Origin of the sequence: Pseudomonas sp. FSL R10-1339 (assembly GCF_009600545.1) — a bacterium.
GTDB classification, from domain to species: Bacteria; Pseudomonadota; Gammaproteobacteria; order Pseudomonadales; family Pseudomonadaceae; genus Aquipseudomonas; species Aquipseudomonas bubulae.
This window is the reverse complement of sequence record NZ_WIVQ01000037.1, coordinates 1-40,659: the sequence shown is the minus strand read 5'-3', so window position 1 is coordinate 40,659 and position 40,659 is coordinate 1. Positions and strand designations below refer to the sequence as shown.

35 protein-coding genes are annotated in these 40,659 nt (G+C 60.1%); 29 read left to right on the top strand and 6 right to left on the bottom strand.

The window, feature by feature from the left end; genetic code table 11:
- From GHO03_RS13165 to msrA, 4 genes are all read left to right on the top strand, one after another.
- The coding region (locus GHO03_RS13165) for a 2-oxo acid dehydrogenase subunit E2 (protein WP_178110312.1) at positions 1 to 950 on the top strand (950 nt) is incomplete at its 5' end.
- 365 nt (positions 951 to 1,315) lie between these two features.
- Positions 1,316 to 2,701: an alkaline phosphatase D family protein gene (locus GHO03_RS13160; protein ID WP_133144753.1), complete on the top strand. Its 1,386-nt coding sequence runs from the start codon at positions 1,316 to 1,318 to the stop codon at positions 2,699 to 2,701.
- A 175-nt stretch (positions 2,702 to 2,876) separates the two neighbouring features.
- Positions 2,877 to 5,570 (top strand): EAL domain-containing protein, encoded by a 2,694-nt coding sequence (locus GHO03_RS13155; RefSeq protein ID WP_095000900.1) that lies wholly within the window; start codon positions 2,877 to 2,879, stop codon positions 5,568 to 5,570.
- Positions 5,571 to 5,637: 67 nt separating this feature from the next.
- The gene (gene msrA, locus GHO03_RS13150) at positions 5,638 to 6,285 is read left to right on the top strand and encodes a peptide-methionine (S)-S-oxide reductase MsrA (protein WP_095000899.1); all 648 of its coding nucleotides are present in this window, start codon (positions 5,638 to 5,640) and stop codon (positions 6,283 to 6,285) included.
- Positions 6,286 to 6,394: 109 nt separating this feature from the next.
- Here the strand turns inward: msrA and GHO03_RS13145 are convergent, their stop codons facing one another.
- Both GHO03_RS13145 and putP read right to left on the bottom strand, forming a co-directional pair.
- Positions 6,395 to 7,237: a 23S rRNA (adenine(2030)-N(6))-methyltransferase RlmJ gene (locus tag GHO03_RS13145; RefSeq protein ID WP_095017705.1), complete on the bottom strand. Its 843-nt coding sequence runs from the start codon at positions 7,235 to 7,237 to the stop codon at positions 6,395 to 6,397.
- A gap of 169 nt (positions 7,238 to 7,406) precedes the next feature.
- Positions 7,407 to 8,894: a sodium/proline symporter PutP gene (putP, locus tag GHO03_RS13140; protein WP_095000897.1), complete on the bottom strand. Its 1,488-nt coding sequence runs from the start codon at positions 8,892 to 8,894 to the stop codon at positions 7,407 to 7,409.
- Between the two features lie 460 nt (positions 8,895 to 9,354).
- On the opposite strand from putP, the gene putA reads away from it, so the two are divergent.
- Positions 9,355 to 13,308: a trifunctional transcriptional regulator/proline dehydrogenase/L-glutamate gamma-semialdehyde dehydrogenase gene (putA, locus tag GHO03_RS13135; protein WP_153399947.1), complete on the top strand. Its 3,954-nt coding sequence runs from the start codon at positions 9,355 to 9,357 to the stop codon at positions 13,306 to 13,308.
- 66 nt (positions 13,309 to 13,374) lie between these two features.
- On the opposite strand, the gene GHO03_RS13130 is transcribed toward putA, so the two are convergent.
- Complete coding sequence (locus GHO03_RS13130; RefSeq protein WP_133144754.1) at positions 13,375 to 13,956, bottom strand: hypothetical protein; 582 nt, start codon at positions 13,954 to 13,956, stop codon at positions 13,375 to 13,377.
- 246 nt (positions 13,957 to 14,202) lie between these two features.
- On the opposite strand from GHO03_RS13130, the gene GHO03_RS13125 reads away from it, so the two are divergent.
- The 3 genes from GHO03_RS13125 (at position 14,203) to selO (ending at position 20,926) form a co-directional block, all read left to right on the top strand.
- Positions 14,203 to 15,945, top strand: coding sequence for a potassium/proton antiporter (locus GHO03_RS13125; RefSeq protein ID WP_095000894.1), 1,743 nt, complete (start codon positions 14,203 to 14,205; stop codon positions 15,943 to 15,945).
- A 34-nt stretch (positions 15,946 to 15,979) separates the two neighbouring features.
- A complete protein-coding gene (mscK, locus tag GHO03_RS13120) occupies positions 15,980 to 19,327 on the top strand; it encodes a mechanosensitive channel MscK (protein ID WP_133144755.1) in 3,348 nt (1,115 codons plus the stop codon).
- Between the two features lie 135 nt (positions 19,328 to 19,462).
- Positions 19,463 to 20,926 carry a protein adenylyltransferase SelO gene (selO, locus tag GHO03_RS13115; RefSeq protein WP_095017709.1) on the top strand — a complete coding sequence of 488 codons (1,464 nt, stop codon included), beginning with the start codon at positions 19,463 to 19,465 and terminating at the stop codon, positions 20,924 to 20,926.
- A 111-nt stretch (positions 20,927 to 21,037) separates the two neighbouring features.
- Here selO and GHO03_RS13110 read toward each other — a convergent pair whose 3' ends face one another.
- The gene (locus GHO03_RS13110; protein ID WP_133144756.1) at positions 21,038 to 21,439 is read right to left on the bottom strand and encodes a type II toxin-antitoxin system HigA family antitoxin; all 402 of its coding nucleotides are present in this window, start codon (positions 21,437 to 21,439) and stop codon (positions 21,038 to 21,040) included.
- On the bottom strand, positions 21,436 to 21,732 hold the full coding sequence (locus GHO03_RS13105) for a type II toxin-antitoxin system HigB family toxin (protein WP_095000890.1): 297 nt from the start codon (positions 21,730 to 21,732) through the stop codon (positions 21,436 to 21,438). The genes GHO03_RS13110 and GHO03_RS13105 overlap by 4 nt, the downstream gene beginning before the upstream one ends.
- Positions 21,733 to 21,995: 263 nt before the next feature.
- Here GHO03_RS13105 and trxC point away from each other — a divergent pair, with 263 nt between their 5' ends.
- Positions 21,996 to 22,436, top strand: a complete 441-nt coding sequence (trxC, locus tag GHO03_RS13100; RefSeq protein ID WP_095000889.1) for a thioredoxin TrxC — start codon at positions 21,996 to 21,998, stop codon at positions 22,434 to 22,436.
- On the opposite strand, the gene GHO03_RS13095 is transcribed toward trxC, so the two are convergent.
- Positions 22,433 to 23,206 carry a ParA family protein gene (locus GHO03_RS13095; RefSeq protein WP_133144757.1) on the bottom strand — a complete coding sequence of 258 codons (774 nt, stop codon included), beginning with the start codon at positions 23,204 to 23,206 and terminating at the stop codon, positions 22,433 to 22,435. The genes trxC and GHO03_RS13095 overlap by 4 nt on opposite strands.
- Before the next feature lie 303 nt (positions 23,207 to 23,509).
- On the opposite strand from GHO03_RS13095, the gene GHO03_RS13090 reads away from it, so the two are divergent.
- The 20 genes from GHO03_RS13090 to GHO03_RS12995 all read left to right on the top strand — a co-directional run.
- Positions 23,510 to 24,232, top strand: coding sequence for a beta-ketoacyl synthase chain length factor (locus GHO03_RS13090; protein WP_133144758.1), 723 nt, complete (start codon positions 23,510 to 23,512; stop codon positions 24,230 to 24,232).
- The gene (locus GHO03_RS13085; protein ID WP_372241739.1) at positions 24,208 to 25,020 is read left to right on the top strand and encodes a lysophospholipid acyltransferase family protein; all 813 of its coding nucleotides are present in this window, start codon (positions 24,208 to 24,210) and stop codon (positions 25,018 to 25,020) included. Before GHO03_RS13090 ends, GHO03_RS13085 begins: the two co-directional genes overlap by 25 nt.
- The gene (locus GHO03_RS13080; RefSeq protein WP_095000885.1) at positions 24,995 to 25,255 is read left to right on the top strand and encodes a phosphopantetheine-binding protein; all 261 of its coding nucleotides are present in this window, start codon (positions 24,995 to 24,997) and stop codon (positions 25,253 to 25,255) included. Before GHO03_RS13085 ends, GHO03_RS13080 begins: the two co-directional genes overlap by 26 nt.
- A 9-nt stretch (positions 25,256 to 25,264) precedes the next feature.
- Positions 25,265 to 25,519 (top strand): acyl carrier protein, encoded by a 255-nt coding sequence (locus GHO03_RS13075; RefSeq protein ID WP_095000884.1) that lies wholly within the window; start codon positions 25,265 to 25,267, stop codon positions 25,517 to 25,519.
- Positions 25,516 to 26,061 carry a hypothetical protein gene (locus tag GHO03_RS13070; protein WP_095017712.1) on the top strand — a complete coding sequence of 182 codons (546 nt, stop codon included), beginning with the start codon at positions 25,516 to 25,518 and terminating at the stop codon, positions 26,059 to 26,061. The genes GHO03_RS13075 and GHO03_RS13070 overlap by 4 nt, the downstream gene beginning before the upstream one ends.
- Entirely contained in the window at positions 26,058 to 27,728 is a 1,671-nt protein-coding gene (locus GHO03_RS13065; RefSeq protein WP_133144760.1) for an acyl-CoA synthetase family protein, read from the top strand. The genes GHO03_RS13070 and GHO03_RS13065 overlap by 4 nt, the downstream gene beginning before the upstream one ends.
- Positions 27,729 to 27,741: 13 nt before the next feature.
- Positions 27,742 to 28,476 (top strand): glycosyltransferase family 2 protein, encoded by a 735-nt coding sequence (locus GHO03_RS13060; RefSeq protein ID WP_095000881.1) that lies wholly within the window; start codon positions 27,742 to 27,744, stop codon positions 28,474 to 28,476.
- Positions 28,473 to 29,411, top strand: a complete 939-nt coding sequence (locus GHO03_RS13055; protein WP_095000880.1) for a glycosyl transferase — start codon at positions 28,473 to 28,475, stop codon at positions 29,409 to 29,411. Before GHO03_RS13060 ends, GHO03_RS13055 begins: the two co-directional genes overlap by 4 nt.
- The gene (gene hutH / locus GHO03_RS13050; protein WP_153399943.1) at positions 29,392 to 30,936 is read left to right on the top strand and encodes a histidine ammonia-lyase; all 1,545 of its coding nucleotides are present in this window, start codon (positions 29,392 to 29,394) and stop codon (positions 30,934 to 30,936) included. The genes GHO03_RS13055 and hutH overlap by 20 nt, the downstream gene beginning before the upstream one ends.
- Positions 30,929 to 31,354, top strand: a complete 426-nt coding sequence (locus GHO03_RS13045) for a thioesterase family protein (protein ID WP_095000878.1) — start codon at positions 30,929 to 30,931, stop codon at positions 31,352 to 31,354. The genes hutH and GHO03_RS13045 overlap by 8 nt, the downstream gene beginning before the upstream one ends.
- A complete protein-coding gene (locus GHO03_RS13040) occupies positions 31,351 to 32,061 on the top strand; it encodes an outer membrane lipoprotein carrier protein LolA (RefSeq protein ID WP_256668538.1) in 711 nt (236 codons plus the stop codon). The genes GHO03_RS13045 and GHO03_RS13040 overlap by 4 nt, the downstream gene beginning before the upstream one ends.
- 43 nt (positions 32,062 to 32,104) lie before the next feature.
- Positions 32,105 to 34,366 carry an MMPL family transporter gene (locus GHO03_RS13035; protein ID WP_372241740.1) on the top strand — a complete coding sequence of 754 codons (2,262 nt, stop codon included), beginning with the start codon at positions 32,105 to 32,107 and terminating at the stop codon, positions 34,364 to 34,366.
- Positions 34,360 to 35,523: a sodium:proton antiporter gene (locus GHO03_RS13030; RefSeq protein ID WP_095020169.1), complete on the top strand. Its 1,164-nt coding sequence runs from the start codon at positions 34,360 to 34,362 to the stop codon at positions 35,521 to 35,523. Before GHO03_RS13035 ends, GHO03_RS13030 begins: the two co-directional genes overlap by 7 nt.
- Before the next feature lie 2 nt (positions 35,524 to 35,525).
- Positions 35,526 to 36,758 (top strand): NAD(P)/FAD-dependent oxidoreductase, encoded by a 1,233-nt coding sequence (locus GHO03_RS13025; RefSeq protein ID WP_153399941.1) that lies wholly within the window; start codon positions 35,526 to 35,528, stop codon positions 36,756 to 36,758.
- Positions 36,755 to 37,510, top strand: a complete 756-nt coding sequence (locus GHO03_RS13020; protein ID WP_095000874.1) for a class I SAM-dependent methyltransferase — start codon at positions 36,755 to 36,757, stop codon at positions 37,508 to 37,510. The genes GHO03_RS13025 and GHO03_RS13020 overlap by 4 nt, the downstream gene beginning before the upstream one ends.
- Positions 37,511 to 37,515: 5 nt before the next feature.
- Positions 37,516 to 38,034, top strand: a complete 519-nt coding sequence (locus GHO03_RS13015) for a DUF3261 domain-containing protein (RefSeq protein ID WP_165484595.1) — start codon at positions 37,516 to 37,518, stop codon at positions 38,032 to 38,034.
- Positions 38,031 to 39,218, top strand: coding sequence for a beta-ketoacyl-[acyl-carrier-protein] synthase family protein (locus tag GHO03_RS13010; RefSeq protein ID WP_133144762.1), 1,188 nt, complete (start codon positions 38,031 to 38,033; stop codon positions 39,216 to 39,218). Before GHO03_RS13015 ends, GHO03_RS13010 begins: the two co-directional genes overlap by 4 nt.
- Complete coding sequence (locus GHO03_RS13005) at positions 39,215 to 39,682, top strand: hotdog family protein (protein ID WP_095017717.1); 468 nt, start codon at positions 39,215 to 39,217, stop codon at positions 39,680 to 39,682. Before GHO03_RS13010 ends, GHO03_RS13005 begins: the two co-directional genes overlap by 4 nt.
- Entirely contained in the window at positions 39,675 to 40,403 is a 729-nt protein-coding gene (gene fabG, locus GHO03_RS13000; RefSeq protein WP_095000870.1) for a 3-oxoacyl-ACP reductase FabG, read from the top strand. The genes GHO03_RS13005 and fabG overlap by 8 nt, the downstream gene beginning before the upstream one ends.
- The coding region (locus tag GHO03_RS12995) for a beta-ketoacyl synthase N-terminal-like domain-containing protein (RefSeq protein ID WP_306108794.1) at positions 40,403 to 40,659 on the top strand (257 nt) is incomplete at its 3' end. The genes fabG and GHO03_RS12995, both read left to right, overlap by 1 nt.

Below are 40,659 nucleotides of genomic sequence, written 5' to 3'. Positions count from 1 at the left end.
CTCCTGCCCCGGCCGCCGCGCCTGCGCCAAAAGGTGGCAAGGTTCACGCCGGCCCTGCCGTGCGTCAACTGGCCCGCGAATTCGGCGTCGAGCTGAGTGCAGTCACTCCGAGCGGCCCGCACGGCCGTATCATCAAGGAAGACGTGCAGGCGCACGTCAAAGCCATGATGCAAAAAGCCAAGGAAGCACCGGCCGCCGGCGCAACCGGTGGTGCTGGCATTCCGCCGATCCCTGCTGTCGACTTCAGCCGTTTCGGTGAAGTGGAAGAAGTGGCCATGACCCGCCTGATGCAAATCGGCGCGTCGAGCCTGCACCGCAGCTGGCTGAACATTCCGCACGTGACTCAGTTCGACCAGGCTGACATCACCGAGCTGGAAGCCTTCCGCGTCGCGCAAAAAGCCGTCGCAGAAAAAGCCGGCGTGAAACTGACCGTACTGCCTCTGCTGCTCAAGTCCTGCGCGCACCTGCTCAAGGAAATGCCGGACTTCAACAGCTCGCTGGCGCCAAGCGGCAAAGCGATCATCCGCAAGAAGTACGTCAACATCGGCTTCGCCGTTGACACCCCGGATGGCCTGCTGGTGCCTGTGATCAAGAACGTTGATCAGAAGAGCCTGTTGCAACTGGCTGCTGAAGCCGCTGCACTGGCCGCCAAGGCCCGTGACAAGAAGCTCACCGCAGACGACATGCAAGGCGCGTGCTTCACCATTTCCAGCCTCGGTCACATTGGCGGCACCGGCTTCACGCCGATCGTCAACGCACCGGAAGTGGCGATCCTCGGCGTATCCAAGGCAACCATCCAGCCAGTCTGGGACGGTAAAGCCTTCCAGCCGAAGCTGATGCTGCCACTGTCGCTGTCCTACGATCACCGCGTGATCAACGGCGCTGCTGCTGCACGCTTCACCCAGCGTCTGAGCCAGTTGCTGGGCGACATCCGCACTATCCTGTTGTAAGCCACGCCCTGGCCTTCGTCACTGAAGGCCGGGGTAGCGCACTGTTTTCCGAGCGCCACGCTCGTACCTCAACCCCGCCATTAGGCGGGGCTTTTTTTTGCCTGCGATTTGAAGAGCCCCTCACCCCAACCCTCTCCCTTTGGGAGAGGGGCTGATTGGCGGTGTTCTTGAAATCGCGTGCGCTCAGTCCCCTCTCCCTTTGGGAGAGGGCTAGGGTGAGGGGCTTTTCTGACACTCACTGCCCTTCAAGCACTACACCCAGCGCTGAATCCATGAATGGGTCAACCACCCAACCACTTCTACCGTTAACCAAAGGAATTGAACCACGCGATTGCCATCGCCCAAACATCAGAAAGGATTTCGATGTGATCCCACCCACCGTTGGCCCGATAGTGGGCTTTACCACTTCACAGCACGCGCGCATTTTTGTCCGCGGCGAACTCGACAAAAACAACGCCGTCTTCGCCGGTATCCGGCATCGCAAGGCTGGCGACAGCCAGTGGTCTGCCGGTGTGTTTTCAAGACTGAGCCCTGAGTTCGACATGTCCGATACGCTGGTCTTGAACACTCTGCACAGTGATACCCGCTACGAATACCAGGCTGGCTGGTTCGCCACCGCAAACCCCGGGCACACGACTGAAACCGTCAAGCAGATCCCGCTTCAATGGCCTGCCACGGTATACAGTTTCAAGACCGACTCAACTGCACGCAACCGTACTCGCCGATATGTCGTTGGCTCTTGCCGCTACCTCAGGCTCACGGCAGGCATCCCTTCTGCCCCGCACCTAGGGGACGAAATCTTCGGCAACATCCATGCACTGACCCGCCAGCAAAGCATTGATGCTGTGGTGATGGCCGGCGATCAGGTGTATGTCGATGACCTGAATATTGTGGCCCCGGACCGCGACTACTCCAGCATCACCCGAAAATACCGCGCCGCTTTCACACAACCCCATATCCGCAAGCTAATGGCAGGCACTGCGACCTACATGATCCTCGACGACCATGAAATCGAAGATAACTGGCCAGCCAATCGGGATACCGGAGATAAAACGCTCTACAACAACGCCATGAGAGCTTACGAGGCTTACCAGTGCAGCCATGGCCCGGCCCACGACCTGCTGCCCGACGGGCGCATCAACCGCAACCTGTCCCGCTACTGGTACAGGTTTGCCAACGCTGACATCGACTGGTTCGTCATGGATTGCCGCACCGAGCGCACCCTTACGGGGCGTGACAAACGCATGATCGGCGTTACTCAGGAACAGGCACTGCTCAAATGGCTGATCAACAGCAACGCCAGGGTCAAGTTCATCGTCAGCAGCGTCATGCTTATGCCCGACCAACGGCGCGACAATGACGGCTGGAAGGCCTTTGCGGCGCAGCGCAACCGCATCCTCGAAACCATTCGCAGCAACGCCATCAAGAACGTGGTGTTCGTGTCGGGCGATATTCATGGCTCGCTCTGCTGTCATCTGACCCACGACAAAAGCCCGGACTTTATCGTACACAGCGTGGTGTCCTCACCCCTGTGCAATACCAGACTGCTGCCGTACGCGAATGTCAGAGACCTGCTCGTCAACGCCCCCTTGACCAGCGTGGGCACAGGCACTTACTCACTCAAGCTCAACAGTCGAGTGGTCAGCGAAGACAACTTCGTCTGCCTGAGCATTAGCGGCCAACAACTCAAGGTTGATTTTCACAATAGAAAGGGCCGGATTATCGAGTCCGCAACTGTTGAGCTTAAATAAGCTGCAAACCTTGCCGATCGGCCTGCAGGAAATCCCCGACCGGCCGATAAGCCCTTATAGCACTTAGCCTTTATGTTCACTTGTCAGCACGCCGAGCATGATGCAACCTTGCCGTCTACCACAGAGACAGGGTGACAGCCCGTGCGCAATCCGCATTTGTGAAGCGAGTGCCCCAATGAAAAGCCAGCCTGATGCTGCCCCGCGCCTGGCAGCCGAGGTCGTGACCCAGCTCCCCGTACCTTCCAGGCTCGGCATGCTGCGTTTCGAACGGCTTAATGAAGCCAGCTGGGCCATGCTCTATCTCGACCCGCACTGCGAGCGCCAATTCGGCATGCCCGCGGCAGACTTGTGCGCGCTGGTTGGCTCGCCCTACGCCAGTCTGATGGAACCCCGCGCCCGCTATCACCTGCACGATGCAATCGAGCATCAGCTCAGGACCAGCCACCACTACGTTGTGCATTACACCCTGCACACCGCCCTGGGCCCACTGAACCTGATGGAGCTGGGCGAGGCCTACAAACAGCATAATCGACATTTTTTGCGCGGCTATCTGCTGGCCATTGAAGACAGCGCTGCCAGCCCTTCGCCCGCCCCGGTGGCCGAACTTGAAACACAAAACAGCCGCCTGCAGATCGCCCTGGCGCTCAACCAGCGTACCCAGGCGGATCAACTTCAGCATCTGGAGCGCGTGCGTGCCCAGCAGGACTTGATCCTGCGCCTCGCCCGTCATCGCTACAGCCAGCACAATTCGCTGCAAGAAGCCGCCGAGCTGATCACCCGCAGCGCCTGCGATATCTATCAAATCGATGGTGCCAGCCTGTGGAATCTTGAAGGCAACCGGTTGCTGCCTGTTTCGGCGTTCGAACGCGAGACCCAGGCCCATGTCGCGCAAGACATCTTCGATGCCAGCCACTTCCCCGACTACCTGGAAGCCTTGCACACCAGCCGTTCGATCGACGCGCCGAACGCCAGCCGCGACCCGCGCACCCGCGAACTGGTGGCCAGCCTGGGCCGGCACGAAGCCAATGCCATGCTCGACGCAGGTATCCGCATCGACGGTCAGGTGGTGGGCGTCCTGTGCCTGGAGCAGGTCGGCAGAACCCGCGCCTGGCAAGCGGACGAAATCGCCTTCGCCGGCGAGCTGGCCGACCAGTTTGCCCAGGTCATCAACAACCACAACCGCCGCGCCGCCACCAACGCCCTGCACCTGTTCCAGCGCGCTGTCGAACAAAGTGCCAACGCCTTTTTACTGGTCAACTGCGATGGCGTGGTGGAGTACGTAAACCCCAGCTTTACCGCCATCACCCAATACAGCACCGAGGAAGTCCAGGGCCATAAACTGTCCGAGCTGCCCGCTCTGGAAAACCTCAGCGAACTGCTCTTCGATGCTCACTCCAGCCTGAGCAAAGGCAACAGCTGGCAGGGTGAATTCAAGAGCCGACGCAAAAACCTGGAACCCTACTGGGGGCAGATGTCGATTTCCAAGGTGTATGGCGACAACCGTGAGCTGACCCACTACATCGGTATTTATGAAGACATCACCGAGGCCAAGCTGGCGCAGCAGCGCATCGAACGCCTGGCCTACACCGACAACCTGACCAACCTGGGCAACCGCCCGGCCTTTATCCGCAACCTCGATGAACGCTTCGCCCGCAACAGCAACACGCCGGTGTGCCTGTTGCTGGTGGACATCGACAACTTCAAGCGCATCAATGACAGCCTTGGCCACCAGACCGGCGACAAGCTGCTGATCAGCCTGGCCCGGCGCCTGCGCAACAGCCTGAGCGCCAGCGATGGGCTGGCGCGCTTTGCCAGTAACGAATTCGCGGTATTGCTGGACGATACTGACCTGACGACCGGACAGCAAATTGCCAGCCAGTTGCTGATGACCCTCGACAAGCCGATGTTCGTCGATAACCAGCTGATCAGCGTCACCGGCTCGGTCGGGGTAGCCTGTGCGCCCTTGCATGGCCGGGATCCGCAAACCCTGATGCGCAACGCAGGCCTGGCGCTGCACAAGGCCAAGGCCTGCGGCAAGCACCAGGTGCAGGTGTTTACCGAAGCCCTGAATGCCGAAGCCAGCTACAAACTGTTTGTCGAAAACAACCTGCGCCGCGCCCTGACCCAGAACGAACTTGAGGTGTTCTACCAGCCCAAGCTGTGCCTGCGTACCGGACGACTGCTGGGCATGGAAGCCCTGCTGCGCTGGAACCACCCTAAAAACGGCATGATCCGCCCCGATCAGTTCATCAGCGTGGCCGAAGAAACCGGGCTGATCATCCCTATCGGCAAATGGGTCGCCCGCCAGGCCTGCCGGATGAGCCGGCAACTGAGCCTGGCCGGGCTGGGCAGTCTGCAAGTAGCGATCAACGTGTCGCCCAAGCAGTTTTCCGACCCGGACCTGGTTGCCTCGATTGCCAGTATCCTCAAGGAAGAACAGTTACCGGCTGCGCTGCTGGAGCTGGAGCTGACCGAAGGCTTGCTGCTGGAAGCCACCGACGACACCCGCCTGCAACTCGACCAACTGAAAAAACTGGGCCTGACCCTGGCCATGGACGATTTCGGCACCGGCTACTCATCGCTCAGCTACTTGAAAAAATTTCCGATCGACATCATCAAGATCGACCGCAGCTTTATCAAAGACATCCCCGACAACCAGAACGACATGGAAATCACCTCCGCCGTGATTGCCATGGCCCACAACCTCAAGCTCAAAGTGGTTGCCGAGGGCATTGAAACCGCTGCACAGTTGGCATTCCTGCGCCGCCATCGCTGTGATGTAGGCCAGGGTTATCTGTTCGACCGACCTATCCCCGGCAGCGAACTGATAGAAAAACTCAAACGCTACCCGCGTGGCCCACTGGCCTGACAGCGCCGTAACACTCGGGCACACTAGCAGCCTGACTTCCTACACTCTGACTGAGAGGACATGAAACATGGTCTTGCGCTCGGAAATCCTGGTGAATAAAAACGTGCTACCCACTAAAGAACAAGCCCTGCCCGGCCGTGACACTCACGTACAACTGCCGGAAACCCACTACGTCACCGGCCAGCCGCTACTGGGCCCGTTCCCGATGAACGTGGACTTCGCGATTTTTGGCCTGGGTTGCTTCTGGGGCGCAGAACGCAAGTTCTGGGAGCGCGAAGGCGTAGTCAGCACCGTAGTGGGCTATGCGGGCGGCTACACGCCGAACCCGACCTACGAAGAAGTCTGCTCGGGCCTGACCGGCCACACCGAAGTGGTGCTGGTGGTCTACGAACCGGAAGTGGTCAGCTACAAGCAATTGCTGGCCATGTTCTGGGAACTGCACAACCCCACCCAAGGCATGCGCCAGGGTAACGACATCGGCACCCAGTACCGCTCGGTGATCTACTGCACCACCCCTGAACAGCTTGAGCAGGCACTGGAAAGCAAGAAGGTGTTCCAGGCGGAACTGGACAAGGCCGGGCTGGGCACCATCACCACTGAAATCGACCAGGCGCCAACGGTGTACTTCGCCGAGGCATACCACCAGCAGTACCTGGCGAAAAACCCGCAGGGTTATTGCGGTATCGGCGGCACCGGTGTGACCTGCCCGATTTGATGTAGCACAAAAAACGGTGGGAGCGGGCTTGCTCGCGATGCAAGCGACTCGGTGTTTCTGTTACACCGCATCGCCTCGATCGCGAGCAAGTCCGCTCTCACATTGGTGTTCAGCTATTTTCCGCAATCAACCATTCCATCTGCCAGCCACCCTGGGTTTGACCCAGTTTTTTGGCCAGCCACGGCAACAGTTCGCGCAGCTCTTCTTCGAGACCCCAAGGCGGGTTGGCGATCGCCAGGCCCGAACCATTGAGGCTGTTGGGCGTATCCAGCGGATGCACGAACAACTCCACCTGCAGCAACTTCGGTGCACCTGAACCTGCCAGGTCCTGATAGAAACGACGCAACTGGCGCTTATCCTTGATCGGATACCAGATCGCTACAACGGTCTGGCGCATGCGACTGATCGCGTCTTTCAACGATTCGGCGCAGCGCTTCATTTCGTCGAGTTTCTCGAACGGCGGGTCGATCAGCATCAAGCCACGCTTCTCAGCCACCGGCAGCAAAGCACGCGGCACATGCCAGCCTTCGCCCAAATGCACCGCTACGCGGCGATCACCCTTCATGTTGTCTTTGAGCAATACGCCGTCTTCGGGGTGTTTCTCGTTCAACAGCACACGGTCCTGGGAACGGGTCAGGCGTCGCGCCCACTCCGGCGAGCCCGGGTAATAGCGCAACTCGCCATCCGGGTTCATCTTGCGCAGTACTTGCATGTAGTCATCAGTCACTGCAGGCAGGTCTTTCTGCCCCCACAACCGTGCAATGCCTTCAAGGTACTCGCCCGTGCGGTTGGCCTGATCGCCCTTGAGGTCGTACAGACCAATACCGGCGTGGGTATCGAGATAGGCAAAAGGCTGCTCTTTGCGCGACATCAGGGCGATGAGGCGGGTCAAGACGATATGTTTGAAGACGTCGGCGTGGTTGCCGGCGTGGAAGGCGTGACGATAGTTCATGGTTGCTCCTGCGCAGGAGGCGAAGTTTACCTTGTACGCAACCTGACGTCAGGTCGCGGGCGTTTTTTCCGAGATACGGTGAGCAACGCCCAGGCAAAAAAAACGGCCCGTCTCACCTGGAGACGGGCCGTTTTTGAACACTTCAAGGTCAGCGCAAGCGCTTCTCTGATCAGCTGTTTTGCTGGAAGTCTTTTTCAGCAGCGTCGAAACGCTCGATCATGCCTTTGCTTGGGCCTTTGCCCGCAAGGCTTGCCAGCACAATGGCCAGGCTGCCCAGGATAAAGCCCGGGATGATTTCGTACAGGCCAAACAAGGCGAAATGCTTCCACACGATCACGGTAATGGCACCGACCAGAATACCGGCCAATGCACCATTACGGGTCATGCCTTTCCACAGTACAGAGATCAGTACTACTGGACCGAACGCAGCACCGAAACCTGCCCACGCGTAGCTCACCAGACCCAGCACACGGTTCTCCGGGTTGGAGGCCAGTGCAATGGCGATCAGTGCAACCACCAGCACCATGATCCGGCCAACCCATACCAGTTCCAGCTGGGAGGCATTTTTACGCAGGAAGGACTTGTAGAAGTCTTCGGTCAGGGCACTGGAGCACACCAGCAACTGGCAGCTCAGGGTACTCATGACCGCAGCCAGAATGGCCGACAGCAGCACACCGGCAATCCACGGGTTGAACAGCAGCTTGGCCAGTTCAATGAATACGCGCTCTGGGTTTTCGGTCACCGGCCCGGCCACTTCAGGGTGTGCCGAGAAGTAAGCGATACCGAAAAAGCCTACAGCGACCGTACCGGCCAGGCACAGGATCATCCAGGTCATGGAGATGCGACGCGCCTTGGCGATCGACTTGACCGAATCAGCGGCCATGAAACGCGCCAGAATGTGCGGTTGACCGAAGTAACCCAGACCCCAGCCCATCAGCGAGATGATGCCGATGAAGGACGTGCCCTTGAGCATGTCGAAGTTGCTTGGGTCGTTGGCCTCGATGGCCAGGAACGTGGTGTCTACGCCACCCGTGGCCAGCAGCACGATGATAGGCGTCAGGATCAGCGCGAAGATCATCAGGGTGGCTTGAACCGTGTCGGTCCAGCTCACTGCCAGGAACCCACCGATAAAGGTATAGGCGATGGTCGCCGCAGCACCGGCCCACAAGGCGGATTCGTAAGACATGCCGAAGGTGCTTTCGAACAGACGGGCGCCGGCCACAATGCCGGAAGCGCAGTAGATGGTGAAGAACACCAGAATCACGATGGCCGAGATGATCCGCAGCAAACCGCTTTTGTCTTCAAAACGGCTGGAGAAGTAATCCGGCAAGGTCAGCGCATCACCGTTGTGCTCGGTCTGTACCCGCAGGCGACCGGCAACAAACAGCCAGTTCAGGTAAGCGCCGGTCACCAGACCGATGGCGATCCAGCTTTCCGACAAGCCGGACATGTAGATCGCACCCGGCAAACCCATCAACAACCAGCCGCTCATGTCGGAGGCACCGGCGGACAATGCAGTGACAACGCTGCCCAGGCTACGGCCACCGAGAATATAGTCAGAAAGGTTGTTGGTGGAGCGATAAGCCATCAGGCCAATCAGCACCATTGCCGCAATATAGATCACGAACGTGATCAGGGTTGGGTTACTAACACTCATTGATAAAGCCCTGGCATTGTTTTTATGTTTAGCGGCGGTCTGGCCGTACGCTCACAAACGTCCTGTTTGAGACGATTAACCCTGCCGCGCATTTATGACTGATGTTTCCCCAGGAAATCCATCAGCCGATGAACCAATCTTCTGTAGGAGGTTGCACCTTGGGCGCGAATGCTATGCAACAAAGCAAATCGGGTGCAACCAGTTTCTGCGAGCCAAGTTGCACCTTGTCGCCTTTTCGTCTCAATTCGGAGTTTTTGCGCCTTTTCGGAGCAAAGACCCTACCAAACCAAACAGAAAGCACCACACCAGAGCACTGATTTCACCCCGCCTGAATATTCCTGACGAAGCGTCGACCAATCCACAAAAAAACGGGTTGCACCTAGTTGCACCCGTTTCGGCGCAGCGCTAATCTTGCCGCCAGCTGCTGCCACGCAAATGTGGCACCCATGAGGATAAAAAAATGGCTACCACCACCCTTGGGGTCAAACTTGATGACCCGACCCGCGAGCGCCTCAAGGCCGCCGCGACCTCGATTGATCGCACGCCACATTGGCTGATCAAGCAGGCAATCTTCAATTACCTGGAAAAACTCGAGGGTGGTGCAACCCTGACCGAGTTGAGCGGTATCCCTGGTTCTGCCAGCGATGACGCCGACGAAGTACAAGCCGACCACGCGCATCAATGCTTCCTGGAGTTCGCAGAAAGCATCCTGCCGCAGTCCGTACTGCGCGCTGCCATTACTTCGGCGTACCGTCGCCCGGAACCCGAAGTAGTGCCCATGCTGCTGGAGCAGGCGCGACTGCCAGCCCCTATGGCCGAAGCCACGCAAACCCTGGCGGCCTCGATTGCCGAAAAATTGCGCAACCAGAAGAGCGCCGGCGGCCGTGCCGGTATCGTGCAGGGCTTGCTGCAGGAGTTTTCCCTGTCGTCCCAGGAGGGCGTGGCCCTGATGTGCCTGGCTGAGGCGCTGCTGCGTATCCCGGACAAAGGCACCCGCGACGCCCTTATTCGCGACAAGATCAGCACTGGCAACTGGCACCCGCACTTGGGCAACAGCCCGTCGCTGTTCGTCAACGCTGCGACCTGGGGTCTGTTGCTGACCGGCAAGCTGGTGTCGACGCACAACGAAGCAGGCCTGACCTCCTCCCTGAGCCGCATTATCGGCAAGAGCGGCGAGCCGATGATCCGCAAGGGCGTCGACATGGCCATGCGCCTGATGGGCGAGCAGTTTGTCACCGGCGAAACCATCGCCGAAGCCCTGGCCAACGCCACGCGCTTTGAAGCCAAGGGCTTCCGTTATTCCTACGACATGCTCGGCGAAGCCGCACTCACCGAACATGACGCACAAAAGTACCTCGCGTCCTACGAGCAAGCCATCCACTCGATTGGCAAAGCCTCCCACGGTCGCGGCATCTATGAAGGCCCGGGCATTTCCATCAAGCTGTCGGCCCTGCACCCGCGCTACAGCCGCGCCCAGTACGAACGCGTGATGGACGAACTGTACCCGCGCCTGTTGTCGCTGACCTTGCTGGCCAAGAAGTATGACATCGGTCTCAATATCGACGCCGAAGAAGCAGACCGCCTGGAAATCTCTCTCGACCTGCTCGAGCGCCTGTGCTTCGAGCCGCAGCTGGCTGGCTGGAACGGCATCGGCTTCGTGATTCAGGCTTACCAGAAGCGCTGCCCGTATGTGATCGACTACGTGATCGACCTGGCTCGCCGCAGTCGTCATCGCCTGATGATCCGCCTGGTGAAGGGCGCGTACTGGGACAGCGAAATCAAACGCGCCCAAGTCGAAGGCCTGGAAGGCTATCCGGTCTACACCCGCAAGGTGTACACCGACGTGTCCTACCTCGCTTGTGCGAAAAAGCTGCTGGCCGTACCAGAAGCCATCTACCCGCAATTCGCCACCCACAACGCCCAAACGCTGTCGGCGATTTATCACATTGCCGGTCAAAACTACTACCCGGGTCAGTACGAGTTCCAGTGCCTGCACGGCATGGGTGAACCCCTCTACGAACAGGTTGTAGGCAAGGTTGCCGAAGGCAAGCTGAACCGTCCGTGCCGTGTGTACGCCCCAGTGGGTACCCACGAAACACTGCTGGCTTACCTGGTGCGACGCCTGCTGGAAAACGGCGCGAACACCTCGTTCGTTAACCGTATCGCCGACCACACTATCGCAATCCACGAGTTGGTGGCCGATCCAGTCAGCCAGATTGAACAAATGGCCACGACCGAAGGCGGCTTCGGCTTGCCGCACCCGCGCATCCCGTTGCCGCGTGATCTGTATGGCAGCGAACGCGCCAACTCCAGCGGCATCGACATGTCCAACGAACACCGTTTGGCGTCGCTGTCCTGCGCCTTGCTGGCCACGGCCCATAACGACTGGAAAGCCGCGCCGATGCTCGGTTGTGACTCCAGCAACGAAGCCCCGGCGGCGGTGCTCAACCCGGCCGACCTGCGTGATGTGGTGGGTCATGTACAAGAAGCCACCGTTGAAGACGCCGATAACGCTATCCAGTGTGCCCTGAGCGCCGCACCGATCTGGCAGGCCACCCCGCCCGCCGAGCGCGCTGCGATCCTGGAGCGCGCCGCCGACCTGATGGAAGGCGAGATCCAGCCACTGATGGGCCTGCTGGCCCGTGAAGCTGGCAAGACCTTCGCCAACGCTATCGCCGAAGTGCGCGAAGCAGTGGACTTCCTGCGCTACTACGCGGTGCAGGCCCGTAACGACTTCACCAACGATGCCCACCGCCCGCTGGGCCCGGTGGTCTGCATCAGCCCGTGGAACTTCCCGCTGGCCATCTTCAGCGGCCAGGTGGCTGCAGCATTGGCTGCCGGCAACCCGGTATTGGCCAAGCCTGCCGAGCAAACCCCGCTGGTTGCCGCACAAGCCGTACGCATCCTGATCGAAGCTGGCATCCCGCAAGGCGTGCTGCAATTGCTGCCTGGCCGCGGCGAAACCGTCGGCGCACGCCTGGTGGGTGATGATCGCGTCAAAGGCGTGATGTTCACCGGCTCCACCGAAGTGGCCCGCCTGCTGCAACGCAATATTGCCGGTCGCCTGGATGCCCAGGGCCGCCCTATCCCGCTGATCGCCGAAACTGGCGGCCAGAACGCCATGATCGTCGACTCTTCGGCCCTGACCGAGCAAGTGGTTATCGACGTGGTGTCTTCGGCCTTCGACAGCGCCGGTCAACGTTGCTCGGCACTGCGGGTACTGTGCCTGCAAGAGGACTCGGCAGATCGCGTCATCGAAATGCTCAAAGGTGCCATGGCCGAATCGCGCATGGGCAACCCCGAGCGCTTGAACGTGGACATCGGCCCGGTGATCGACGCCGAAGCCAAGGCCGGGATCGAGCAGCATATCCAGGGCATGCGCGACAAGGGCCGCTCTGTGTACCAGATGGCCATCGCCGATAGCGAAGAATGCAAACGCGGCACCTTTGTCATGCCGACCCTGATTGAACTGGAAAGCTTTGACGAGCTGGAACGCGAGATCTTCGGGCCGGTGCTGCACGTGGTGCGCTACAAGCGCAAAGACATCGACCAGTTGATCGCACAGATCAACGCTTCGGGTTATGGCCTGACACTGGGCGTACATACCCGTATCGACGAAACCATTGCCAAGGTGGTCAACAACGTCAACGCCGGTAACGTCTACGTCAACCGCAACATCGTTGGTGCGGTGGTCGGCGTGCAACCGTTCGGCGGTGAAGGCCTGTCGGGTACCGGCCCGAAAGCCGGTGGCCCGCTGTACCTGTACCGCCTGCTGTCGACCCGCCCGGGCAATGCAATCGAGCAATCGTTCGCCAAGGTCGATGCCGTGACCGCACCGGACACCCAGGCCCGCGAGGCCATGAGCAAACCGCTCAGCGCCCTGCAAGCCTGGGCAACCAGCAACCAGCAACCAGCACTGGCCGAGCTGTGCACCGAGTACGCTGCACACTCGCAAAGTGGCATCACGCGCCTGCTCAACGGCCCGACCGGCGAACGCAACAGCTACGCCATTCTGCCGCGTGAACATGTGCTGTGCCTGGCTGAAGTTGAAAGCGACCTGCTGACCCAACTGGCTGCCGTTCTGGCCGTGGGCAGCTCGGCGGTACTGCCGCAAAGTGAACTGGCCAAGGCCCTGCTGGCCCGCCTGCCTGCAGAGGTGCAGCCACGCATCACACTGGTCGCGGACTGGACCAAGGACGAAGTGATCTTCGACGCCGTCCTGCACCACGGCGACTGTGACCAGTTGCGTGACGTGTGCCAGCAAGTGGCACAACGCGAAGGCGCCATCGTTGGCGTACAGGGCCTGTCCCAGGGCGAAACCAATATCGCCCTGGAACGCCTGGTGATCGAGCGCGCACTGAGCGTCAACACCGCTGCTGCGGGTGGCAACGCAAGCCTGATGACCATCGGTTGAGGATGTGATCGGGCAATAAAAAACCGGGCACCCGAAAGGGTTGCCCGGTTTTTTTACGCCATGAACTCAACGTTGACTCATGAATTCCATATAGCCAACGACGGCCATCAACAACGTGCCGGCCACCATCCAGGCAAAATTAGCGCAGCTCAGGGCCTTGTTGACGCTGCCCTGCGGGTCACCCGCCAGCATATTGATTGCGCGCTGGGCCGCCACCAGCATTGCACAACAACCGGTGATCAGTACTGCATTGGTGAACAACACATAGACCGCATCCGCGGGCCGGGTAAACAGCGTGGACACCAGCACCGAGAACATGACCAGTAGCATAATGAGCAGGCCTCTGGTCTCGGGTTGCCAAAAATAGCAGCGCCCTGTCCTGTCGAGGCCGTTCTGAACCACTTCAAACAGCGGCAGGATAAAAAATGGCCAGAGCGCAGCGCGCACCAACGGCGCGATCGGCGCCCCGGTTTCCGCTTTGTAGGACGCCCAGTTGCGATATGACCAATAGACCATGTACCCGCCTGCCGTAAGCCCATACAGCAGCAGAAACTTGCTGACAGACACGACATAAAGGTTGATTCGTTTGTCGTCACACCACGGTGTTGTCTTCGATAGCCTGTTGCCAGCCTCAGTAGCAGGGTTCATGTCATGTCCGTGCGCAAGTGGGAGGCCGCAGTACACACAATTTACCTAATATAAAAATGCAGTGAAAATCCCATTTTTTTGTAAGAAAGGCCTTCAGTCCTACTCGACAGGCCCAAACACCTCCAGGGTGTAATCCATTCAAAACCTTTTTTGACAGCCCGCCAATGGCGCAGGTTAGAATCGATGGCACGCAGGCTGCATGCCAGGTCTGCGCCCTGTCTTTTTTAGCTTTCTGGAGTACTGCCTTTGAATGCGACGACCATCAACAGCCTGTTCTTGATCGGCGCGTTGCTGGTAGGCGCAAGCATCCTGGTAAGTTCTCTGTCCTCGCGCCTGGGCATCCCGATACTGGTCATCATCCTTGCGGTGGGCATGACCGCAGGTGTCGATGGCGGCGGCATCATTTTTGACAACTACCCCACAGCCTATCTGGTGGGCAACCTCGCCCTGGCGGTGATTTTGCTCGACGGCGGCTTGCGCACCCGGGTTTCCAGTTTTCGCGTGGCGTTATGGCCCGCGTTATCGCTGGCCACGGTGGGGGTGATGATCACCACGGGGCTGACCGGGCTGATGGCCGCCTGGCTGTTTAATCTCAACTTGATCCAGGGTCTGCTGGTTGGCGCCATTGTCGGCTCCACCGATGCCGCCGCAGTGTTCTCGCTGCTGGGTGGCAAAGGCCTGAACGAGCGGGTTTCAGCCAGCCTCGAAATCGAGTCCGGCAGCAACGACCCGATGGCGGTATTCCTCACCGTCACCCTGATCGACATGCTCGCCAGCGGTGAAACAGGCCTGCACTGGAGCCTGTTGCTCAACCTGGTGCGTGAATTTGCCATCGGCGGCACGGTCGGTCTGGCAGGCGGCTGGCTAATGCTGCAAATGGTCAACCGTATCAACCTGGCCAACGGCCTGTACCCGATTCTGGTGATCGCAGGCGGGCTGGTGGTCTTTTCCCTGACCAACGCCCTGCACGGCAGCGGCTTTCTCGCGGTCTACCTGTGCGGCCTGGTGATTGGCAACAGTCCGATCCGCAGCCGTCATGGCATTTTGCATATGCTCGACGGCATGGCCTGGCTGGCCCAGATTGGCATGTTCCTGGTGCTGGGCTTGCTGGTCACGCCACACGACCTGTTGCCCATCGCCATTCCAGCACTGGCACTGGCCCTGTGGATGATTCTGTTTGCCCGCCCGCTGTCAGTGGTAGTGGGGCTGCTACCTTTCAAAGCCTTCCATGGACGCGAAAAAGCCTTTATCTCATGGGTAGGCCTGCGCGGTGCGGTGCCGATCATTCTGGCGGTGTTCCCGTTGATGGCCGGGCTGCCCAATGCGCAGCTGTATTTCAACCTGGCATTCTTTATCGTGCTGGTATCTCTTCTGGTGCAAGGCACCAGCCTGCCGTGGGTCGCCAAGCTGCTCAAGGTGACCGTACCGCCTGATCTGGCCCCTGTGTCCCGTTCAGCCCTTGAAGTGCATGTCACCAGCGAGTGGGAACTCTTTGTTTATCGCCTCGACGCACAAAACTGGTGCATCGGTGCGGCCCTGCGTGAACTGAAAATGCCCGACGGCACCCGTATCGCCGCCCTGTTTCGCGATAAAAAACTGCTCCATCCGTCGGGTAGTACCACGCTTGAAGTGGGTGACCTGCTCTGCGTCATCGGCCACGAACACGACTTGCCTGCCCTGGGCAAATTGTTCAGCCAGCCCCCGAGCCGTGGCCTGGACCTGCGTTTCTTCGGCGACTTCGTGCTCGAGGGCGACGCCCAGCTGGGCGCTGTGGCCGCCTTGTACGGCCTGAAGCTGGACGGCATCGACCCGAACACCTCACTGAGCAGCTTCATTGCCCACAAGGTCGGCGGCGCGCCGGTGGTCGGCGACCAGGTGGAGTGGAACAACACCATCTGGACGGTTGCGATGATGGAAGGGAACAAGATCGCCAAAGTGGGCGTCAGATTCCCCGAAGGAAGTGCACCGGGCCCGGGGCTGTTCCTCTAAACTCCAACTTTCCGCCCTTGTCTGACCGGTATCTATGCCAACTCTGCGCACGTTCATCGCCACCGTCCTGCTCGGCCTGAGCCTTTGTGTCGGCACGCTTCAGGCTGCCGACCCGCCTACCGCCGAAGCGGTGCAGCAAAGCCTGGACAAAATTGCCGAGCGCAAACTGCCGGACGCCGACCAAAAAGCCCTGCAGGCGGTGCTCCAGCAGACCCTGACCCTGCTCGACAGCAAAGCCGATTACGAACAGCGCCTGAACGACGTCAAACAACAGATCAACGATGCCCCTCGCCAGACTGCCGAAAACCAGCGCGAACTGGCCAAAATCAAGGCCAGCAAACCCATACCCGTAGCCCAGCGCTACAGCGAGCTGTCCGTGCAGCAGCTGGAACAACTGCTGGCGGAACGCACCACGCAACAGGGCGAGCTGCAAAAAGCCCTGGCTATCGCCAACAGCCAAAGCATTGCCGCGCAGACCCGACCTGAGCGGGCCCAGGCCGAGATCAGCAACAGCCAGACCCGTATCCAGCAGATCAACACCACCCTGAAAACAGGACGCGACAATGGCAAGTTGCTTACCCCCGATCAGCGCAACCAGCTCAACGCCGAAGCCGCCTCGCTCAACGCACTGATTGCCCTGCGCCGCCAGGAACTGGCTGGCAACAGCCTGTTGCAAGATCTGAGCGGCAGCCAGCACGACCTGCTGCTGGAAAAAACCACGCGCCAGGACCAGGAAATCCAGGACCTGCAAACCCTGATCAATCAAAAGCGCCTGGCCCAGTCGCAGCAGACCGTGACCGAGCAATCCATCGAGGCTAAAAAGTCCGGCAGCAGCAGCCTGCTGGCGACCGAAAGCGCGATCAACCTCAAGCTCTCCGACTACCTGTTGCGCAGCACCGATCGCCTCAACGAGGTGACCCAGCAGAATCTGCAAACAAAGCAACAACTGGACAACGTTACCCAGAGCGACCAGGCCCTGGATGAGCAGATCAACGTGCTCAAGGGCAGTTTGTTGCTGTCCAAGATACTTTATAAGCAGAAGCAAGCCCTGCCGCGCCTGCAAAAAATGGACAAGAATCTGGCAGACGAAATCGCCGATATCCGTCTGTACCAGTTTGAAATCAACCAGCAGCGCGAGTTGATCAGCAACCCCACGACTTACGTCGACAACCTGCTGTCCACCCAACCTGCCGACCAGGTCACACCGCAACTGCGTAAAACCCTGCTCGAACTGGTCAACACCCGCAGCGACCTGCTGGACCGCCTGAACCGCGAACTAAGCTCGCTGCTCAACGAATCGATCACCCTGCAACTGAACCAGAAACAACTGCTCAGCACCGCCCAAAGCCTGCGCGCCACGCTGGATGAGCAAATGTTCTGGATCCCCAGCAACAAGCCGCTGGATCTGGAATGGCTGGAAACCGCACCGCGCCAGCTTGAGCAGCAAATCACCACCCTGCCCTGGGGTTCCAGCGTCAGTGAACTGGCAGAAGGCCTGGTGCAACGTCCCCTGCTGTTCTTGCCGTTTTTGCTGGTGGTCGTGGCGCTGCTGTGGAAACGTCGCTACCTCTACAGCAAATTGAACAAGATCCATCAGGACATCGGTCACTTCAAGCGTGACAGCCAATGGCACACGCCGCTGGCAATATTGATCAACATCTTGCTGGCGATGCCCATTTCATTGGCGCTGGCCTTGTGCGGCTACGCCTTGCAAACCGATGCCCGGGGCATGAATGCCAATACGGGCGCGGCGTTGATTCAGATGGCCGAGGCCTGGCTGGTGTTCTACACCGCTTACCGGATTCTGGCGTCGGGTGGCGTGGCCGAACTGCATTTTCGCTGGGAAAAACCGTTGGTCGCGTTCTTGCAGAACTGGATCCGCAAACTCGGTTTTGTGGTCCTGGCCCTTGTGGCCGTCGTCGCCTTTGCCGAGCAACAACCGGCTGCGCTGGCCGACGATGTCCTGGGTATTCTGGTGGTGCTCAGTTGCTATGCGGCCATGGCCTGGCTGCTCTGCCGCCTGTTGCTCAACGACTTTGAAACAGCAACAAAAGCCTATCGCCTGCGCAAGCTGCTCGGTTTTGCCTTCGCCCTGCTGCCGCTGGCGCTGTTTGTGGCGGTGTGTTTTGGCTACTACTACACCGCGCTCAAGCTCAGCGACCGCCTGATCAATACCCTCTATCTGCTGATGCTCTGGCTGGTGGTCGAAGCGGCGTTTGTCCGTGGCCTGGCAGTAGCGGCACGGCGCCTGGCCTACCAGCGTGCACTGGCCAAACGCCAGGCCGCCAAGGAAGCAGGCGAAGGCAACGATACGATTATCGAAGAGCCGACCCTGGACATCGAACAGGTCAACCAACAGTCCCTGCGCCTGATCCGCCTGGCCCTGCTGGCTGGCTTTATCGGCATTCTGTACTGGGTGTGGGCTGACTTGATCTCGGTTTTTTCCTACCTGGACAACATCACCCTCTACGAATATACCAGCGGTACCGGCGCCAATATGAGCATGGTGCCCATCAGCATCGGCGACGTGATAGGTGCGCTGGTCATCATCGGCATCAGCATCGCGCTGGCGCGTAACTTGCCCGGCCTGCTGGAGGTGCTGGTGCTGTCGCGCCTTGATCTGGGCCAGGGCAGTGCTTACGCAACTACGACCCTGCTGACCTACGTGATCATCGGCGTAGGCTTTGTCTCCACCCTGTCGACACTGGGCGTGAGCTGGGACAAGTTGCAATGGCTGGTTGCGGCACTGTCGGTAGGCCTGGGCTTCGGCATGCAGGAAATCTTCGCCAACTTTATTTCCGGGATCATGATCCTGTTCGAACGCCCGGTACGGATCGGCGACACCATCACCATCGGCAATCTGTCAGGTACCGTGAGCAAGATCCGCATCCGGGCCACCACCATCACCGACTTCGACCGCAAAGACATCATCGTCCCGAACAAGACCTTTATTACCGGGCAACTGATCAACTGGTCGCTTACGGACACCATCACCCGTGTGACCCTGAAGCTGGGCGTCGATTACGGCTCCGACCTCGACCTGGTCAAGCAGTTGCTGCTCAAGGCTGCGCAAGAGAACCCGCGGGTGCTCAAAGACCCGGAGCCCCACGTGTACTTCCTCAACTTCGGCCAAAGCACTCTCGACCACGAACTGCGCATGCACGTACGCGACCTGGGCGACCGCAACCCGGTGATCGACGAGGTCAACCGCTTTATCAACCGCGAGTTCAAAAACCACCACATCAACATCTCCTTCCAGCAGATGGAGGTGTACCTCAAGAACCTGCAGGGGCAAGAATACAAACTGGTGCCCGTTGGGCCGGAAGTCCCGCCCGAGCCGACACCACCACCGCAAAAGCCGCAGTTGGGCAAGCTCGACTGACGCAAGTCCGATGCAACCTCTGTGGGAGCTGGCTTGCCTGCGATGCAAACGAATCGGTTTAACCAACCAAGCCCGTTGATGCCGTCGCGGGCAAGCCCGCTGCCACGATCCGCCACTGTTCACTGGAGACGGTCATTGAAAGCCCTCGACGAACTGACTTTTGATAACCGCTTTGCCCGCCTGGGTGATGCCTTCTCGACCCATGTGCTGCCTGAGCCCATCGACGCACCGCGTGTTGTGGTCGCCAGCGACGCCGCCCTGGCACTGCTCGACCTCGACCCCGCTGTCACCCAAGACCCTGTATTTGCGCAACTGTTTGGTGGCCATACCCTGTGGGCCAACGCCGAGCCTCGGGCGATGGTCTATTCCGGTCATCAGTTCGGTTCTTACAATCCGCAACTGGGCGATGGCCGCGGGTTACTGCTGGGTGAGGTGTATAACGACGCGGGCGAGCACTGGGACCTGCACCTCAAGGGCGCCGGCATGACCCCTTATTCGCGCATGGGTGATGGCCGCGCCGTACTGCGCTCCTCGATCCGCGAGTTTCTCGCCAGCGAGGCACTGCATGCACTGGGCATCCCCAGCAGCCGAGCCCTGTGTGTGATCGCCTCCGACACCCCGGTGTGGCGCGAAACCCAGGAGCGCGCCGCCATGGTGCTGCGCCTGGCACCCAGCCATATACGCTTCGGGCACTTCGAGTATTTCTACTACACCAAGCGCCCCGAGCAGCAAAAGCTATTGGGTGAGCATGTGCTGGCGATGCACTTCCCCGAGTGCCTGGAGCAACCCGAACCCTATCTGGCCATGTTTCGCGAAATCGTCGAACGCAACGCTGAACTGATCGCCAAGTGGCAGGCCTACGGGTTTTGTCACGGTGTAATGAACACCGACAACATGTCGATCCTGGGCATCACCTTTGACTTCGGTCCGTTCGCCTTCCTCGACGACTTCGACGCCAACTTCATCTGCAACCATTCCGACCATGAAGGGCGTTACTCCTTCAGCAACCAGGTGCCGATCGGCCAGTGGAATCTGAGTGCCCTGGCCCAGGCATTGACGCCGTTTATCAGCGTTGAAGCCTTGCGCGAAACCCTGGGGCTTTTCTTGCCGCTGTACCAGGCCCACTACCTCGACCTGATGCGCCGTCGATTGGGTCTGACCAGTGCCGAAGACACCGATCAACACCTGGTCGAAACCTTGCTGCAAAAGATGCAAGGCAGCAGCGTCGACTACAACCTGTTTTTCCGGCGCCTGGGGGACCTCCCGGCAGAACAGGCAGTAGCACGGCTGCGAGACGAATTTGTCGATCTCAAGGGTTTTGACGAATGGGCCGCGCAGTACGTGGCCCGGGTTGCCCGAGACGGCGCAAGCGATGAAAGCGTCCGGCGTGAGCGCATGCACGCGGTCAACCCGCTGTATATCCTGCGCAACTACCTGGCACAAAAGGCCATCGATGCGGCTGAGGCCGGGGATTACAGCGAAGTGCAACGCTTGCACACGGTATTGACCCAACCGTTCACCGAACAACCGGGCATGGAAGGCTACGCCGAACGCCCGCCGGAGTGGGGCAAGCATCTGGAAATCAGCTGCTCGTCGTGATGCAAAACCGGTAAATATACTGTTGCCGGTTTTGCCCGCTCCCACAGAACCGAGGCCGGTCGCCAGTCGTCGGCCCACATACCAGCCACAGCGTGGCGCACGCCGTCAGCCTCAGATAAACATATCCACAGGCACTTTGAAGTAATCGGCCAGCCAGCGAATCTGCCGTACGTTGAGCTGGCGTTTACCGCTGAGGATTTCGGACACCACAGACTGGGTGCCGACACCTGGCAAATCGCTTTGCGTCAGCCCGTGTTCCTGCATCACCGAGCGCAGCACATCGACGCCGCTGACCTTGGGCATCGGTCGATGCTCTAGGTCGTAAGCCTCAACCCAGTCACCGATGATGTCCACCAGGCTCATCAAGGGGTTGGTCTCATCATCGCCTATCAAGGCGGTCAACGTATCAAGGGCGGCGACCAGCCCGTCGTAATCGGCTTCGTTTTTCGGTTTGCGCAGCAGCGGCGCCACGAATTGCCAATGCTCTGCTGCCTGTTCGACCAATGCGTTCATGGTGCTGATTCCTTCCATTTGCCCTTGTCATAGTCACGGTGATCCAGCACATGACGGATGTAGAGGCGCTGTACCCGGTAACGCACCACGGCGATCAACCGCAGTTTGTTACCACCTATATTGAAAACATGAAACGAACCCACCTTGTCGGTGGCGGGGAAAAACGACCTCAACGCGGCGAAGTCTTCAGGGCTGAGGACTTTGATCTTGCGATACCACTCATCCAGTGCGCTCGCCGATTGCGGCCATTGTGCTTTGGCTTCCCAAATTCGTTTTGCTGTAATCACTCGCATGCAATGTCCTTATCGCATCTTGCTATGAAGGCTAAACCCGAACCCTGGCAATCGCAACTTGCGATAACGATTGCCAGACCAGCGGTGCAAAGCCCGGGGGGGTTTTTACAGCCTAGATAGAGACCTGGTGGCCGGCTTGAGCACATTGTGAGCAGATACGTCATGGGGGGTGGCGGCCCAGGTGTTCATCTGCTGAACTGCACGCCATCAATCTGGAGTCGCTGCGACAGGCGGCACCAATGGCCACTTCCAAGGAGCTCTCCATGACCGAACCGCTGCTGATCCCCTGCCCCCACTGCAACGGCCTGAACCGCATCCCCGGCGATCGCCTGGGTGAGCACCCCAAATGCGGGCGCTGCAAAAATGAAGTATTGCTGGCCAGGCCCTTCGATTTGCAGCAAACCGATTACGCCAGCCAGATCAAGGGCGACCTGCCGCTACTGATAGATGTATGGGCCGAGTGGTGCGGGCCCTGCAAGGCCTTTGCTCCGGTATTTGAGCAGGCCGCCCGCCAACTGCTGGGCAAGTGTCGGCTTGCCAAGCTCGACAGCGAGGCCAACCAGCACCTGGCGGGGCAACTGGGCATCCGTTCGATACCCAGCCTGATCCTGTTTAAAAATGGCCGCGAAATCGCACGCCAGAGCGGTGCGTTGCCATTGCAGCAACTTGGCGCCTGGCTGCGCAGCCAAGGCATCAGCGCTTAAGCGTTCTGATCCAGGTAATCGTGCAACTCCACAAACTGCTGGGTCAGCTTGTGCCTCGGGTCGAAGTGAATCAAAGGCTGGCAGGCCTGATGCGACTCACGCATGCGCACTGAGCTGCTCAGGTACATGGGCAGCACCGGCAACCCCTCGGCAATCAGCTCATCAAGCATTTGCTGGGGCAGGCTGGCCCAGGCCTGAAACTGGTTGACCACGATGCCCTCGACCAGCAGGTCTTCATTGTGGTCTTCCTTTAGCTCAGCGATTTCAGCCAGCAGGCCATAGAGCGCCTGACGTGAAAAACTGTCGCAATCGAACGGAATCAGCACACGATCACAGGCAATCAACGCCGATACCGCGTAAAAATTCAGCGCGGGTGGAGTGTCGACATAAATGCGGTCATAGTCTTCAGCCAGCTCGTCCAGCAACTTACGCAACTTGTTGATCTTGTGCTTGGCCTCAAGCTTGGGCTGCAAATCGGCCAATTCACCCGTAGCCGTCACTACGTGCAAGTTTTCAAAGGGTGTTTCGTAAATATCGACCCGGTTTTTCTTCGAGCCCACGCCCGCAGACAAGGTGTGTTTAAAGAACTCGGCAATCCCCATAGGGATATCATCGCCGGTCAGTCCGGTCAGGTATTGAGTAGAGTTGGCCTGGGCATCCAGATCCACCAACAACGTGCGATACCCTTCGCTGGCGCTAACCGCAGCCAGGTTACACGCGATGCTGGATTTACCCACACCGCCTTTCTGGTTAAACACCACGCGACGCATTTCAAAACCTCCGTGTACCTATGAGTGTCCGAGTGTAGATGCCCTTTGCGCGGCTTAGCTACCTTGCTAAGAAATGCCCTACATCAATCGAGAATATCTCCATAAAAACAAACGAATAAATCTCTCAAATAAAATCCATTGATCCTATTTTTCTAAATTCCCAGAAAAACCACACTGGGGCTGTAAGCAATATTTGCTACGAACCAACTGCACCGGGATAATATCGCCCCTCTGTATCAAGTGCGGCGTCGATCGGTGTCCACTTTCGCATCAAGGAAGCCTGCAAGGGCGGGATGAACTCCAGTGATCAATTTCAATATCGCCGCGTGGCGCGCCTGGGCTCCAGGCCTCGACACCGTGGCCGATTGGCAAGCCTGGAGCCAGCACCCCTGTGTACTTGCTGCCAACAGCACAGCACCCGATGTCTCATTTTTACCCGCCATGCAACGGCGCCGCCTCAGCCGCCTGGCTCGCATGGCATTCTGCGTCGGCTGGCCATTGGCCGAAGGCCATGAAGCATTACCGCTGGTCTTTGCCTCGCGTCACGGTGAAACCCCGCGCACATTCGACATACTCAGCGACCTCGCGGCGGATCAGCCCTTGTCCCCCACGCAGTTCAGCCTCTCGGTGCATAACGCCGTGATTGGCCTGTGGTCGATCATGCGCGGCGAAACCAGCGAAATGACCGCTATTGCTGCCGCCGGAGACGGCCTGGAGCACGGCCTGATCGAAGCCTGCGCCCTGCTCAATGAAGGCGCGCCCGCCGTGTTGCTGATCATCACCGAAGAGCAGCCACCCGAGGCCTATGCACGCTGTATCAATGACGTGCCCTTCCCTTATGCCGTGGGCCTGCTGCTGACCCCGGGCGAGCAATGGCAGGTTTCACTCGCCAGTGGTACCGCAGGCATAGAACAAGCTCAATGGCCCCATGCCCTGAATCTGTTGCGCCAACTGCTCGATAAGCAGCAGAGATCATTCCAGCACACCTGGAAAAACCGCGTGTGGAACTGGCAGCACAGCCTGTGAGCGCCCGCCGTGATGCTTATGCCTGGCGCTTGATCGCCACTGCCATCAGCTTTGCACTGTTCGGTATCGGTTGCCTGTGCCTGCGTCTGGTGATTTTTCCGGTGCTGAGTTGCCTGCCGGGCGATGCCACGCGTCAGCGCGAGCGTGCCCGTTTTACCGTCAGCCGCCTGTTCTGGCTGTTTATTCGCACCATGGCGCGCATGGGCGTGCTGACCTATGACGTCCAGGGTGCCGAGCGGCTAGGCCGCCCCGGGCAGATGATCATCGCCAACCACCCGTCGCTAAGCGATGTGGTTTTTTTGATCGGCCTGGTGAGAAACGCCAATTGCGTGGTCAAACAGAGCCTTTGGCAAAACCCGTTTACCCGTAGCCCTGTGCGTGCGGCGCAATACATCAGCAATGATGGCAGCGTAGACATGCTCGATAACGCTGCGGGGGCGTTGCAGCAAGGCCAGACCCTGGTGATTTTCCCGGAAGGCACGCGTACCCGGCCAGGCCATGCGCCATCCTTTCATCGCGGGGCCGCCGCGATTGCACTGCGGGGTGCGAAGATCCTTACGCCGGTGGTGATCAAGGTCAGCCCCACCACGCTGACCAAGGCCGAGCCCTGGTATCGCATACCCGAGCGTCGCGTGCACTTCAGCTTTCGGGTCGGTGCCGATATAGATCCACATACATTTTCCGCGCTTGGCCCGCCGCCCAAAGCCTCGCGCCTGCTCAACGACTTCGTGCATGACTATTTTATTAAGGAGCTCGCCACAGATGAGCGATCTGAAAAACGATATTAAACAGCTGATCATCGATGCCCTGGGCCTCGAAGACATCAGTGTCAGCGACATTGGCGACGATCAAACCCTGTTTGGCGACGGCCTGGGGCTGGACTCGGTCGACGCACTGGAGCTGGGCCTGGCGATTCAAAAGACCTACGGCATCAAAATAGACGCCGACGCCAAAGATACACGCAATCATTTTTCCAACGTGGCCAGCCTTGCGGCTTTTGTCACCGCCAAACAGGCAGCCTGAGACCGAACCATGCAAAACCGTGACGACATTTTCAACACCCTGCGCGACGCTCTGGTCGAACTTTTCGAACTGGAACCCGAACGCATCACCCTGGACGCCAACCTGTATCAGGATCTGGAAATCGACAGCATTGACGCTGTCGACCTGATTGACCATATCAAGCGTAAAACCGGCAAACGAATCGCCGCTGAAGAATTCAAATCGGTGCGTACCGTCAATGACGTGGTCGAGGCGGTTTACCGCCTGGTTCACGCTGACGCATGAACCGCCTGATTGGCCTCGGCCTGTTGCTGGCCGGACTGATGTACCCCTTTGCGGTGTATTTCGGCATGGCCCATTTCGCCCCGTGGCAATTCGCGCTGCTGCTGGGCAGCCTGTGGCTGGCCCGCGCCCTGACCGGCGAACGCCGCCCGGGCAGTCTGTTGATGGCGGTGATTGCATTGATGTTCTGCGCCCTGCTGGGGCTGTTCAACAGCCCGGCACTGTTGCGCTGGTACCCCGTGCTGGTCAGCACGTTCATGCTTTGCCTGTTCGGCCTGAGCCTGAAGTACGGGCCGCCAATGATCGAGCGGCTGGCGCGGTTGCGCGAGCCCGTGCTGCCCGATATTGCAATTGATTACACGCGGCAGGTGACCAAGGTCTGGTGCCTGTTCTTCATGCTAAACGGATTAGTCGCAGCCTGCCTGACGCTGTGGGCGCCGCTGAGCTGGTGGACGTTATACAACGGCCTGATCGCCTACGCGCTGATGGGGCTGCTGTTTTTCATTGAATGGCTGATACGACAAAAGGTAAGAGGCCGGGCATGAATTGGATAAATCTTGAGCACCTGTTGCTCAAGGGGCACGCAGATCGCCGGGTCAGCGTTGACCCCGAGCTGAACCACGACACCCTGCGTGAACGGGCCCTGCGCCTGGCGGGCGGCCTGCAACAGCGCGGCGTGCGACGCGTTGCCGTACACCTTGAAGATGCCGCCGAGCTGGCGCAGGCCTTGCTCGGTGCCTGGCAGGCCGGAGTCAGCGTGCTCTTGCCCGCCGACCTGCAAGCGCAAACCCGCCTTCGATGGGACAGCCAGGTTGACCTGTGGATAACTCAAAGCGAAGAGTTGCAGGACCTGTACGCCGATCCTCTGCCTGCAGCGCAACTGGATCTGGACCAGTGCCAGCTCAGTTTGTGCACCTCGGGCTCCAGCGGCGAACCCAAACGGATCGACAAAAGCCTGCGCCAGATGGCCAACGAGGTTCAGGCACTGGAGCAACTGTGGGGTGCTGATCTGGGTGATGCATGCATTATTGCCAGTGTGGCGGCGCAGCACATCTACGGGCTGTTGTTCCGTGTGTTGTGGCCTCTGTGCGCAGGCCGCAGCTTTGTACGCAAACAACTGGCCTTCCCTGAAGACATGCAACGCGCCAGCCGTGAGCACGCTGCTTTTGCCTGGATCGCCAGCCCGGCCTTGCTCAAGCGCATGGCCGACAACCTCGACTGGCCGGCGTTAAGCTCGGTCCGCCGAGTATTTTCTTCTGGCGGTGCCCTGCCCGAAGAAGCAGCCCGGACGCTGTTCGAACGCCTGGGCCAGTGGCCGACCGAGATCCTCGGTAGCTCCGAAACCGGCGGTATCGCCTGGCGTCAGGGGCAACACCTGTGGCAGCCCTTTGCCGATGTGCAATTGAGCCAGAGCAGTGACGGCGCCTTGATCATCGCCTCTAGCTACTTGCCCAAGGGCCATGTCGAACACACGGCTGATGCCGCCCGTATTGAAGCCGACGGGCGATTTGAGTTGCTCGGGCGACTGGATCGCATCGTCAAACTCGAAGAGAAACGTATTTCCCTGCCAATGCTGGAGCAGGCGCTGGTCTCCCATGACTGGGTAGCCGAAGCCCGCCTGGGCGTGGTGCATGACAAACGCGCCTCACTGGGCGCCCTGCTGGTGCTCAGCGCCAGTGGCCTGTTTGCCCTGCGCGAACAGGGGCGCCGAGCCCTGACCCACACCCTGCGCCAGCACTTGAGTCAGCACTGCGAAACCGTGGCCTTGCCGCGCCGCTGGCGTTTGCTGCGCCAGTTACCACTCAACAGCCAGGGCAAGCTGCCACAGGCCCGAGTCGATGCATTGTTACTCGCACCCCGGCCCAAGCTGCCGGAAGTGTTGAGCCAAAGCGAAGACGCCGGTCAGTGGACGCTGAAACTGTCGATCCCGCCGGACCTGGCGTTCTTCAGCGGCCATTTCCCCAAAACACCGGTGTTGCCGGGTGTGGTGCAAGTGGACTGGGCAATGGTGTTGGGCCAGCAACTGCTCGATCTGCCGCCGCGTTTTGCCGGGATGGAAGTACTCAAGTTCCAGCAACTGGTGCGCCCCGGGGACGCCATTGAATTAACCCTGCGCTTTGACAGCGAACGCGCAAAATTGCACTTCGCCTACCGCAACGCCACTGCACCCTGTTCCAGTGGTCGCATCGTGCTGGAGGCCCCCTGTGGATAACAGTAATAGTCCCGTGCATAACCCCTGCGCCGTGATCCCGGTGTACAACCACGAAACCGCCGTGCCTGGCGTGGTCGCGGCCCTGCGCGCCGCCGGTTTGCCCTGTGTGCTGGTCGACGACGCCAGCAGCCCCGCTTGCGCCGCTGTTCTGGGTGAGCTTGCCCGTGGCGAAAACATCTTCCTCATTCGTCTGGCCGTCAATCAGGGCAAAGGCGGCGCAGTCATGGCCGGTCTTCGTGAAGCCATGCAACTGGGCTTTACCCATGCCCTGCAAGTGGATGCAGATGGCCAGCACGATCTGCGCAACGTCGCTACTTTCATGCGGGTTTCACAGCAAAACCCTGCAGCGCTGGTTTGCGGTTACCCACAGTACGATGCCAGCGTGCCCAAGGGCCGCCTGTATGCGCGTTACCTGACCCATGTGTGGGTGTGGATCAACAGCCTTTCATTGCAGATTCCCGACTCGATGTGCGGTTTTCGGGTCTACCCGCTGGCGCCGACCCTCGCACTGATCAACTCGGTAACGCTGGGCAAGCGCATGGATTTCGACCCCGAGATCCTGGTTCGCCTGGCGTGGCGCAACCAGCCGATGTGCTGGCTGCCGACCCAGGTCCACTACCCGCAGGACGGTCTCTCGCACTTTCGCCTGTTCCATGACAATGCGCTGATTTCGAGCATGCACACCAAGCTGTTTTTCGGCATGTTGATACGCTTGCCGGGCATCCTCTGGAGGCGCTGCAAAGCATGAATGAACCTCAACAGCATTGGGCTGCCCACAAAGAGCGCGGCAGTTTCCGGCTGATGAAGCTCACCGCCCTGGGCGTCAGGTTGCTGGGCCGACGTGTGCTCAGCCCAGTGCTTTACGCCATTGTGCTGTACTTCTTTGTGTTCGGCGGCCGCGCACGACGCAGCATCTGGCAATACCAGCAGCGCCTGGCCGACTGGAGCGAGCAAAGCGAGTTGCGCCCTACTCGCTGGCGGGTATTCGGGCAGTTCATGGCGTTTGCCGACGCCCTGCTCGACAAGCTCGATGTATGGAATGGCCGTCTCAAGATCGAAGACATCGAAATCGTTGACCCCGCGCTGCTGCGCAATCAACTGCGCGGCGAACGCGGGCAGATGCTGGTAGGCGCCCACTTGGGGAACCTTGAAGTCTGCCGTGCGCTCGCCGAACTGGGCGAGCAGGTGACCATGAATGTGCTGGTTCACACCCGGCATGCCGAACACTTCAACCGCCTGCTGGGCGAAGCCGGGGCCAGCCATTTACGGTTGATTCAGGTCAGTGAACTCAACCCGGCGGTGATGCTGCAACTCAACCAGCGCCTGGAAAACGGCGAATGGCTGGCCATCGCCGGTGACCGCGTACCACTCAATGGCGGGCGCCATATAGAGGTCGGTTTCCTCGGCTATACGGCAGCATTCCCCCAAGGCCCGTGGTTGCTGGCAGGACTGCTCAAATGCCCGGTCAATTTGATGTTCTGCCTCAAACACAAAGGCCGTTATCGAGTCATCCTCGAACCCTTTGCCCGCGAAGTGGTGTGGCGACGCAATAACCGCGAGCAGGTGATCGACGACTGGGCCACGCTCTACGCCGACCGCCTGGGCTACTACTGCCTGCAGGCACCGCAACAATGGTTCAACTTTTACCCTTTCTGGAAGACCGATGACGACGCATCCGCATGAGCCAGTAACCTTCGGCCAAACCCCGTTGCGCATTGAAGACGTGCTGGCCCTGGCCAATCGTCAGGCGCCAACGCGGCTGCAGGACGACCCCGACTACCGCGAGCGCATCGCCAAGGGCGCGCGCTTTCTCGACTCGCTGCTGGACAAGGAAGGCGTGATCTATGGCGTAACCACCGGCTACGGCGACTCCTGCGTGGTTGCGGTGCCGCTGGAGCACGTCGAAGCCTTGCCCCGCCACCTCTATACCTTCCACGGTTGCGGCCTGGGCAAATTGCTCGATGCGCAAGCCATCCGCGCGGTGCTTGCGGCACGCTTGCAGTCGCTGTGCCACGGCGTGTCGGGGGTGCGCATAGAGTTGCTGGAACGATTGCAGGCTTTTATTGCCCACGACATCCTGCCACTGATCCCCGAAGAAGGCTCGGTGGGGGCCAGTGGCGACCTGACGCCACTGTCTTACGTGGCCGCAACCCTGTCGGGCGAACGCGAAGTCCTGTTCAAGGGCGAGCGCCGCCTTGCAGCAGATGTGCACCGGGAACTGGGCTGGACACCGCTGATACTTCGGCCCAAGGAAGCGCTGGCACTGATGAACGGTACCGCCGTGATGACCGGCCTCGCCTGCCTGGCCTATGCCCGCGCCGACTACCTGCTCAAACTGGCCACGCGCATCACCGCCCTCAACGTGGTGGCGCTGCAAGGCAACCCCGAGCACTTTGACGAACGCCTGTTTGCCACCAAGCCGCACCCGGGACAAATGCAGGTCGCTGCCTGGATCCGTCAGGACCTCGCCATCGATGCCCCCACCGCACCGTTGCATCGCCTGCAAGACCGCTACTCGCTGCGTTGCGCGCCCCATGTGCTGGGCGTGCTGGCAGACAGCCTGAGCTGGCTGCGCGGGTTTATCGAGACCGAACTCAACAGCGCCAACGACAACCCGATCATTGACGCCGAAGAGGAGCGCGTACTGCACGGCGGGCACTTCTACGGCGGCCATATCGCCTTTGCGATGGACAGCCTCAAGACCTTGGTGGCCAACGTCGCCGACCTGCTCGACCGCCAGCTCGCCCTGCTGGTGGACGTGCGCTACAACCACGGCCTGCCGAGCAACCTGTCGGGCGCCAGCGCAGAACGGGCAATGCTCAACCACGGCTTTAAAGCGGTGCAGATAGGTACCAGCGCCTGGACTGCCGAGGCATTGAAAAACACCATGCCGGCCAGCGTCTTCTCACGCTCCACGGAATGCCATAACCAGGACAAGGTGAGCATGGGCACCATCGCCGCTCGTGATGCGATCCGCGTACTGGAGTTGACCGAGCAGGTGGCAGCGGCCACCTTGCTGGCTGCCCATCAGGGCGTTTGGCTGCGCAGCCGTGCCGAAGACGCTCGCCCGTTGCCGCCGGCGCTGGCGCAGATGCATGCCGAACTGGCCAAGGATTTTGCCCCCGTGGTTGAAGACCGCGCCCTGGAAGCCGAACTGCGTTTGTGCCTGAGCCGCATCGCCCAACAACACTGGAGGCTGCATGCGTAGTAAAGGGGTTTTTCACGTTGATACCGAAGTGTTGGTGCCGTTTTTCGACATCGATACCATGCACGTGGTGTGGCACGGGCATTACGTCAAATACCTCGAAGTGGCGCGCTGTGCGCTGCTTGACCATATCGGTCACAACTACACGCAGATGCTCGAAGCGGGTTATGCGTGGCCGGTGATCGACATGCAGTTGCGTTATGTCCGCGGCGCCACGTTCGGCCAGCGGATCAACGTGCGCGCCAGCCTGGTGGAATGGGAGAACCGCCTGAAGATTAATTATCTGATTAGCGATGCGGTCACGGGTGAGCGTTTGACTAGGGCAGTTACAGTGCAGGTGGCAGTTGAAATTGAGAGCCGGGAGATGCAATTGGCCTCGCCTGGGTGTTTTGTGCGGGCTGTAGAGCGGGTGCTGTCATGAATGGATCAAAAGCCCCTCACCCTAGCCCTCTCCCAAAGGGAGAGGGGATTGACCGCGGCGCACTCAAGAACTCAGCCATTCTGCCCCCTCTCCCTCTGGGAGAGGGCAAAGGCCGCACCCGTCTCTCATTGCTGTTCGCCGCCTTGCTGTTCACCCCACTGGCCCACGCCTTCGACCTGCAACAACTGAGAGAACAACTGGCCAAGCCCCAGGTGATCCACGGTGATTTCATCCAGGAAAAACACCTGCGCGCGCTGCCCAAGCCACTCACCAGCACCGGCACATTTGTCCTGGCCAAGGACCACGGCCTGCTCTGGCAACTGAAAACCCCGCTGCAACAGGATTACCGCATCAACGCCCAGGGCATCGCCCGACGCGACGGCACGCAATGGCAGATGCTCCCGGGCAAAAGCGCGGGCGCTGAGCAGAACCGTTTGTTCCTCGCTGTTTTGCAAGGCGACAGCAGCGGCCTGCAACGTGATTTCGACCTGCAATTACAAGGCGAACCCAGCCGCTGGGCGCTGACGCTGACACCACGTTCACTGCTGCTCAAGCAAGTGTTCACCCGGATCAATATTGAAGGCGGCGAGCTGGTGCAACGTATCGAACTGCAAGAAGCCCAAGGTGACAGCACGCTGCTAAAAATGCCAAACAGCGTCGGCAATCAACCCTTGAGCAACGCGGAGCAAAACGACTTTGCGCAGTGAGCGCTGGCTGCCACGGGCCTTTCTGGTTCTGTTGCTGGCCGTGATGGCACTGGCTGGCTGGCAGTGGCGCCACGGTGCGCCGCTGTCGGCCAACCTGATGGAGCTGGTGCCGGGCGACACACCGGATGCGCTGGAGCTCAGCGCCGAACAGCGCATGCAAGAGCCCCTGAACCGCGAAATGCTGGTGCTGGTCGCCAGTGCAGACCGTCAGCAGGCGATCGCCAGCGCTCAACAATTGGGCGAGCAATGGCAAGCCAGCGGCCTGTTTGAAAAGGTCCAGTGGGACCTGCAAGCCGACCTCCCGGCCCTGCGCGAGCAACTGCTGCGCGGGCGTCTGGCGATGCTCTCGAACGCCGACCGTACCCAGTTGATCGAACACCCCGAGGCCTTTATCCAGCAGCGGGTGCAGGCGTTGTTCGACCCCTTTACCGGCTTTAGCCTGGTGCCCAGCCAGGATGACTGGCTGGGCCTGACCGGTCGCATTCAAAACAGCCAGCCGCAACGCGGTGCGGTGCAACTGGACATTGGCAGCGGCGCCCTGATTGCCGATGCCGACGGCAAAAGCTGGGTGCTGTTGCGCGCCCGTACGCAAGGCAATGCATTCGATATGAAGCTGCCTCTGCGGGTCGCCGAACTGCTCGAACAGAGCCGTGAGCAGGTCGCTAAAAACGACGTGCAATTACTCGCCGCCAGCGGCCTGCTGTATGCCGCCAGCGGGCAACAACAAGCCAGCCGGGAAATCACCTGGGTCGGCGGTGGTGCAACGGTGGGTATTTTGCTGCTGTTGCTGCTGGCCTTCCGGCGCTGGCGCGTGCTGCTAGCCTTCGTTCCAGTGCTGGTGGGCATGCTGTTTGGCGCCGTGGCCTGTGTCGCGTGGTTTGGCAGCATGCACGTGATGACACTGGTGCTGGGCTCCAGCCTGATCGGCGTGGCGGTGGATTACCCCCTGCATTACCTGTCCAAAAGCTGGAGCCTGAGACCCTGGCGCAGCTGGCCCGCCTTGCGCCTGACCTTGCCCGGTCTGAGCCTGAGCCTGGCCACCAGTTGCATCGGTTATCTGGCGCTGGCTTTCACGCCCTTCCCGGCGTTGACACAAATCGCCCTTTTTTCCGCGGCCGGGTTGATCGGCGCTTACTTGAGTGCGGTGTGCCTGCTGCCGGCGCTGCTCAAAGGCGTCGAGTTGCGTCCTGCGCAATGGCCACTGAACATTGCGCAAAGTCTGCTTGATGCACGCGCAGCACTGCTGGAAAAAGTCCCGACGGCTGCGCTGCTGGCACTGCTGCTGACCTTTTGTGCCGCCGGCTTGTGGCAGCTCACCAGCAAAAACGACATCCGCCAATGGGTCGGCGCCCCGCCACAGTTGATGAACGAAGCCCAGGCCATTGCGCGCATCACCGGCTATCAGCCAACCAGCCAGTTCTTTCTGGTACGCGCCGACAACGAACAGCAATTACTGGAGCGCCAGAGCAGCCTGAGCCAGCGCCTGGAACAGTTGATCGGCAGCGGCAAGTTGCAAGGCTTTCTGGCCCTCAACCAACTGGTCAGCCAGCCCGGCGAGCAACAACGATTGCGCGCCGCCCTCAGCGCGCTGCCTCAACACTGGCAGCCGCTGCTGGCGCTGGGCGTACCCGAAAGCGCCTTGCAAACCGAGCTGGCGCAGTTGCAAGCCTTGCCCGATCAGTCAATCGACGATGCGCTGGCAGGCCCGTTGGCCGAACCATGGCGAGCACTATGGCTGGGCAAAAATACCGACGGCGTCGCCGCGATGGTCAGCCTGCAAGGTTTAAATGATGCCAGCCTGTTGCGTGCGCAAACGCAGGACTTGCCCGGTGTGAAACTGGTGGATCGCCTGGGGGACTTGAACAAAGTGTTTGCGGCCACACAAATCAGCGCTGCTGAGTTGAAGCTGTTGTCATGCGCGCTGATCGTCGTGCTATTGATCGCTCCGTTCGGCTTTGGCGGAGCATTGCGCATCGTTGCGCTGCCGCTCCTCGCCGCCCTGTGCAGCCTCGCCAGCCTTGGCTGGCTGGGCCAGCCGCTGACCTTGTTCAGCCTGTTCGGCTTATTGCTGGTCACCGCCATCAGCGTCGACTACGCGATCCTGATGCGCGAGCAAATCGGTGGTGCGGCCGTCAGCTTGCTGGGCACCTTGCTGGCCGCCCTGACCACATGGCTGTCGTTTGGCTTGCTGGCGGTGTCGAGTACACCGGCGGTGAGCAATTTCGGCTTGTCGGTGAGCCTGGGGTTGGCGTTCAGCTTTATCCTCGCCCCCTGGGCCGGTAAACAGGAGCATAAGCCGTGTTGACGGGTCTGTTCTGGCTGCTGGCGTTAGTCCTGTTTGCGCTGGCCACTCACGTGGGTCGGCGCTTTCGCATGATCCCGATTGTCAGCCAGTTGTTGCTGGCGTCCATCGGTTTGCCGTTGCTGATGCTGTTCTGGATCGAGCCGCACTGGCAGCTCAACGGTGCGCAACTGGTGGCGCCGGTCTGGCTCAAAAGCCTTTACAGCCTGAGCTTCGCCCTGTTGCTGGGGACCATTTTGAGCGACGTGATTGATCTGCGACTGGACCGCCAGAGCCTGAAAATCGCCCTGCCCAGCTTTGCCGTGCCCTTCGTCAGCGGGCTCGCCTGCGCCGTCTGGCTGTTGCCCGAGCAACCCTGGCTGAATTCGCTGGCCGTGGGGCTGGTGTTTGCCATCACTGCCATCCCGGTGCTGTACCTGTACCTGCGCCATATCGACTACCCGCCTGCTGCCTCCCGTCGCCTGGTGCAAAGCGCAATTGTGATCGACCTGACCTGCTGGAGCCTGTTCGGCCTGGCCCAGGGCAGCCTGAACCTGAGCAGTGTATTACTGCCGCTGGCCGGGGCTTTATTGCCGCTGCTGATGCGCGGCCTGCGCATTCGTCAGCCGCTGTGCTACAGCCTGAGTTTTTTCGCACTGTTGGTGGTGGCTGAACATTACCGCCTCAATGCGTTGATATTTGGCGTCGGCTATCTGGTCTGCATGGCATGGCTCAAGGTACCGCTGGTGATGCCGTTAAAGGCCGTGTGGCTTGAGCGCATGCAGACCACGCTGGCGATCCCGCTGATTCTGACGTTCGGCATTGTGCAGATTGATGTACACAGCGCCCTGGGCCAGATAAGCCCGCTGCAACTGGCGGCCCTGTTGCTTCTGCCGATGGCCAGCAAACTGCTGGGCAACTGGCTCGGACTGAGCTGGGCCACGCCCTCGTTTGCAGGCGCCAGCCGATGGCGTGAGAGCCTGCTGCTGAACATTCGCGGGTTGAGTGAGATCGTATTCCTCAACTTGCTGCTGCAACAACAGCTGATCAGTCCCGCGTTGTACTTCGCGTTGATACTGATGAGCCTCATCGCCACGCTGCTGCCGGCGCTGGCGGGTATGAGCAACCCCCCCTTGAAGTCTGCCGTGGTACCCGGCAAGGAGCGCCTGTGTCAGGAATAGAAATGGAACGTCGTCAGGTTGTAGTCATCGGTGCAGGACCGTCCGGCGCCATTGCCTCGGCCCTACTTAAACGCAAGGGCCACGATGTGCTGGTTATCGAGCGCCAGCACTTCCCGCGCTTTTCGATTGGCGAAAGCCTGCTTTCGCACTGCATCGACTTCATCGAAGAAGCGGGCATGCTGGACGCGGTGCAGGCCGCCGGCTTCCAGCTGAAAAACGGTGCTGCCTTCGCCTGGGGCGAGCAATACAGCGCCTTCGATTTTGGTGACACTTTCAGTAACGGCAAACCCACCACCTTTCAGGTGCAACGCGCGGACTTCGACAAACTGCTGGCCGATCAAGCCGCGCTGCAAGGTGTCGAAATCCGTTATGGCGAAACCGTGATCAGCACGGATATCGAGCGTGCCAAACCGCTCCTGCACATTGAGCGCGAAGACACCAGCCGTTATCAGGTTGAAGCTGACTTCATTCTCGACGCCAGCGGCTACGGCCGCGTATTGCCGCGCTTGCTCGACCTTGAAGCACCGTCGAACTTTCCGCTGCGTCAGGCGGTGTTTACCCACGTGGAAGACCGTATCGATTACGCAGGTTTTGATCGCAACAAAATCCTTATTACCACCCACCCGACCCAGCGCGACATCTGGTTCTGGAGCATCCCGTTCAGCAATGGCCGCACGTCGGTGGGCGTGGTGGCGGCAGCCGGGCATTTCGAAGGCCGCAGTGAAAACCTCGACACCTGCCTGCGCAGTTTTATCGATGAAACCCCCAGCCTGCAACGGGTGCTGGCCAATGCCGTATGGGACACTCCGGCCCGTACCCTGGGCGGTTACTCGGCCAACGTCAAAACCCTGCACGGCCCTGGTTTTGCACTATTGGGCAACGCTGCCGAGTTCCTCGACCCGGTGTTCTCCTCGGGCGTAACCATCGCCATGCGTTCAGCGAGCATGGCGGCGGGCGTGCTGCACCGTCAGTTGCAAGGCGAGGCGGTGGACTGGCAAAGCGAGTTTGCCGAACCGCTCAAGCGCGGGGTCGACACCTTCCGTTGCTATGTTGAAGGCTGGTACGCCGGCACCTTCCAGGACGTGATCTACCACCCCGGTAGCCAGCCGCATATTCGCAGCATGATCAGCTCGATCCTGGCCGGTTATGCCTGGGACGAAAGCAACCCCTTTGTCAGCGAGTCCAGGCGCCGTTTGCGCATGCTGTCGGATATCTGCGCCACGGAGCCCGCATGAAACCTCTGAGCGATACCTACGTTGAAGAAACCCGCCTGGGGTTCTGGTTCTTGCGCAGCCACACCTGGCAGCACCATGTACTGCGGGTGGCCATCAATGACCTGCGCAGCCTGTTCAGTGATGAACTGCCAACCGCGCCGGTGATCCTCGATGCCGGTTGCGGCCAGGGCAAATCGTTCCAATACCTGGACAAAACCTTCGCACCGAAGCGCCTGATCGGCCTCGATGCTGATCCCCTGAGCCTGCACTTGAGCGCCGAAGAAGCCCGGCGTCAGGGCATCGACATTGAGCTGATCGGCAGCGATTGCGCTGAGCTGAAGGTGGCCGATGACAGCATCGACATCCTGTTCTGTCACCAGACTTTTCATCACCTGGTGCAACAGGACCGGGCATTGGCCGAGTTCTACCGGGTGCTCAAGCCCGGTGGTTACTTGCTGTTTGCCGAGTCCACCGAAGCCTATATCGATACCTGGGTGATCCGCTGGCTGTTCCGTCACCCCATGCATGTGCAAAAAAGCGCAGCGCAATACCTGGAGATGATCCGTGACCAGGGCTTTGAATTTGAGCCACAGAATATCTCCTATCCTTACCTGTGGTGGAGTCGCTCCAAGGACTTCGGCCTGTTGGAGCGGGTTGGCTTGCTAAAGCCAAAACCGGTGGGCCAGCGTGATGAAACCCTGGTCAACGTGGTGGCGCGCAAACCCCAATCCCCTGTGGGAGCGGGTTTACTCGCGACAGGATCGCTGCTGTGAATCAGATGAACCGAGTTGCCTGCATCGCGAGCAAGCCCGCTCCCACACGGATAATGTTTGTGTGGTTAGTGATATGCATGCTGCTCAGTAGCTGCACCAGCTTGCCGCTGCCCAGGAAAACGCCAACCCTGGCCCTGCCCATGCAATTGCATATCCAGCGCGAACAGGCCGAACAACGGCAAGACTGGTTGCTGGTGATCCAGCAGCAAGGACCTGCCCTACGCTGGTCGCTGATGGACCCCCTGGGTATTCCGCTGGCGCGCCAATTACTGCAAGACGGCACCTGGCAGGCTGACGGTCTGTTGCCGCCCAACCCCGAGGCCCGCGAACTCTTCGCCGCGCTATTGTTTGCACTGACACCGGCAACTGAGCTGGCGGACAATTATCCACAAGCAAAAACTGCGGCTGACTTGCGAGTTATTGAACAGCGCTGGCAAGTGCACTACCAGCAACCCGAGGCATTTCGCATCGATATGAAGGGCGATCTGCATTACACAATCAGCCCGCTGGAGGCCGCCCCATGACTGCTTACCTCAACGCACTGGGCGTGGTCTGCTCTCTGGGCCGAGGCCCCGCCGAAGTGGCGAGCAAACTGTTTGCCGGTGACTGCTCGGGCATGCAGCGGCATAGCGGCTGGGTGCCTGAACGCTCGCCGACCATCGGCGCGGTAAGCGGCGAACTGGCAGCGACCCCCGCGGGGCTCGAACAGCAAAACAGCCGCAACAACCGACTGTTGCTCGAAGCCGCATTGCAAATACAGGGCGATATTGAGCAAGCAATCGCTACTTTCGGCCGCGATCGTATTGCCATCGTGCTGGGCACCAGTACCTCGGGCATTGATGAAGCCAGTCAGGGCATTGCCCATTACCTGCAGCATCAGCAGTTCCCCGCTGATTACAGCTATCAGCAACAAGAGCTGAGTGCACCGGCCACGTTCCTGGCCGACTGGCTGAACATCAGCGGGCCGGCCTATGTGATCTCCACCGCCTGTACCTCCAGCGCCCGGGCGCTGATGAGCGCCCAGCGGTTGCTGGACATGAACCTGTGCGACGTAGTGCTGTGCGGCGGTGTCGACACGCTATGCAAATTGACGCTCAACGGTTTTTCGGCGCTGGAAGCGGTGGCGGATGAGCGCTGCAACCCGTTTTCGGTCAACCGTCGAGGCATCAATATCGGCGAAGCGGCAGCGCTGTTCTTGATGAGCAGGCACCCCGCCAACGGCCACACCATCGCTCTGCTCGGCGCAGGCGCCAGCAGTGACGCGCACCATATTTCCGCCCCGGAGCCCAGCGGCCGCGGCGCCGTACAAGCCATGCACAAAGCCTTGGGCCGCGCGGGTTTACAGTCCGCTCAGATCGGTTACCTGAACCTGCATGGCACCGCCACCCAGCACAACGATGCGATGGAAAGCCACGCCGTGTCGCAGGTGTTCGCCAACGGTGTGCCGTGTTCGTCGACCAAACCCATGACCGGCCATACCCTGGGTGCGGCTGGCGCGCTGGAAGCTGCCTTCTGCTGGCTGAGCCTGAGCCACGGTGGTGCTTTGGCGCCCCATGTCTGGGACGGCCAAGGCGACCCGGCGCTGCCGGCGCTAAACTGGGTTACCCCCGGCCAGACCCTCGCACCCGCCCCACAGCGCTGCCTGATGAGCAATTCGTTTGCCTTCGGCGGCAATAACGTCAGCCTGATTATCGGAGAGGCCCCATGATTGACTGGCCACTCGCCGAACTGCTGCCCCACGCTGGCGACATGATCCTGATCGATCAGGTCCTGGCGTTTGATGAAGAGCAGATTGAAACCCGCCTGATCGTAAAAGCCGGCGGCCTGTTCAACCGCGAAGACGGTAGCCTGCCCGCCTGGACAGGCATTGAATTGATGGCGCAAAGCGTCGCGGCCTACGCCGGTTGTCGCGCCCGCTTGCAGGGCCGCCCCGTGGCGCTGGGCTTTTTGTTGGGCACACGTAAATTTGAATGTAACGTCGAACATTTCCCGCTCGGCGCCCCGCTGCATATCCACGCCCTGCGCTCACTGGAAGACGACAACGGCATGGGCGTATTCGAGTGTCACCTCACCGGCCCCGGTATCCATGCCAGCGCCCGCCTGAACGTGTTCCGTCCGCCCCAGGCTGACACCTACCTTGCTCAAACACCCCGGGAGACCCGCCATGACTGAGTCCATTCTGGTCACAGGTTCCAGCCGTGGCATTGGCCGCGCCATCGCCTTGCGCCTGGCCCAAGCCGGCTTCGATCTGGTCCTGCATTGCCGTAGCGGCCGCAGCGAAGCCGATGCCGTCATGGCCGAAGTACACGCCTTGGGTCGCAGTGCCCGGGTGTTGCAATTCGACGTATCGGATCGCACCCAATGCAAAGCCATTCTGGAAGCCGACGTTGAAACCCACGGCGCCTACTACGGCGTAGTGCTCAATGCCGGCCTGACTCGCGACGGCGCCTTTCCAGCGCTGAGCGAAGACGATTGGGACGTGGTGATGCGCACCAACCTCGACGGCTTTTACAACGTGCTGCACCCGGTGATGATGCCGATGATCCGCCGCCGCGCAGCCGGGCGTATCGTCTGCATTACTTCGGTCTCGGGCCTGATCGGCAACCGCGGGCAGGTCAACTACAGCGCTTCCAAGGCCGGTTTGATCGGCGCCGCCAAGGCTCTGGCCATCGAGCTGGGCAAACGCAAAATCACCGTCAACTGCGTCGCGCCGGGGCTGATCGACACCGCCATGCTTGACGAAAACGTACCGGTAGACGAACTGATGAAAATGATCCCCGCCCAACGCATGGGCACCCCCGAAGAAGTCGCAGGGGCGGTCAACTTTTTGATGTCGGCCGAAGCGGGCTATATCACCCGCCAGGTGCTGGCCGTCAACGGAGGGTTGTGCTGATGAAACGCGTCGTTGTCACCGGCATGGCCGGTATCACCTCGCTGGGCATTGACTGGGCCAGTATCGAAGCCAACTTTGTGGTCGGGCGCAGCGGTATCCGGCGCATGGACGAGTGGGACCGGTTCGCTGAACTTAACACCCGACTGGCCGGCCCCATTGATGACTTTGTGGTGCCCGCCCACTGGACCCGCAAGCAACTGCGCAGCATGGGCCGCGTGTCGCGGCTGGCCGTCGGCGCTGCAGAGCAGGCCCTGCA

Excerpts from the sequence above, each read along its gene's own strand:
- GHO03_RS13155 (WP_095000900.1), top strand. The coding sequence starts at position 2,877 with ATGAAAAGCCAGCCTGATGCTGCCCCGCGCCTGGCAGCCGAGGTCGTG.
- msrA (WP_095000899.1), top strand. The coding sequence starts at position 5,638 with ATGGTCTTGCGCTCGGAAATCCTGGTGAATAAAAACGTGCTACCCACT.
- GHO03_RS13145 (WP_095017705.1), bottom strand. The coding sequence starts at position 7,237 with ATGAACTATCGTCACGCCTTCCACGCCGGCAACCACGCCGACGTCTTC.
- putP (WP_095000897.1), bottom strand. The coding sequence starts at position 8,894 with ATGAGTGTTAGTAACCCAACCCTGATCACGTTCGTGATCTATATTGCG.
- putA (WP_153399947.1), top strand. The coding sequence starts at position 9,355 with ATGGCTACCACCACCCTTGGGGTCAAACTTGATGACCCGACCCGCGAG.
- GHO03_RS13130 (WP_133144754.1), bottom strand. The coding sequence starts at position 13,956 with ATGAACCCTGCTACTGAGGCTGGCAACAGGCTATCGAAGACAACACCG.
- mscK (WP_133144755.1), top strand. The coding sequence starts at position 15,980 with ATGCCAACTCTGCGCACGTTCATCGCCACCGTCCTGCTCGGCCTGAGC.
- GHO03_RS13110 (WP_133144756.1), bottom strand. The coding sequence starts at position 21,439 with ATGAACGCATTGGTCGAACAGGCAGCAGAGCATTGGCAATTCGTGGCG.
- GHO03_RS13105 (WP_095000890.1), bottom strand. The coding sequence starts at position 21,732 with ATGCGAGTGATTACAGCAAAACGAATTTGGGAAGCCAAAGCACAATGG.
- trxC (WP_095000889.1), top strand. The coding sequence starts at position 21,996 with ATGACCGAACCGCTGCTGATCCCCTGCCCCCACTGCAACGGCCTGAAC.
- GHO03_RS13095 (WP_133144757.1), bottom strand. The coding sequence starts at position 23,206 with ATGCGTCGCGTGGTGTTTAACCAGAAAGGCGGTGTGGGTAAATCCAGC.
- GHO03_RS13080 (WP_095000885.1), top strand. The coding sequence starts at position 24,995 with ATGAGCGATCTGAAAAACGATATTAAACAGCTGATCATCGATGCCCTG.
- GHO03_RS13075 (WP_095000884.1), top strand. The coding sequence starts at position 25,265 with ATGCAAAACCGTGACGACATTTTCAACACCCTGCGCGACGCTCTGGTC.
- GHO03_RS13070 (WP_095017712.1), top strand. The coding sequence starts at position 25,516 with ATGAACCGCCTGATTGGCCTCGGCCTGTTGCTGGCCGGACTGATGTAC.
- GHO03_RS13065 (WP_133144760.1), top strand. The coding sequence starts at position 26,058 with ATGAATTGGATAAATCTTGAGCACCTGTTGCTCAAGGGGCACGCAGAT.
- GHO03_RS13055 (WP_095000880.1), top strand. The coding sequence starts at position 28,473 with ATGAATGAACCTCAACAGCATTGGGCTGCCCACAAAGAGCGCGGCAGT.
- hutH (WP_153399943.1), top strand. The coding sequence starts at position 29,392 with ATGACGACGCATCCGCATGAGCCAGTAACCTTCGGCCAAACCCCGTTG.
- GHO03_RS13045 (WP_095000878.1), top strand. The coding sequence starts at position 30,929 with ATGCGTAGTAAAGGGGTTTTTCACGTTGATACCGAAGTGTTGGTGCCG.
- GHO03_RS13040 (WP_256668538.1), top strand. The coding sequence starts at position 31,351 with ATGAATGGATCAAAAGCCCCTCACCCTAGCCCTCTCCCAAAGGGAGAG.
- GHO03_RS13035 (WP_372241740.1), top strand. The coding sequence starts at position 32,105 with ATGGCACTGGCTGGCTGGCAGTGGCGCCACGGTGCGCCGCTGTCGGCC.
- GHO03_RS13025 (WP_153399941.1), top strand. The coding sequence starts at position 35,526 with ATGGAACGTCGTCAGGTTGTAGTCATCGGTGCAGGACCGTCCGGCGCC.
- GHO03_RS13020 (WP_095000874.1), top strand. The coding sequence starts at position 36,755 with ATGAAACCTCTGAGCGATACCTACGTTGAAGAAACCCGCCTGGGGTTC.
- GHO03_RS13015 (WP_165484595.1), top strand. The coding sequence starts at position 37,516 with ATGAACCGAGTTGCCTGCATCGCGAGCAAGCCCGCTCCCACACGGATA.
- GHO03_RS13010 (WP_133144762.1), top strand. The coding sequence starts at position 38,031 with ATGACTGCTTACCTCAACGCACTGGGCGTGGTCTGCTCTCTGGGCCGA.
- GHO03_RS13005 (WP_095017717.1), top strand. The coding sequence starts at position 39,215 with ATGATTGACTGGCCACTCGCCGAACTGCTGCCCCACGCTGGCGACATG.
- fabG (WP_095000870.1), top strand. The coding sequence starts at position 39,675 with ATGACTGAGTCCATTCTGGTCACAGGTTCCAGCCGTGGCATTGGCCGC.